The organism is Shewanella sp. DAU305 (genome assembly GCF_026802235.1).
In the GTDB taxonomy this organism is placed as follows: Bacteria; Pseudomonadota; Gammaproteobacteria; order Enterobacterales; family Shewanellaceae; genus Shewanella; species Shewanella baltica.
In genome coordinates this window covers 3,287,276-3,344,946 of sequence record NZ_CP113808.1, presented here as the reverse complement: position 1 = coordinate 3,344,946, position 57,671 = coordinate 3,287,276, and the positions used below count along the sequence as shown (strand labels likewise).

The window sequence follows — 57,671 nt, the reverse complement described above, 5'->3', positions numbered from 1 at the left end:
AGCCCCTGTTGATATTTATGTAGAATTTGCAGAGCAACAGCAAATGAACCTGCGAGAAGAAGAAGCGCTTAAGACATTAGAGCAATTTGTACGTGATTACCCAGAACATTCATATGCGCATATGAAACTCGCTGAAGGTTATGCTAAGGTGAAAAAATATAATCAATCCTATGAAGGTTTTGTCCAAGCCCTTAATTTAGCAAAACAACAAAATAAAGAAACGAACATTATCGATGCGCTTCAAGATATGGTTAATCAAGCTCAAACAAAATTTAAGTAATAAAATCCATACAAGTTTTTATAGTGGATAACATAGTATTGGCTGGTTTCGTTCTAATACAAAGAAATCCAGCCTTAATCGCAATATTTTGATAGTTACCTTCAAATTTAATTTTAAAACGATATAGTAGACTTTATCGGTGTATCTCATAACGATAATTACTAACTTATGTTTGGTGGTATCGACGCATTTGATGTTGAAGGCATTGCTTTGTTTAATGTAATTTGCGCTAATGAATCGGAGAGTTACTCGTTTAATGAGTCAGAGTACCCATGAACAAATAGTTACTCTCAGGGATATGGACGAACTATACGATTACCTTGGCGATCACAAACGTGAAGTTTGGGCACAGGTTGGTATTGGTACTAAGTCCTGCCTTAAAGTGAACGCCAAAACAGTTGGCTTGTGCTAATTCTTCGCTAATTTTAGCCAACAATTTTGCGCCCGTGAGCGAGGCGTTATAAGGAAAAGGATCAATATGTCGTTATACCATTACACTGATTTAGCCGCTGTTTATTCAATTCTTAAGAATAATAAGCTTTGGTTGACTGACATTCGTTACTTGAATGACTCTCTGGAGCTACATGATGGTATAGCTTTTCTAATAGAAGGGGTGAAAGCTCCATCTCATGATGTTTTTGCTAATTTTGATTATTATGAAAAGGCAAGAGAATACATAATTGATTCACTTATAGGCCTCAAAACATATGGTGTCTCAGAAGATCCTTTGTTTTTATTTTCACTTAGTTCTGAATCAGACTGCCTAAGCCAATGGAGAGCCTATGGATCTTATGCTATAGAATTCGATAAGGAGATACTGACTTCTGAAGTATCAAGTTTGTTCGATTGCCTATATCTTGATCCTCAAAAAAATGATAAAGCTAGATTGCATGCCAGAGATGCAATCACAGTTGTCAGAAATGATTTGGTCAAAAATAATGGTTGTCTTGGTGTAGATGCGTTAGACGCTGTAATATCTCTCAGTTATGATGCAGTTACATTTAAACACAGTGGGTTTTCTGAAGAAAAGGAGTCAAGGATTGTATTACCATCGAATGATTCTGAATACCCAAGTAATGTGAAATATCGTCCAAGGGGGGATGTTTTAATTCCTTACATCGAAGTGCCAATTACATTTGATTGCATAAGATCAATTACAGTGGGTCCCGTGCAGAATCAAGCGATGTCGTATGCATCAATGTCAGAATTTGTACATGACATTGAAAGGAACTGGCAGGTCGACTCTGGAAATATCGAATATGAACTTACTGTTAAAAAATCAGTAATACCGTATCGTACATAAACCTTATAATAAGTTGTAGCACTTCAGCGGCTATGCGGATCGGACCTTCAAAAGCTACGCTTTTCCCAACCTGTGTAAAACGTTAGACCAATATCCCTCAAGGAGACGCATTTGGATTGGAAAAATTATCAAGAAGAGGCTGCAGAATTTTTCCGTTCCCTAGGTTTGGAAGCTGAAACTGACGTTACGATCCAAGGTGCAAGAACAAAGCACGACATTGATGTATTGGTGAAATCACATCATGCAGGATTTAATATAGTCTGGCTTGTTGAGTGTAAACACTGGAAATCCAAAGTGTCTAAACTCCATGTGCTTGGATTACGCGAAATAGTCAATGATACAGGTGCGGATCGCGGAATTATTTTAGCAGAGAATGGTTTTCAAAGTGGCGCTATAGAAGCCGCAGCACTGACGAATGTTCATGTGACTTCTTTAGCTGAAGCCACAAATACTGCTAGCCACGAAATACACTCCATGAGATTAAGAGAGTTATACGACAGACTGCTGTGGTGTAAAGAGGAATATTGGGGTATTCCAAAATCCATGAGGATCGAATGCGGTTTGCGTCCTGATGTTGGTGACGTAGGTTATTCTGGCGACTGGGTTATTAAAGCAGGAGAAGACTTGATCACTAAAGGTCTGCGTGGAAGTTATCCTATCTCTACGGATGAAATTCACTTAATGATTTCGCAGTCAATAATTGAGCAAAAGCTTCCAAATACTATTAGAAATATTCAAGAACTATTGATTTTAGTAGAACCATTGGTAAGCAATTTGGAGCAAAAAATAAATGCGTGCAAAGCAAAGGCTTAACAAGTCAATCAACTACGCGCCTACGGCGCCGATTATTGAGGCCTTAATCCATAGCAATTTTAATCCAAAACTCACTAATTAGAGTTAGGAATCTAAAGTTTAGTTTTTCACTTAGTCGCTTGAGACACTAAAAAATGAATTCTGAAGTTTTAATGTAGTGGTCAAGTAAAATTGGCCACGGTTTTAGAGTCATTCCAATATAAACGTTCTGACTCATTTGGCGTTAACCCACCATTATATTGATGGGGTCTGGTCTCACTGTAATATCCAGTGATGTAATTTGTGATCTCTTTATCTGCTTCTGTAAAATTCCCATAACCACTGGCGGGTATCCACTCAGATTTCAAACTTCTAAAGAAACGCTCCATTGGTGCGTTATCCCAACAATTCCCGCGGCGACTCATACTTTGCTCAATCTGAAGACGCCATATTAATTGTCTGAATTTCAAGCTTGTGTAATGTGAACCTTGATCGCTGTGATAAATCACATTCTCAGGTTTCCCCCTTAACTCAAATGCCATTTTCAAGGCTTTACAGGTCAGCTCGCTGTCAGGTGATAATGACAAAGCCCACCCAACAGGTTTACGGGAAAACAGGTCTAGAACAACCGCTAAATATGCCCAACGATTACCGACCCAAACATACGTCACATCGCCACACCACACTTGATCTGGTTGAGTTACGGCAAACTGTCGATTAAGCGTATTCGGGATCGCTACATGCTCTTGTGCAGCTTTCCTATAAGAATGTTTAGGCTGCTGACAGCTCAATAACCCAAGCTTTTTCATTAGATTACGGGCTCGATAACGACTGAGACAGATCCCTTTGTTAGTCACTAATTGCGCTATCGTTCGAGCACCGGCAGAGCCATGACTAATACGATGCGCGGCCTTCACTTCACTGCATAAAATTGTAAAATCAGCATCGATATGTTCTTTTCTTTTTAGCCAATATTTATAGCTACTTCGATGCACTTTGAATGCATTACAAATTGTGAGAATAGAGTGGCTCTGCTTGAGTGCGCTGATCAGCGTAAATTGTTCATCGAGTCTGACATCAAGAGAGCGGTAGCCTTTTTTAGGATTAGATTATGCTCCTCAAGACGCGCTATTTGTTTCTTCAGTTCACGGATTTCAATTTGTTCTGGGGTAATCGGAGATGCTTTTGGTGTGCCACCCTGGCGTTCTAGTTTTAACTGTCTCACCCATTTATCCATAGTGGACTTACCTACGTTCATCGCCTTTGCAGCTTCGATGATGCTATGGTTTTTATCGAGGACTAATTGGGCTGCTTCAAGTTTGAATTCAGCACTAAATGTTTTTCTGGTTGTCGATCTCATGTGTTCACCTAAGGTCATCTATGAGGCAATAATATCACCTCTATTTAGGTGGCCAAAATCAGTGTGCCACTACATAAAGTATATAAACGAGCGTCAGCTTTCGTCTGTAATGAATAAAACAAAGTGGTACGAGCTTGAAAAGGCATTAAATGGATCTGAAGACTTTATTCCCTATGTGCGATACAAATTGATTTATGATGAAAACCCTAATGCAGGTTTTACTGCCGTGTGGTGGCACGAGTTACTTGAAATAGCAGAAACCATTGAGTGGTTAGAAGTTGATCCATTCAAAAGAGAATGGCTAGGCCGATTAGTGGCGGATCGAGTGACGGACTTTTCTGATGTTGTAAGCGCACAATTAGCCCAATATTCAATTCCTTATTCAATAGAAAATGGTATGTTTCGGATTCGGGGTTATCTGAGGAGGGATGAATCTCCAGAATTTATCTAACTGAAGAGTTATATCTCAGTAAGTTACTTGTTTTTAAGCTAATAAGATGCTGCTGGGCATGGGGATAACAGACAATAAAAAGTGCTTTATTTTTCAATAAAGCACTCATTTTTAAGCGACTCAAGCACTCGTTAACCTACTGAACACACTACTGATTAAAGTACCGATCAAAGTACTATGTAGAGTGGCCAGCCGAGGAGGCCGACGAGACCTTCCTTGTGTTCGAATCTTTCTAAGCGTTCGGGTGAAGCGTCGCTGAGTAAGAGTTCGCGGTAGCTTTTCGCAAAGTGCAGGGTACGCAGTAGGGCGGGGACAAAGTTTTTACCGAGATCTTTACTGATGGTTTCAGCGAGTTCTGCGGGTAATTCTGCTAACGCTTTCTGGGTTTCCAATTCGATATGCTCACGGGTAAACCATTCCTCTTTTAAGGTGATTTTGCCGATACGCTTTTTCAAATCCTGTCTGACTTTGGCGCCATCAAACAACAATCGATACAGTACCGCTTCGGCTAATACACTCTCTAGATTGAGAAAATCTAGCGGATCATAGCTCGATTGCGCGTAAAACTGTGCCAATAGGGCCGCAATCGACTGTTGGCGTTGATGTTCAAGCAGGGCATCTTGATAGGCTTCATAGCCTAACCATTCTTCCGCATCTGGCGGGCTAGACACTTGTTCAAGCAAGAACTTGTCGACATCGCCGTACAGTGACTTGCCGTTGACGAGTTTATGCTTGCTGACAGTGCTGAGCATGCTCCAGCCTTTTTGAAAGCATTTGACTACGCCATCGGCGGTGATCAACAGGCGTATCGCCTGCTGCGGATTTTGGTTTGATAATTCCATCAAACCAAGGCTCACCACACCAATGACATCGTGCGCCGCTTGTTCGAGCAGGTGCATTTTGTACTTGTTGTAAAATTTATCGGCCAGTTTGAGGCTCATCAAAATGGCTTTGGATTTGATTTGTGACAGCTGTTCACCGCTCAGCGTTTCGTCTGCTTGGCCTTGGATCAATACCTTGCTCAGGTAGGGTCCTTGATCTACATCACGCAGTACCAGTTGCATCAAATAATTCCTTAATCCAAAAAGCTAAACATATCATCGACTTCAGCGTATTCATCCGTCACTTGGTTTTTCTCTTTGGCTTGAATAACCAGCTCGTTGACAAACTTGCTGATGATCATTTCCCAACCTGAGCTTTCGTTACGTAGCAGACTCTTAATGGCTTTTTCAACATCGGGCGCGAGCTCGTGGATCAAGGCCATTAGGCTGCGTGGGTCGTCTATGCTCAGGCTGTGTGCATCTTCACTGGCGACGCGGCTGTCGTAGCCGATGGTTTCAGTGTCTTCTTCGTCATCGTAGAGATCTGTGTAGCCGTCTTCATCTTCATGTTTTTCGCCTAACATCATTTCGATGAAAGGGATCGACAAGTAGAAGAGGCCCGCTGGATCTTCGGCGATACATTCTAGAATCGCAGTTTGCTTTTCTTCGCTATCTTGGATGCGAATTAAATAGGTCAAAAAATCAAAGGTATGCTGAATAAGTTCTTCGGCATTGTTTTTGATTTTTTCTTCCCAGTACAAAGGTTGCTGACAGACGATGTCGCGAATTTGTTCTGGGGTCATGAGTTCAGACATGATCGAAGGGCAAGAGATATCATGGTGACTGTTGATTTGGGTCAGCGTGACGATATCCATGTGTTCGATGACTTCGACTAATTGCTCGTCGCTCATGGTATTTGCAATGATTTCAAAGCGTTTGCTCGCTTGTTTTGGCTCTACGTCCGCCAACTCTTTAATTTCGGCGACGGTAATCTCAATGAGACTAGTGTTCATTAGCGGTCCTCATCATCGTAGTGATCGTAGTAGCCATCTTCCTCTTCGCCTTCATCATCGTCGTCGTTATCTGAGGTGCCAACATAATCGTTGTCATCATCTTCATCGTCGTGATGCTTCGCTGCTGGCGTTGCTTTACCTTGATTTTCAAGTAAATACAGTACAGCGCAGCTTTCAATCAGTAAGGTTTCCGAGTAACCACGCACGGCTAACACTAAAGGTAAATCGGCATTGTTAAAGCCAATCGTGACTTTAAACTCATCCCACTCGGGTTGAGTTGCCGTGTTTATCCAATGTGCCCACTTGAGTTTGGCTTCGGCGGGAAACTTAATTCGACCGTAAAGCGCGACAGGCAGGTACTCAGGCACAGTATCAAGCATCTTAGGATCGGCTTCTAACACCTTTTTGATTTGGCTAGTAAATTGCTCTAGCGCTTTAGGTGTATCGGGATCGTCGTAGGACTCGATATTGTCGTAGGCATTATTTTTTAGCTCATTAATGCGTGAGATATTCAGTTTTTTGACCATTTGGCACTTACTCTAGAAAACGCTCAAGGATAAAATTGATCCCACAGCTCGCGCATGGCGCTAGCGGGATCGGTCACTATTACGTTATTGAAATCTTTGATAAACGCATTTCGTCGCTTAGGATCGGACAACACATCATAAGCATTTTTAACGCGTTCAAGTTGTACGGCGGCTTGCTGCTTTTCCTCTTCCGAGGCGCCTAACAACTTGTCGGGATGATATTTGTTTGACAGCCGTCGATAGGCTTTTTTAATGTCGTCTTCTTTGGCACTGGGTTTTATACCGAGCACACTAAAGTGGTTAATCATACTTGTACCTGCAGGCGATGGGGCTGATATCGCGAGATAAAAAGGGTTTGACTCTGATTATCTTTAAATTCGTGGAATTATGATTAGTCAGCCGTGGATGATAGCAGAAATCCCCACTCAGCGGCAAACGCGCGAGCAGGAATTTGTGCTTTAGTGAAGGGTTAAAAATCCTTTAAACTTTAATCTGTTGTGGCGCATGGGTTAAGTCAACCGCTATGCTGTTGAAATCCCGTTACCAAGCCAGATTGATAGCTAACTTAACCTTGTTTTTAGGCGAGATAATTGCCCTCGATTCAGGGCAATATTTTTGTGACGAATCCTTCGCTAAACGCATTCACACAGAGCTAACCCACACTCGCCTCTGCCACGTTCGGCTGAGCTAACGCCGTAACAGCTAAGTCAGACTAGACACTAACCGCAGGTTCATCCCAAGGGTGAGCATTTGCTTCTGTTCCCGCTGTAAATCCTTCATAAACAGGCTGATTTTTCGCTTGTGGCTCGGTAGCACTAGCATGAGTCCATCGGGGATCACTTTAATATGATCTAAGGTCAGCGTCTTAGCGATACGGCCAAGGTTGAGTAAGACAGCGAGCCTCAGCAGGCAGAGCAGTCGATTCAACGTGAGCTTATGGTTGGGCTCAAGTTCGGCGAGCATTAATTCGTTGGGCTTTTTTCTGTGATTGGTGATAAGCCGCGCTAAATCCAGCTGCAAGGCTTCACTAAACCCGGGTAAGTCACTGTTACTGATGATATAGCCACCGTGTTTGTGCAGGGACTTTGAATTAATGTGTAGCCCAATCTCATGTAAGGTTGCGCCATAGGCGAGCAAGCGTGCATGGGGCCTTAATTGCCATTCATCGGCGACCTGTTCAAACAAGGCCATGGCAGTGTCGCGTACCTTAGCTGCGTGGGCCATATCGATATGATAAAGCTGGGCAAAACTGTCGACGGTGCGGTGGCGAATATCCTGATACTGGCCAATTTTGGCCAGTTCATAGAGCACGCCTTCACGCAATGCGCCTGGGCTAAACTCGAGCTTTTGTATCGGTAAGCGCCTAAAAAAACTGATTAAAATCGCAAGTCCGGCGGGCACTAAGGGAATGCGTTTATCATCGACATTGGCAAATTGAATTTGGCTAATATGGCCACATTTGATCAACTTGATTTTGAGCTGTTTGAGTCGTGGCAGCGTGATGGTTTCATCACCGTGTTCTTCTTGAATCGCTTCGCAGATGGCTTTGACTGTGCCTGAGCTGCCTAACGTTAGCTCCCAGCCGCCCGCGAAATATTCCTTTGAGAGTGAGGCGAACTGTTTATCGGCCGCGCTTTGGGCATCACGAAATGAGGCTGGGGTGATGAGTCCATCGATAAAGAAACGCTCGTTAAAGCTCACGCAACCACAGCGCAGGCTAGATAACTGGGTTGGGGTATTCTTTTTACCGATCACGACTTCGGTCGAGCCACCACCAATGTCGATGACTAAATTACTTTTTCCAAGCACTTGGCTTTGGGCAATGCCGTTATAAATCAAACGCGCTTCTTCATGGCCCGAAATCACTTCCACCGGATAGGGCATGATGGCGAGTGCGGCCTCAATAAATTGATCGCGGTTTTTGGCGATTCTGAGGGTGTGGGTGGCCACTAATCGCACTTGCGCTTGGTCGAGATTGGAAAATCTTTGGTTAAAATCCCGCAGACAATTGAGGCCACGTTCTATGGCGTCATTGTCGAGAATATTCTGCGCATTGAGCCCAGTGGCGAGCTGAACCTGTTGTTTTTCTTTATGTAAAATCTGTAAACTGCCATCTTGCTCGCGGGCGATGACCAGATGAAAACTGTTCGATCCCATATCAATGGCGACAAAATGGCGCGATTTAGCATTTGCAGGCGCATTGGTTTGTGGCGCCTGCGACTTTAGTAATGTGTGTTGCTGTGTGTGCGAATGTGTGGCTACCAATCGGATTATCCTTAGGCAATCAAAGCGATATAAAGCCAGCGTTAGCTGGCTTTGGCCTGTAACTCGGGCGTTATGTCAGGCTCAGCGTTGCTCTCTCGCTCAGCATCACCCTCATGGGCGGACATACGTAAGGCATTAAATTCTTGCAGTTGGCGCTTCTCATAATTAATCAGATATTGATAAATGGCAATTTGAGAACGCACTTTTCGTTTGTTACCCCGATTTCGATAGGGGTTACTTTGTTCTTTGTTGATGACACGCGCTTTAGTATTGTCATTGAATTGTAAGGATAAAATATCCATTATCATTTGTTTTAGGCGCAGATCATAAATCGGCACACTCACTTCAACGCGGTTATCTATGTTGCGGCTCATCCAATCGGCGGAGCAGATAAAAAGTTTGTTCTCGCCGCCAGCGTGGAACAGCATCACCCGTGAGTGTTCGAGGAACCGGTCAACGATACTGTAGACTTCAATGTTATCGCTGATCCCGGGGATTTGCGGAATAAGTGAACACATGCCGCGAATGAGTAACTTAATTTTGACCCCAGCCGCCGAGGCCTCATAGAGTTTTTGGACCAAGGATTCATCGAGTAAGTTATTTAGTTTTAAGGTAATCGCCGCCTTCATATGGCTTTGGGCATTGACGATTTCATTATCAATCAAGTGACTCAGTTTTTGTCTGGCATCGTAGGGCGACACGATTAAATGCTGGAAGTTATCGCGGCGATACGGATGCTCAATCAAGTCAAACACTTGCTCCACTTCACGGGCAATCTCTTGATTGGCGGTGAACAGTGACAAGTCGGTGTAAACCCGCGCCGTGCCTTCGTTAAAGTTGCCTGAGCCGACGTGACAATAGAGTTTGATTTCCCCTTGTTCCTCACGGCCAATTAAGCACAACTTGGAATGCACTTTTAAACTGGTGATACCGTGGTGAACTTTGACGCCCGCTTCGGCCAAGATGCGGGTCCATTCGATGTTGGATTGCTCATCGAATCGGGCCCGCAGTTCAATTACAGCGGTGACTTGTTTGCCATTTTTCACTGCATCGATAAGCGATTGCATCACATGGGATTTTTTCGCCACTCGATATAAGTTTATTCGAATAAAGCGCACCGCCGGATCGTAGGCCGCTTGGCGCACCATTTCGGTAAAGTGGGAAAACTTATGGTACGGATAGTTGAGCATGATATCGCCCATTCGAATGGCATCGAAACTGTTGGCACTGCGGCCAAAACCTGCGCTATTGAGCGCCGGCAGTTTTTCGTTTTCGAGGTAGTCGCGGCTCGGGTTGGGGAAGGCGATAAAGTCTTTAAAGCTGTGGTAGCGCCCGCCTGGGATCAAACATTCGGTCGAGCTGATGTTCAGGTTTTCTTTGAGCATCACCAACATGTGTTCGGGCATTTCTTTGTCATAAACTAAGCGCACCGGCTCGGCGGTCAGACGTTTTTTCAATCCCTTAGTCATTTTTTCGAGCTGAGTTTGCTCTAGCTCGTCGGTGATATCAAAATCGGCATCGCGGGTTAATTTCATCGAATACACTTCGATGGCATCGTACTCGAAGAAGGGGCCAAAGAGTTCATCCACGCAGTGGCGAATAATGTTATCTAATAAAATCAGATACTTTTTCGCTTTACTCTTTTCAGCGGGGAGTTCGATAAACCGCGGTACGTTTTTAGTGGGCACTTCGACTAAGGCGTATTGACGGCGAGCCTTAGTGAACAAACACACGCATAAATAGGTGGCGTCATCGTTGATTTGTTTGATCAAATCGCGATTGTTATTGACGATAAGCGGGGCGATATGGCGTTTAAATTGATCACGAAAATGCTTTTTCAGCCAGTCGCTGTGGAACTCGCTTAATTGTTTCTCATTGATTAACAAAATATTACGACGCACTAGCTCGCGCATTAAATCCGTGTATATGCCGTCGAACCTTTCTTGCAATGCCATCACTTTCGATTGGATTTTTGCCATTAAATGGCGACTGTTGCTGCGACCTTCCTGCAGGGATGACAGTAGAATCGAGCGCCTGACCGCAGCCACGCGTACTCTAAAAAACTCATCCATGTTATTGGAAAATATCCCTAAAAAGCGCACTCGCTCCACTAAAGGAACATTGGGATCGCAGGCTTCTTGCAATACCCGCTCATTAAAAGACAACCAAGAGAGTTCTTTATCAATCGAAAGTTTATCGGTATTCGGGGACACTGCACAGCTCCTTTAAGCAAGCGTCATGGCGCAATATACAATAGCATTCATCCGCCTTTGTGCAATCAGATTTACTGCCTACAAGTGAAGGAATTTCAATGATAAATACTGCGTACACGCCAAAATCAGTCTGGGATTTATCTGGGATAAAGATACGAGGGAAATATGTCAGCTTGATGACGAGTGTGACAGAAATATGACCTTAAGATGATCATCTTGGATTGAGCTCAAACTCTGCCCGTGCAACTGCGCTTTACCCATTGAGCCCGCTATACTCGCTGCCAGTTTGCGAGTCAATCCGGCAGGGTTAACTCCTTGGGCATTATCGCAAACTATGTTATCTTGCTCGGCTTTTTTATCGCGGGAGTAAAAGGTATGTTTGTTGGATTTGATTATGGTAGTGCTAACTGCGCCGTAGGGATCATGCAGGGCGATGATGTGCAGTTATTGGCGTTATCAGAGCAATCAGCTTATTTACCTTCGACCTTATATGCGATGGACAGGGAGCTGATCGCCGAGGCGGTTTATCGTGGTCTTCCCACTGAGTTAAAAGCTGATTACGCCAAAAAGCGCGCCGCACAATTGAGCCGCGCCCGCATGGTGCGCCATGAGTTAGCTCTCGATGCTGACGTTCAGGCCGTGTTTGTCGGTGAGCAGGCGGTAAGCGCGTATTTAGAGATGCCGGAGGAGGGATTCTATGTCCGTTCGCCAAAATCCTTTTTAGGCGCGACGGGACTTAGACCCGAGCAAGTGGCCCTGTTTGAAGACATAGTTACCCTGATGATGCAGCACATTAAAGTGCGCGCCGAATCTGTGTTAGTTGAAAAGGGGCTTGCTAAACAAGGGCCTGCAGCGACGATTACCCATGCGATTATTGGTCGCCCGGTGAACTTTCAAGGCATAGGCGGTGAAGAGAGTAACCGTCAGGCCGAATCCATTTTGACCTTAGCGGCAAAACGTGCGGGTTTCGTCGACGTTGATTTTTTGTTCGAGCCATTAGCGGCGGGGATGGATTATGAAGCGAGCTTGACCGATAACAAAACCGTGCTGGTTGTCGACGTGGGCGGCGGTACAACGGACTGCTCTGTGGTAAAAATGGGACCCGCCCATCAACAAAAAGCGGATCGCAGTGAAGATTTCCTCGGCCATAGTGGTCAGCGTATCGGCGGTAACGATCTTGATATCGCCCTTGCAATGAATGCCTTTATGCCGCACTTTGGTTTAGGCTCTTTAATGACCAATGGCAAACCTATGCCCAGTAAAGCTTTTTGGAATGCGGTGGCGGTAAATGATATTAGCGCCCAGCGGGAATTCAGTACCTTAAGCAGCCGTAAACTGATTGATGAATTGGTGAAAGAAGCCGAGCAGCCACAGTTACTCAACCGACTGTTAAAAGTGCAACAACAGCAGCTAAGCTATCAGTTGGTCCGTCAAGCCGAACGCGCCAAAATTGCCCTGTCGGATGTTGAGAATACTGATATTAATCTCGATTTTATCGAAGCGGCGCTGCACGCGGGTGTAAGCCGTAATTTGTTTGAGAATGCTATCGAGCCTTCACTGACAAAAGTAGAAGCCCTGATGCACCAAGCGCTCGCGCAAGCGGCAAAAACCTTAGCGGCTGACGGCTTAGCTCAAGACTCTTTGACTCACGAGAATGTATCTTCCGACAATGCTGCAGAATGCAAACCCGATGTGATTTATGTGACCGGTGGTACGGCGCGAAGCCCTGCGATCTACGCGAAAATCGCCGGTATCTATCCCGATATTCCGGTTGTGGTCGGCGATCACTTTGGCTCTGTGACTGCAGGGCTAACTCGCTGGGCACAAAAGCTATTTGCAAAATGAATTAGCTTAGAATTTAAATATATAACAGGGAGTTATTATGTATCGAATTTTATTGTTAGGTATCTTCATCATACTTTCAGGTTGTGGTTCACTCGATAAGCAATCTATTTTAGTTAATGCTGGAGATACTAAGGAACAAGTGCTTAATATTATGGGGTCACCTGATGATCGTCAGTTCCAAGGAAAGAATGAGGCATGGCAATTTTGTAAAACTGGGGCTGGTTTTGGTTATCATGATTACCGTATTTTTTGGTTTTTCGATGGTAAAGTTACAGGTGTAAATTCCTATAAAAGTACTCGTCCAGGCGTTTCTTGTGTCACTGATATTAAACCCATTAACTGGGAAGATGCGCCAGATGTCACACTTGAAATCCGTAAGAGATAGTTTTGTTTTTTTATACTTTATTTGGTTCGTCATATTTAGGAAGTAATAATGAAAACTCTGTTGAAGTGTGCGTTTGCCGCCACTGTGGGCTTTTTGCTCGCGGGTTGTGGTGACGATGTAGGTAAGGTGAGCTTAGGGCTTTTTACCACTAAAGATGTGATCATTGATGCTAAGCACGATCCTAAAATTCCTGGGGTGACTTGCCATATTAGTCGTATCGAAGCCAATTTAGATTTTGCCGATCCATCGGATATGGGCATAAGTTGCCGTCAAACGGGGCCAATTAACGCGGCCGATTTGGCTAATATCGACATGGGTAAACACGGCGAAGTGATTTTCACCGAATCCCTGAGTATTTTGTTCAAGTCATTAAAAGTGCGCCGAATTTATGATGCACAGAACCAGACTCTGCTGTATTTGTCCTATTCGACCAAAGAGACCAACGGCAGCCATAAACATGCCCTTTCGACAGTGCCGCTTTATGGCTCTGCCGCTTGGGTTGACCCTGCGTTGAGTGCTGTAGCGAAAGTGAATTAATCGCCGAAGAGTTTGTGGTTTGGTTGTACCTTGGCTGTAGCATTGATATTTGAAATAAGTTAAATATGCAGTAAGGTAAATTTACTGTCAGTGTTGATAAGAGAAAGGGGCGGAATGTTGATTCCGCCCCTTTTTGTTTTTATAGGCTGCTAGCATTTAGTCGCTAATGACATAACGCAATAAATATTAGCCCTCTAACGACCTCGCTGAATTCCTATCACGATCTTTATCGCTACTTAGCTTTGGCCGCCAGTACTGCATTAAAGCGGTCAAACCCTGCGCTGAGATCGGCAATTAAATCCGCGGGATCTTCTAAACCAATATGCAAACGAATTAACGGTTTGCTCGCATCCCACTTGGTCGCCGAGCGGATTTTTTCAATGCCGAAAATACCGAGGATTAAACTCTCGTAGCCGCCCCAAGAAAAGCCCATCTTAAAGTGACTCATATTCTCAACCAGTGCGGTGACCGCATCGGCATCGCCTTGTTTCAATACAAAGGAGAACAAGCCGTTGGAGGCGCTAAAGTCGCGTTTAAAGAACTCATGGCCTGGGCAGGTATCAAACGCCGGATGACGCAGATGATCGACTTCTGGTCGGGTTTTCAACCAGTTGGCCACTTGTAGGGCATTTTTTTCATGCTGCGCCATACGCACGCCTAAGGTGCGCAGGCCACGGGCGGCAAGGTACACATCATCAGGGGAGGTGGTTTGTCCCATCAAATAGCTGTGTTCGCGCAATTGTGGCCAGTATTTTTCGTTGGCAGTGGCCGTGCCTATCATCACATCTGAGTGACCGACGATATATTTGGTTGCCGCTTGAATCGAAATATCTACACCCATTTCAAAGGGCTTGCTGTTGATTGGGGATGCCCAAGTGTTGTCCAGCATAGTAATCAGCCCATGTTCGTGGGCGATGCGGCACAAGGTCGGCACATCTTGTACTTCCATTGTGATGGAGCCTGGAGACTCTAAAAACAACACTTTAGTATTGGGGCGAATAAGGTCGCCAATGCCCGCGCCAATCAGCGGATTGTAATAAGTGGTTTCGATACCAAAACCGCCGAGAATATGGGTGCACAGATCCCGCGTTGGCTCATACACGCTATCGACCATCAACAGGTGATCGCCCGCTTTTAAAAATGACAATAACGCCGCACTGATCGCCGCCGCGCCAGAGGGATACAGCGCTGTACCGACGCCGCCTTCTAATTCGGCAATCGCCGCTTGAAACGAAAAATGAGTTGGGGTGCCACGGCGGCCATAAAACATCTCGCCGTTGGTTTTATTTTTCGCGGCGTGGCGCATTTCATCCATGGTTTCGAAGACGATAGTCGAAGCACGAAAAACGGGCGGATTGATCACGCCTTTGGTCCATTTTTTGTCTCGACCTAAGCTGACGATTTGGGTGGCTTGATGATGTTTATCTGTCATTGGATCATTACCTTGGCATTTAGGTTGAACGAATAGGTTGAACAATGTTGGAGAAGAACCATTGGAGATATCTAATCTATTGTTATGGCGGTCATCTTAGCATCTGCGCGCAGAAATGACAGGAGGCGCGATGATGAGTTTGACTCATGTTATTGGCGCCTGTCCCTTCGGTCTTTAGATTATGACGCAGGGCTCAAAGGCAACGTGACTCATAATTTAAAGGCAGTGTGACTTTAGCTCAAAGGCTGCGTGATTCTTAGCTTAATGGCAAGGTTACTAGGATATCGACGCCATTATGCTCGCTGCGATTGCGGGCGAGGATTTGTCCTTGGTGGAACTCGGCGACCAATCGTGCGATATACAGACCTAAACCGAGATGAGGTTTGTCTTGGGCTTGATTTATCCGCACCGACACCATGGAATCGAAAATCTGCTCCGACATATCAACGGGCAGTTCTGGCCCTAAGTTACTGATAAGCAATGTGGCTTGCTTACCGACTTGGGTGAGCGTGACTTCGATGGCGCTGCCTTTATCGCAAAATTCAATCGCGTTAGCGATAAGTTTGTCCATCAACTGGGCGATATATTCCGGTACACCTTGCATCATCAATGGTTGCTCGGGCACTTTTACACTAAAGCCTTGTTCTGGATAGGTCATTTGATAACCTTGCATACAACCACTGACCACTTGGGAGAGTGGGAATTTAGTGATATCGGCCTGCGTTAAACTCTGCTCTAAGCGCGTTGCTTCGCTCATGTTATTTAAAATCATGCTTAAGCGGCTGACACCTTCTTGGGCGCGGTCGACATATTTCTGCGTGTCTTTATCTAAGGTTTGCAGGTTTAAATGCTCAAGGGATGAACGCACAACCGCCACGGGCGTGCGCAGCTCATGGGACAGGCGCGACGACATGTTTTCTAGATAATGGGTGTATTGACCAAGCCGTCCGACAATGCTGGAAAAACTGCGGGACAGATCGCCAATTTCATCCCGTGCTTTAGACGGTTTGAGGTGATTACGTACGCGGCCTTGGCTATCAATGGCATTTTCGGCCTCATCGCGCAGTTTACGGATACGGTTAGAAATGCTCGAAGCGAAGAAGAACAGCGCCAAGGTGCCCATGCTCATAATGGTCAAAATCACGTTAAAGAGTTTTTCCAGCGCGCGGTTACGCAGAGTGCGAATTCCGTGGGTGGTTTCTTCGGCGACAACGGCGCCCATCACATTGTTATCAATCCAAATAGGGCTGGCGGCAGCGAGCACCACAGCTTTGTTGTCTGGGGTTAAGCGCCAAGTTGAGCTTTGCTGACCCGCAAGGGCTTTTTGGATATGACTGCCATCAAGCTCGGTGGAGTCTTGTAAGGAATCAATAAAGTCTTTGGGCGGCTTAGTGAGGATTTTATAGTACAGCGGATGCAAGTAATCGCGCTTGAAAGTTTCCCACAACGTGGTGCTCTTTTCATCTTCTAAGGTGCGGGTCCACACGCTGTCATTGGCACGAATATCGCCCGATTTTGCCAGTACGCGGCCGTGCTTATCGACCACCCAAATGCGTGAGCTATAGTGGCTCATACCTTTGATAATGTTTTCAATTTCTGGCGATGGCACCAACACAGTGCCGAGATTATCGACCGTATCTAAGGCCGAGGTGCCGACAACGGCTGCCACATCGCGGTTTTTGCTGTCGTTAACATCGGAGATGGCAAAACCGAGTTTGCTGCCGACCATGTCTAAGGGAATACGCAGCTCGACATTGTAGCCCACATCTGTGGTCGCCCATTGTCCTTGGATGCGCACTTCAGGTTTGACGGGCACGGTTTGCTTAGGATTGGCAGGTAACTCGAAGGCGCTGATCCAGCCCGGTTGGGTGGTGGCGACGATATAGCGTTTGAATTTATTGTCGGGGGCGAGGGTCGCAATCGAAAGATGATCGTTTCTATCAACACTTAACGCATTTTTACCGCGCAGCACTACTGTGGGGTCAACCACTTGGAAGAAGGCATAAAGGTAGCCGTCGTACTGGCCGACCATGTGGGTAAAGCTTAAGGTCAGCGGTGCGTTGGGATCGGCGCGCATGATCTGATGCGCCTCACCGTACTGGATAAATCTGTGCTGATACTCTTCCCATTCGTTAAGTTTGCCGTCGAGCAGAATCGCCCCATTGAGTTGATAGGCGTACAGATCGCGACTCTTTTCCACTTGCTTTAAAAAGCTCGCTTGTCCATCGAACAATTTCGGCCGTTCGTGCAGCGCGGTGGCCAGTGCCTGAGTCGTGCCTTCTAAGGTGCGTTCTTGACCGTGGCGAAGATACTTTTCCATCTCCCACACATATTGATACCCCAGCCAAGGTAGGCAGAGCAAAAACAGGCTAAGGCCGATGACTTTAGTGCGTAGACCAAAGGGGAAACGTGTCATAAGTTAGGGATCAGCCTCAATGGGATCAAAAGTGTATTGGTTCAAGGTTACGTGCATCAAGGTATCGCGAGAGTTCAGGCTAAGCTGTCCCAGCGATAACCCATGCCATAAACCGTATCGATACAATCAAACTCAGGCGCGGTGGCGATGAACTTCTTGCGAATACGTTTCACATGGGAAGTGATTGTGCTGTCATCGACAAAAATCTTCGCCTCTTGCATTAATTCATGGCGACTGCGCACATGGCCCGGGTGTTTGGCTAACGCGTGCACCATCCAAAATTCGGTGACGGTAAGCTCAATCGGCAACTGGTTCCAATAGACTTGCATGCGATTGGCATCAATCGTCAGTGGGCCACGTTCGAGCAGGTTTTCCTGCGCCGTTTGGCTGGCCGCAAGCTCGGAGCGGCGAAACAAGGCCGCTAAGCGCGCAGTTAAATGGGGGAAACTCACTTCTTTACTCAAGTAATCATCGGCGCCTAAACGCAGGCCACAAACAGTATCAAAGTCACTGTCACGGGCGGTCAAAAAGATGATCGGCAGCGTGCTCGACATAGCGCGTAAAGACTGACACAGCATAAAGCCGCCGTCGATTTCATTGCCTAAGCCGATGTCGATAATGGCTAAATCCGGTAAACGAGTATTAAAGGCCAACATGGCCGATGGTCTGTCGGCATAGGTTTGCACGCTGTAACCGTGTTGTTGCAGCACGTCCTTGTAATTCTCGCGAATGGCGGCTTCATCTTCCACTATGGCGATACGCTTCATAGAGCCCTATTCCTATTGACTTGGGGGAGTAAGTTTTCGTGACTATACAGGATTTTACCCGAGATAAAAGGCCACAAATGCAATTGCCATTTTGTTGCCACAATTGATAGTTGCATTGCCATTTTCCATCCCTGCTCATGCCATTCCACTTGTGTTTAATAGCCTCATTCAGTTTGCACCCGTTTTGACCTCATGGGGGTTTGAACTTGTTGTTCAGGTTCGAGTGCAAGCTCAGCTAATAATCAAAAAGGAATGAGATGATGAAAAAGACACTAATTAATCTGTTGGTTTTGAGTTTATTAAGCGCGCCAGTCGCCAGTGTGTCGGCGCGGGTTTCACTGCAAAACCAAGCTCAAGGACAGGAGCGCAGCTTAGATAATGATGTCGATGCCAGCGGTATGGCGATGGATGGTGAATACGCCAATGAGGACGAACAGCCAGAAGCCTTAATTGGCCTCGGTGGTGGTGCATTAGTGGGCGCGTTAGTCGGTGGCCCAGTGGGGGCCATTATTGGCGCGTTCACTGGCACCTTGATTGGTAAGTCGGTTAGCGACACAGACACGCTGCACGTTCAGCAAAGACAGATCAGCCTGCAAGAGTCGCAATTATCCGAGTTGAGTGTAAAGCAACAAGCCGCCGAAAAACGCGCCAGCGAATATGCCAAGGCGCAGCAAGAGCTTGATGAATTGCTATCCGCGCAACGTCAATTACTCAGTGAGCTCGCCCTAGGGCTAAACGTGCAGTTTCGCACTGGTTCCTCTGAGGTCGAATCGCATTTTTTGCCCCAATTAGATGATGTGGCCGAGGTGATGAATCTGTCGCCTGAGCTTAATTTGGAATTGAAAGGCTATGCCGATCGCCGCGGGGATGTGAGCTACAACCAAGCCCTTTCTGAGCAACGTTTACTGGAAGTCCGTGGCTACCTGATTAAGCAAGGCGTCGCCGCTGAACGCATGACAACACAAGCCTTTGGCGCTTTATCGCCACTGCAAGCGGAGCAGGACAGGGAATCGGATGTGTTCGATCGCCGTGTGACCTTGACCTTACAGCCTCATTCAACCTTGATGGCAACGCGCACGGCGCAATAGCAGTCGATGTTAGTCGTCCATTCTAAGCCGTCAATTTAGAACATTCATTTTAACGACTGCGAACGTCAGTCCATATTAGTTAATAGAAAGAAGGAAGCCTTTGTGATGATCACAGGGAAAAGGGTAAAAGAAATCAGCGAAAGCTTAGCGATATTAATGATCAGTGCCGCCGTATGTTGGGGCTTGCCTTTTGTGGCATTAGCCTCACCCAATAGCACGGGCACATTGTCTGAACCGCAGAATATTGCTTCGGCGCTGGTCGACGAAAATACTGTTCAAAGTACGGCAGAATCACAGGTCATTAATTACGATGACATTACTCAGGGGTTGTTGCTTTATCGTCAGCCGAGCGGCGCTTGGGTGCCATCTTTGCCACTCGATACACAAGTGTCGATGCAAGTCTCTGGCTTAAGTAATCGCGTTAGCGTGAAGCAGGTTTTTCGCAATAACACTGAGTTTGTGTTGAATGGGCAATATCTGTTCCCGCTGCCCAATGAGGCCGCGGTGGATTCGCTGCGATTACATATCGGCCAAAGGGTCATCGAAGGGCAAATTCATCCTAAGGCCGAGGCTAAGCAGATTTTTGAGCAAGCCAAAGCGGAGGGCAAACGCGCCAGCTTAGTGAGCCAAGAGCGGCCAAATATGTTCACGACCGAAGTGGCCAACCTAGCACCGCAGGAAGAGTTGATTGTCGAAATCAGCTATCAGGAGAGTATAAAATATGAAGATGGCTTATTTAGCCTACGTTTTCCGCTGGTGGTCGCGCCTCGGTATATCCCAGGCCTAACCTCTGACGTAAGTGCTAGCGATTCAAATGAGCCTATGGCACGCCAATCGAGCCGAGTGACCAGCTCGCAGGTGTTTGATGCTGACCGGATTGTGGCGCCTGTGCGGGACGGCGCCAGTGGACGCGATCCTGTGCTCAAGGCGGACATTCAAGTCTTGCTGGCAAAGGGGGTCGATAAGGCGTCAATTGAGAGTCCTTACCATGACATAAAACTCAAGCAAACCAATAGCGGCGGCGTCGATGTGTCACTAGCGCAACGCGTGCCTGCCAATCGTGACTTTGTATTGCAATGGCGCGTACAGCAGGGCACGAGTCCAATGGCTTGGGTGTTTAATCAACAGGGTAAGACCCATAAACCCGATGGCGATAATTTGTCTCAGGACACGCTTGAAACCAGCAAAGCTAACGGCATGAATGAAGATAATTACAGTCTCGTCATGGTGTTGCCTCCTAAGGTCGAAAAGAGCACCCAACCGAGTTTGCCCCGTGAATTAATTTTGGTGATTGATACTTCGGGCTCTATGGCGGGGGATTCTATCGTTCAAGCCAAAAATGCACTGCTTTACGCATTAAAAGGACTCAAGCCCGAGGACAGTTTTAACATTATCGAATTTAACTCCAGTCTGTCTCAGTTTTCAGCGACATCATTACCGGCGACTTCGTCTAATTTGTCCCGTGCCCGTCAATTTGTGAGCCGTTTACAAGCCGATGGTGGCACCGAAATGGCGCTGGCACTGGATGCTGCCTTGCCAAAATCTTTGGGCAGTGCCCCGCCCGATGCAGTGCAGCCTTTGCGCCAAGTGATCTTTATGACCGACGGCTCTGTGGGCAATGAGCAAGCCTTGTTTGATTTGATCCGCTACCAAATCGGTGAGAGCCGCTTGTTTACTGTCGGCATAGGCTCAGCGCCTAATTCTCACTTTATGCAAAGGGCGGCAGAGCTGGGTCGTGGCACTTTTACTTATATTGGCAAAGTGGATGAAGTCGACGCGAAGATCAGCGCCTTGCTGAGCAAAATTCAATATCCCGTATTAACCGATATTCAAGTGCGTTATGACGATGGCAGTGTGCCCGATTACTGGCCGTCACCGATTGCAGATTTGTATCGCGGCGAGCCTGTGCTTGTGAGTCTAAAACGCAGCGCCCGTGAGCCGCAGGAATTAGTGATCTCAGGTCGCCAAGGGCATAAAAACTGGCAACAGTCGTTATCGCTTCAGGACAACTCAGCGGGACTTATCACTAATCAAGGTGCGGGTTTAGATTTACTGTGGGCGCGTAAACAGATTGGTGCATTGGAGCTGAGTAAAAATGGCGCAAATGATGACAAGGTAAAGCAGCAAGTCACGGCTTTGTCGATGAATTATCACTTAGTCAGCGCTTATACCAGCTTAGTGGCGGTGGACTTAACCCCCATAGATTCAACTGCAATGAGCCGCGATGCCGTGGTGCGTCAGCACTTGCCCTTAGGTTGGCAGCCTTTTGGTGCCTTGCCACAAACTGCGACCTCGAGCCGTTTGGATATGTTATTGGGTGCGCTGACCTTGCTGTTGGCCTTGGTACTTATGGGATCGATTCTGCGACAAAAACGTGAAGAGAAGGCGGCCATGATGGCGCTTGCCTGTCATCGATGAACCATGAATCATGAACGACGAGTAAAGCCCGATGAGCAAAGGTAGAACACAGCGATTTTTAGTGGTGGGATTATTTTTAATTGGCGCAACATTGTTAGGAAAGGGACTCTATATGCAAGCTAAAGCACACTTTGCCCAGTATTTGATTGAACAGGCGTGGACTAAAACCTTAGCCGATGGACAATCTCATAAGCCTTGGTCATGGGCGGATACTTACCCCGTGGCAAAGCTGTCCATTTATCGTGAGCAAGCGGCTAATAGCGATATTGAAGCCGAGCTTAATGACAGTTTATATGTGTTGGCGGGGGCTTCAGGGCGAAATTTGGCCTTTGGTCCGAGTCTAGTATTGTCCAGCGCGCCAGCGGGGCAAAAAGGCAATACTGTGATTGCCGGACACAGGGACACACATTTTGCGATCCTCAATGGCATGGCGGTGGGGCGCCGATTATCGCTGCAGACGCTTAAGGGAAATAACATTATTTATGAAGTAGTTGCGACTCAGGTGGTGCATGAAACTGAAACGCAGTTTATGGCGCCATCCGCTGATAATCGCTTAACCTTAATCACTTGTTATCCGTTTGATGCGCTTCAAGGTGGCGCCGAACTGCGCTTTGTGGTGCAGGCGATACCGGTTGAGGATGAGTCAATGGATACGGCTAGTGCCGATGTTTCAGCTTCAATAGGGAATGGGATACAAGGGAAGGTTGCTTCTGGAACGCGCAGCTTTACTCATTAGGTCGCACGTTAATTTAAGCCTTAGCGCAATCTTCAACCAAAGCGTTAAGGCTGCTTTGAGCTAACAATGTCAACATTAATAATGTGGATTAAATCATGCTGACCAAATAGTGCTTATCAGTAACCGCCAAATGAGCGTCTTTTAATCATCCCAGCCTGAAGCCGAATCATCGGCGTCAGGCTAATTCATTACGTTCCAGTTAGCATAATCAAGCCATCACAATCAGTTGCTGATCGGTAACACACGATTTCGACCTAAACGTTTAGCGTCATAAAGTAATTTATCTGCCGCTTCAATTAATTGCATGCCCGTTTGTTTTTCTTGCCATTGGGCAACCCCAAATGAGGCACTGATATTATTGATGCGCTCGTCTTTACGTCTGTCTTTCAAACTGAGCTTTTCGAGTCCACGGCGCATGGCTTCGGCCAGTTGCCTTGCAATTCGTAACTGACTTTTAGGCACAATAATCACAAATTCTTCACCGCCAAAACGATACAGTTTCGCGCCATCGCGGCAGGATTCCTGTAGCCGTTTCGCCACGGCGCGTAACACTTGGTCGCCAAGCTGGTGGCCGTAGGTGTCGTTAAACATTTTAAAATGGTCGATATCGGCCAAGATCAAGCAGGTGCCTAAGGGCGCTTGGGCCAACATGCCGGCAAAATCGCTGTCGAAGGCGCGGCGATTAAAGCAGCCAGTCAGCGCATCGTAGAGCACATCTTTTTCTGTCTGTTCTAGCTTTTTCTTTAGCGCATCGATTTCGGTTTGCGCTTTCTGCAATTGTCCGGTAAAGAACTCAGTGCTCGAGCGAATATTGTCTGACTCTTTCACTAAACTGCGCACCAGATCGAGCACTTGCTCAACACTAAAACCCTCGTCTTCGATGCGGTTGAGCTTTTCAAAATTACTCTCGATGCGCGACTGGAATTCATTGGCATCCAGATTGGTATCTTTGAGCGATTGGGACAGCTCAGTCACCATAGCATCCAGATTCTGGCGCATTTCGCGGACATCGAGTTCAACGGGATCGGCAACATACTGGCGATATAAGAGTTCGCTACTCACAGGAGGACAAGTGTTGTACTGAGCGATAACGGTATCGAGTCGTTGATTTAATTCGGGATTCTGTTCACCAACATAAGTGTACCAAAGCGCATAGTTAACCGGGGTGGTCGGAATTTTATGTTTGAGCATCAGAGGCACTGCTTTTTTGAGATTCAGTGCAGCGGCTTGTAATAACTCTAGCGACATATTGTTACCTTACTTAATGAAAATGCACGGATATTTTAAGATTTTCGCTATTTTATTCTGTTGTTATCTGTTCAAGGCTAACCACAAGTACCTCGGCTCGATGAAGGCATGAACACCGTTTGTGCTTGGGCTGCAGCGACTCCGTTTGCGCTAAGACTTCCATCATAAACTAAAGATGATATGGTAAAGTCTATCCTTAAAATCAAATAATGATAATAACTTGGGAGAAAGTTGTGAAAAATATCATCTTAGCCACAAGTCTGATGGCCACTATCTCATTACCCGTTTTAGCTGAAACCGCATTTGTGCAAAGCCTCGATCTCGCGCAATACCGAACCGATGTTAAAACCTTAGCCAGTGATGCCTTCGGTGGACGTGCGCCTTTGTCTGAAGGTGAGACCTTAACTTTAGACTATTTAGTGAAAGCATTTAAAGATATGGGTCTCAAACCCGGATTTGGTGACAGTTATCTGCAGGCCGTGCCTTTGGCGCAAATTAGCGCAGATCAAAATATGCAGCTTGATATCGGCGGACTTAAATTTGCCAATGGCAGTGAATTTACCGCGAGAACCCAAAGAATCGCTGAAACCGTGAGCCTGAATAAAAGCGATGTGGTGTTTGTCGGCTACGGGATCAACGCGCCCGAATATGGCTGGAATGATTACCAAGGGTTAGATCTAAAAGGCAAAACCGTTATCGTGCTTGTGAATGATCCAGGCTTTGCGACTCAAGACCCTGCGGTATTTAAAGGCAATGCCATGACCTATTACGGTCGCTGGACTTATAAGTATGAGGAAGCCGCGCGTCAAGGCGCCGAGGCTGTGTTTATTGTCCATGAAACCGCGCCTGCCGCCTATGGCTGGGGTGTGGTGCAAAACTCCAACACGGGCACTAAGTTCACTCTGGTCGATGCCAAGAATAACCAAGGCCAAGTTGGCGTAATGGGTTGGGTTCAGCACGAAACTGCGCAAAAAATCTTTACTAAAGCAGGATTGGATTTTGATACCTTAAAGCAGCAAGCTGCCAAGCCAAACTTTAAGGCGATCCCACTTAAGTTGAGCGCCCAGCTCACGTTAAACAATAAAATTGAACGCGCTGAGTCCCATAACGTTGCGGCTTTACTGCCCGGCAAAATGCGCCCCGACGAAGTGGTGATGATGCATGCCCATTGGGATCATCTTGGTACTGTGATTGAAGGCGGTAAGTCAGAAATTTTAAACGGAGCTGTCGATAATGCCAGCGGTGTGGCGGGGGTTTTAGCCTTGGCGCGTTACTTCAAACAGCAAGCCAAGATGGCACCACTGGATCGCTCGGTGCTCTTCAGCGCCTTTACGGCGGAAGAAACGGGTCTGATTGGAGCGCAGCATTTTGCTCAGCATCCGAGTGTGCCAACGAAAAACATCGTCGCCTTTTTAAATATCGATGGCATGAATGTGAATAAGGGCGTGGATTACATTTTGCGTTATGGTGAAGGCGTATCTGAGTTGGAGCAATACTTAGATAACGCCGCGAAGGCCCAAGACCGTTTAGTTAAAGGTGATCCAAGACCGCAGAATGGGTTGATGTTTAGATCGGACCACTTTGCGCTGGCACAACAAGGTGTACCTGGATTGCTATTTATGAGCCTTGGGGATACCGATCCTGATTATATCGCCCATAAATATCACAAGCCTGCCGATGATTATGATCCAAGCTGGAATTTAGGTGGTGTAAGCCAAGATCTAGATCTCATCGCCAGTATGATTACCAGCTTAGCCAATAGTACCGATTGGCCCAATTGGCTTGAGTCATCTGACTTTAAAGCCAAGCGCGAGCAAGATGGGCGTAAATAGTGTTAATGAGTTGAATTATGAGGGCGCCAGTAGGTGCCCTTATTTTTAGCACTGATTTTAGCTGGGGATTGAGCGATAGTTTAGCTAGGCGTAGCGATTTAGTACAATAAAGTCTTAATAGAATGTGTTTGAATTAAAAAGAATAACTGATGGAAAGCATAGGGCCGATAAAGCTGTAATAGATATTGTAATCGGCGATTTGAGTGTCTTTATTCGGCGAGTTTTGGGCGATATCCACATCAACTTTGTAGTAGTTATAGGCCACACTCATACGCCAGTTTTGGGTGATTTGTGCATCAACACCGACTTTAATATCAACGAGCTCGCCTTTTACATCATTGAGTGTGATGTAGAAATACTGTGCATGGCTGGTGACTTGCCAACCGGGAACAAATTCATACTGACCATAAATACCAAAGTCCGGCAGTGGTGCAGTGACATTTTCATCAACAATACGCGGGATCGCTTGGCTACCACAGACGTTATTGAGTAATTCTGACGAAGCGCAAACCCCAATCACACCTTCAAAACCTGTCTTGATAAACATAGTGTGCAAACCAAATGACAGACCCACATCATAGTTACTGCCTTGAAAGACATCATAACCATAGCCTAAACGCAGTACATCGATGTTTAGGGTTGAACTGAGCTTACCGCCGGCTTTGATATCGTAAATGGTGTCGTTGATTTCGAGCTGGAAGGGTTTGGCTAAGGCTTGGGTATCGGCGCTGCGGTGGAGTTGTTTCCAGTCGAGGTAGATATTGTGCCGCTCGTTGAAGTGATAATTTAACTCGATAAAAGGCAGGAATTCGTTTTCAGCGAGTTTGAGATCAGATTCATAATCTAAGGTGAAGTTATTACCCGAAACTGGGTTAGTGACTTCCATATTGGTGTCTGATTGCGAGTAGAAGCCGCCTAATTGAATAGTAAAGTCATCGGCTTGCACTTGAGTGCTGACGAGTGACGCTATGATGAGGGGTAACAGGCGAATCGACATGTTAAGGAGTAACTCCAGCATTATTCTTATTATGTTTAGCGATAAGGTCAGACTTTAGTGCCATAAAAAATCGACATTTGGAGTTTAACAGCAAATTTCGCGATGTGAATAAAATGTTTTAAAAAATGCAAAAATTTGTGATTTAAAACAAAAGTAGGACTTATTTTAGCGGCATTGAATGAAATTTGAGCGAAACATCACATCAATTGTGGATTGAAGGCTAACGCAAACGGTAAGGGAGGGACTGGTGCTACCTAGAAATGACTTCAGTATTGCAGCTTTGCTTGTGGCGCGAGATGCCAATGGATGTGAAACATGATAAATGGGGGATAGTAATCAATTTAAGAATATCTAGCGGCGTGATACCGCTAGATATTGATATTATATCGCTGGTTCGCTATTTAGGCTCGATAACGGGCGTCACAGACGTTTCTACATTGTCAGTAATGACCACTTTGGGGCTACTTGGCTCATCTTTATTAAACATGCCTAAACGGATGCGAATAAAGTGTAAAATTTGCGCGGCAATATCCACATTCAAACAGGATTCTAAGCCTTCAAATCCTGGGGATGAGTTTGCTTCGCAAATTTTGTAATGGCCGTTATCAAACAATAAATCGATACCCGCAACATCGAGATCGAGAATATTGGCTGTTTGCGTGGCAAGCCATTCAATTTCAGGAGTGATCTGAAATGGACGCGCTGAGCCGCCGGCACTGACATTGGCTTTAAAGCTGTCTTCTTGACCACGCCTTTCGTAGCAACCTGCAACACGACCACCGATGGTAAATACTCGAAGATCGCGGCCATGGCTGTTAGCGATAAACTCTTGCAGAATAATGTTAGCGTTTTTGTTGGTCGCTTCAATTAACTGCATTAGATCGTCAAATTCACGTGCCTTATGGGATAAAAACACACCGCTGCCCTGTGAGCCAGAAAGCGTTTTAATCACCACAGGAAAGCCGAGATGGCGCTCTACGAGGGCTATATCAACGGGGAACTTAACCAACATAGTTTTAGGCGTAGGCAAATTCTTCTCGGCCAACAATTGCTGGGAGAATAATTTGTCTTTAACGATTTCAATGGCTTTAGAAGGATTGAGGCAATACACCCCTAATCTTTCTAAGTGGCGAATAATGGCTAAGGCAAAGTAAGTTGTGCCTGATCCCATTCGCGGAATAATAAAATCGGGCAGCTCGACGGCTTGCCCATTCAATAAAATACTCTTGTTATCTTCTCTGGTGACAGTCAGATCAAATTCATCAGGTGCGTAAACTTCCAACTGTATGTTGTCGGCTTTTGCTGCCGCCAGTAGACGCTCAATTTCATACCATTCAGGTTTTAGCTGAGTCGCGGTTTCTTTATATAAAATCCAACCACGCATTTAGTAGCAAACCTTAATCTTCATTCTTTATCCTCGGGTTCAGGTTCATCCTGAACATCATCTTCAATATCAAATACAGCCTCGGCCTCAACTTCTATCTCGGGCTTGGTTGCAGGCAAATGCACTGTACCAACCACGGCATAAAAGGGTTTCCCCATGGCGAGCCTGCGATACTTTACCCAGATCTGCTCTAACAAGCTACTGGGCGCGATATTTCCTTTGGCGACTTCCACAAATTGGGCTTCATCGGAGGTGCAGGGCAAGGTTTTACCTTCGGCTAAATTCTTCATTGCATGACCATGCAATTCAAGCAGTTCAGCTTCCTTATTAGTAAAATCGCCGCTTCGTTTGAAGCCTTTGGGGAAATTCGCGTCGTCGTAGAAACGTTTTTGCGAGACAAAACTGGCAGCAGCTGAGCCGTTAAACGTCTCAGAACCCTTGTTAGCGTTTAAAAAAGACTGTTCAGACATGGCAGATACCCTCTAGTTTTTGATATACAAAGATTTGCAACTGGAGTATTGGCTAGTATTATTGATTTATAAATCAAAAAAATTTGCCTATGTTGGTCAAGAATTTTTATGGATACCGATTTACTGAAAACCTTTCTTGAAGTCTCCCGTACTCGCCATTTCGGTAAAGCGGCCGAGAATCTGTATCTCACGCGCAGTGCTGTGAGTTTTCGAGTCAAGCAGCTTGAAAGCATTTTAGGCGTCGCGCTGTTTGAGCGGCAGCGTAATAACATTCAGCCCACACCCGCAGGCGAGCGCATGCTTGGCCATGCCGAGGCGGTATTGACTGCGTGGGAGCGGGCTAAACAAGATGTTTCCCTTAGTCAGTTACAGTCGACTCAGCTTGCCATTGGTGCAGGGCCGAATATATGGGATGCCTATTTGCAAGGTTATTTACAGGGATTGCACGTGGGGCTGCCCGGCGTTGCGCTGCGCACCGAAGTGCTGCCTGCCAATGCGATGACGCGCCAATTAATGGACCGCACCCTCGATATCGCGATTTCATTCGATCCGCCAAAGCTTGATCAATTTGAATTAGTGCAGCTAGGGCAAATTAATTTGTTGTTGGTTTCGAGCCTAAAAGGTCAAACGGTGAATGCCGTGGTGCCGGGGCAATATGTAAAAGTGGATTGGGGGACGGCGTTTAATATTGTTCATGCGCAAGAATATGCGTCACTGCCTGTGCCAACACTGCACACGAGCTCTGCGCGTATCGCCTTGGATTTCATCTTAAATAATGGTGGTTGTGCTTTCTTACCCGAGCATTTGGTGCAGCATGCTTTGCGCAGCGGCGAATTGCATCACGTCTGTGGCGCCAGCGCCATTTCAAGAAATGTGTATGTTGCCTATTGGGCGGAAAATGATCGTTTAGCCCAGATCAAACAAGCCATCGACTTTTTAAGGGACGATGGCTCAGTGTTTGCTCATGCGACTATCTAAAACGTCTGTGTTAAAACACCAGTGGCGCCAATACGACCAGCCAAGTTAATCCACACAGCGCAAGACTCATAAACACGGCAGCCGAGGCAATGTCCTTGGCTTGGCCGCTTAGTGGGTGAATTTCACTGCCGACACGATCGACCACAGCTTCAATCGCCGAGTTTAAAAGCTCAACAATCAACACAATAAACAGTGTAAAAATCAGCAACAAACGTTCAATCGTGCTGATATCAACCCACAAAGCCACGGGTAACATGACGATGGCCAACATTAATTCCTGTCTAAAAGCGGCTTCGTGGACCCAAGCGGCCTTTAAGCCCTTCATCGAAAATCCCGTCGCTCTGAAAATGCGCTTAATACCGTGATTGTTGGCTGGTTTCATAGTGTTTCCAATAGACATTAGCGACAACGCGCTGAGGTGTTGCTCATTCAAACAGGTTTGATAAAACCAACTGTTGTGGATTTTAACATTTGACTGAGTCAATAAATTTGGCCGCAGTATAGCCCGAGATGAAAAGCGCATAAACAATTAACTGAGTAAAATCGTCATCAACATTCGTTGTTAACTTAGGCGCTTAGTGACTTGCGACGCTATTTTAGTGCAACTTTAGCTATGGGTTCTAAGCTTAATGAAGGATATATTGTCAGAGTGAGCAAGGGAATGACTCATACCAACCCGTTACAAGATTTAACATTTTATCGGTTTATCCGCTTTCGGTTTTTCAAACAACGTCTGCTCTTACTCAGTCTACTGATATTCGGTTGTTTAGCCCCAGTGACTTATGCACAAACCTCACCACCTTCGATACAGTTGGCAACCGAGTTTGATGCCCAGCAAGAGATTCATATTCAGGACTTTTTGATTAGCGAAAAACTCGACGGGGTGCGAGGTTACTGGAATGGTCAGGCACTATTGACTCGGCAAGGTAATCTTATTGCTGCTCCAACTTGGTTTATCGCGAATTTCCCGAATTATCCCCTCGATGGTGAATTATGGCTTGGGCGAGGCCAGTTTGAGGCGATGTCGAGCATAGTTCGACAAACCTCAGCCAAGGATGATGACTGGCGCAAAGTGCGATTTATGGTGTTCGATGTCCCTAAGGCGGGTGGCGACTTTCAGCATCGCTATCAATTTGCGTTGACCGAATTAAGTGGTAAATCGCATTATCTTGAAGTCATAGCGCAGTTCCAAGTGGACAGTCTTGAAGCTCTGTATCAAAAACTCGATAGCTTAGTTGCTAAAGGTGCTGAAGGATTAATGCTACATCGCAGCTCCGCGATGTATGTCAGTGGCCGCAATCCTAATTTGATGAAATTAAAACCCTATTATGATGCTGAAGCGACAGTGATCGGCCATATACCAGGGAAAGGTCAATTTGCAGGGCAAATGGGCGCAATAAGAGTGCAAACCCCAGACGGCCGGATTTTCAACATAGGCACAGGTTTTAATCTCGCAGAGCGCCAACATCCTCCCGCAGTGGGTGCAATCATCAGCTATAAATATCTGGGTCTTACCGTAAATGGCTTACCCAGATTTGCCTGTTTCCTGCGGGTACGCGTCGATTTAGATGAGAGTAATAAAGTCATTTCATCGCAAGAAGGAAACTAGCGGGCAGTTCTGCCCGCAATACTAGCTCCGCTAGTATTTAAATTATTACTCGTAAAAAGTGACTGTAGTAAGTAGTTGTTCACTATAACTAAAAATATCGTCTACTGAACTAATGGGATGACGAGTTTCATTTTTATTAGCATCCATTAATCCAAGGTATTTTTGTTTAGCATTAAAGTGCAATCGACATAAAGGCTTACGATTGTTGTCATCTAGTAACACACCAAAGTAGCTTTGTGTATCTCTCGCAATAATTCTATTTACTTCTAATTTTTGTCTCAAGATGGCTTTAATAATATTGAAACCTTCTATTTCTTCATCTGTTGTAATGACTTTAATTTTTTCGTCATCGGAAATTATTAAAGACTCGCTTGAGTTTTTATCTTCAATAACTGGCTTATCTCCACCAATAGCAGATTTTAATCGTTCATTGATACTGTCGCTTAGAAATTGTCTTAGTGCTTTATGCGTAATCTCTGCGAATTGGTGTTTCACTTTGGGTGTGAGAACACCATCGTAGGCTCTTGAGGCAAAAAAGCGGATGAATTCGTCCTCAGGTTCTTTAAACTGCTCGCTTATGATACGTTTTATTTGGCTTAAGTACTTAAGTTCACCTGCTGCACTTACGATGGAATCTACATCGAATGAACTTTTAGTGAGTTTCTTTACTTCAGGAATTAAATGCTCGTCAATATTTTCCAGATCTAGTGTAAGAAATGGTTTTTCATCCATTTTATTTGGAGCATCTAGGTCGGTATAGAACTGATACTCAGTGCCATTTGTCAAAATGGCAAGACGGGCGTTCGTTACTGAAAAATAACGAAATAGCTGAGCAGCATGTTTTATTGATAGTTTTTCGTTGTACTTTTTACATTCTATCAGTATTTGTACTTCGCCATCTTTCATTAAAGCATAATCTACTTTTTCACCTTTCTTACAGGCAGTATCGGCAGTAAATTCCGGAACAACTTCATTGGGATTGAATACGTCATATCCCAAAACTGTATGCAGGAAGGGCATGATTAAGGCATTCTTTGTCGCTTCTTCGGTTTGAAGGCTACTAGCAATTTGTGGGATACGTTTAGAGAGAACATCAATCCTTTCAATAAAATCCATTTCACATTTCCTCTTGTTGTACTCTGTTGCTTATTTTTTATTCCAGTGAATTTGCAGCGGTTTGTAAGTTCATAATCGTTTAAACCGTACATGCAGTTATAAACCTAGCCGATAAAAGAACCATATCAAGTGAAATTATTAGTTTTTGTGGTATTTATCTAGTATTTACAAGTACGGCTGAAGATTTATTAAATAGACCACACATGAATTGTTAAGCAGATACTGAGTGATACCACTTGAGTTCAATGTGTTGCCCCTTATCATATATACAAATCATGTCATATAGAGTGTATTGTAAAAGCATAAAGTGTGATAAGTGGCTGCGCGACAAGTCGAACATGATGTTGATAACCTAGCGAATACTGGCGTATCACGATGAACGTTAATGTATAAATTAAAACAAACCTTCCATATTTACTGATTAATTGGCAATGATTTCACTCCTATGTCGCCTTAATTTGACAACTCAGGCACAAAGCACATTTAATCAATTAATCATGACGATGGATAAGCTTTGACTGTTGAAGGATTGAATGAAATGAAAGAGGCGAGAGTGCAACGCATATTAATGGTGTGTATGGGCAATATCTGCCGCTCACCGACGGCAGAAGCTGTGTGTCGCTTTAAGGTTGCGCAGCGCAGGCTTAATATTGAGGTGGACTCTGCGGGTACTATTGGTTATCACCAAGGGGATAGGCCTGATAGCCGTGCTATGGCGGCGGGGAAAAAGCGGGGTTTTAGTTTCGATGGAATGCGGGCACGGCAGGTTGTGGATGTCGACTTTGAACACTTTGATTTAATTTTGGCGGCGGATAAGGCCAATTTAGAGGATTTGCGTAGACGTTGTCCGCTCGAGTTTCAGTACAAGTTACAGTTAATGCTCTCCTATGCGGATACGCAAGTCACAGAAGTGCCGGACCCTTACTATGGTGGCGAGCAGGGCTTTGAACTGGTGTTGGATTTATTAGAGCAGAGTATGGATGCCTTGCTCGATAAGCTGGCATCAGGTGCACAAAAGTAGTTCCACGTGACAGTATTTGTTAACGTAACATCTCCGTTTATGTAATAAAAAAGCCAGCATATTCAATATTCTGGCTTAAATGTTAAGCTTGATGAATTAACGTAACGATCATAAACATAAAGTCATTAGCACTTTATCTTCAACACACTCCGCGCGTTATTTTCAACGCTCGCAGAGTCGCAAGCTGATTTAGTCGTTATGGCGTTTGCCTGAACGTTTCAGCTTTTCATTAGCCAGTTTGGCTTCTTTCTCGGCTTCTTTTATGGCCATGATGCGGGCGACTTCAATCTTCTCAAGCTCGGCCATCGCTGGCGTTTCTAACGAAAGGAGGCCGATTTTGCCTGAGCGGTATTCATGCAGCAATAACTCAGATGCCTTGTGCATATCAATGCGACCACCGGGACGTAGTGCGCCACGTTTACGGCCAATCGCTTCGAGTAAAGCCACATCATCCTTTGGTAATTCACTGAGGTTGTAGCGCTCACAAATCTCTTTTGGATAAGCGGTTAAGAAATACTTAGCGGCGAACAGAGCCACATCTTCATATTCCATTGCGGTATCTTTAATGGCGCCAGTGACGGCGAGGCGATAGCTGCTGGCTTCGTTATCTACTTTGGGCCACAAAATCCCTGGGGTGTCCGAGAGCACGATACCGTTACGTAAATTGATCCTTTGCTGGGTTTTGGTGACCGCAGGTTCGTTACCGGTTTTGGCGATAACACGGCCAGCTAAGGTATTGATGATGGTGGATTTCCCTACGTTGGGGATCCCCATGATCATAGTGCGAATGTCTTTTTCGGTTTTATCGCGACTTGGCACTAACTTACGGCAGATATCAGGGATCTTTTTCACCATTGCCGCTTGCAGTGTGGTGATCGCCGTGGCTTTTACGCCTTGTTCGCGTTCTAAGTATTCAATCCATCGCGCAGTGATCTCTGGATCGGCCAGATCAGATTTATTGAGCAGTTTGATACAAGGTTTGTCGCCTCGAAGCTGAGCCACCATGGGGTTTTCGCTACTGTAGGGAATACGCGCGTCCAGCACTTCGATAACAAGATCGACCTGAGGCATTGCCTCTTCAATCTCTTTGCGTGCCTTATGCATATGCCCTGGATACCACTGAATTGCCATGATAACGCCTTGTCCTAAATAACTTAAAGAATGGCTATTCTACCTTGAAGGTGGCGAATGTCATAAAAAAAGCGCCCTAAGGCGCTTTAATCGCTTAATCCTTGACTGTCTCTTGCGATTATCTCTCGGATTAATGGGCGGTATTAAGGGTTAAATAACGCCAAGCTCGCGCAGTCTTTCCATCAGATAACTGTCGGCGGTATAACGCTCAGACAGCACGACAGCAGGGTTTGGATGTAAAAACAACGGCAAAGAGATCCTTGGTTTGGTTTTATCCGTACCTTCAGGATTGATGACGCGATGTGAGGTCGATGGGAAATAGCCGCCAGACGCTTCCTGTAGCATGTCACCGATATTGATAATTATGCTGCCAAAATCGCTGGGGACATCTAACCAAGTGCCATCTTTGGCTTTCACTTGCAGCCCAGGCTCATTGGCTGCAGGTAACACAGTGATAAGGTTGATATCTTCGTGGGCTGCAGCGCGAATGGCGCCCATTTCTTCACTGCCTGTCATCGGTGGGTAATGCAGAATGCGCAACAAGGTTTTTTGGCTGTTAGCGATCATTTCTGGCAATGGCATTGAAAACTTGGCTTTTACGTCTTCTGGAGAGTAGGTTTCAATCCACTCTAAAAGCTCAGCGGCCAACGCGTTGGCTTTGTCATAATAGGCGAGAATATTGGCACGCAGTGAATCGGGGATCCGGCCCCAAGGGTACACGTGGTAATACTCTTTAATGTCTTTGACTGTGTTGCCTTTGGCAGTTTCAGAAATCGATGCGGGGAAGAAACCGTCGTGGGTTTCTTTTTTGAACATATAGTCGTTTTTAGCTTCTGAGTTAAAAAAGGCTTGCCACTCGGTGTAGATGTCTTCAACTAAGTGCTTATCAATCGGATGATTAGATAAAACACCAAAGCCAGTTTCCCTAAGTGATTCAACGAATTGCTGGGCACTGTTTTCAGCGCGGTAATCAATGGTTTCTAATTTCATTGTGGTTTCTACTTGTTATATTTAGTTGTAATTTGACCCGTTGCAAGTGTAGCCGTGCGCTGGAGCGGGTGCAAATACTCAGCGAGGGTGAGTGAGAGCAACTGCTGTATTTTCCGTCACTTATGCTGTCGCTTAATGAGCAATGATTTAAACGCATAGATTAGGACTGACTTAAGTGGCAAGATTTTAGCCGTTAAACCCGTTAGTATGGGCTATTGGATTTGTTGTTATGGATTGATGTCGGCCGCATTTTGAAGCCGAGCGCAAGAAATCTTGCTTGGAGTGGGTCTTATGTTGGCTTTTTATGGATCAGCTCCTTAATCAACTGAATGAAGAGTATCAAAATAGACAACGACGTGAGTCGAAAGGGCATTAATATGAACAAACTGACCGATTTTGAACGCTATGTTATCGAAGAGAAAGGCACTGAACGCCCCTTTAGTGGTGAGTATTATGATCATGATGCCAAGGGTTTGTATTTATGCAAAAAATGCCATGCGCCCTTGTATCGTTCTGAGCATAAATTTAATGCCCATTGTGGTTGGCCAGCCTTTGATGATGAAATTGCCGGTGCCGTAACGCGCCATGTCGACGCCGATGGCCGCAGAACCGAAATTGTCTGTAGCCAGTGTGGCGGCCATTTAGGCCATGTTTTTGAAGGTGAGATGCTAACCCCCAATAATATTCGTCACTGTGTTAACTCCGTTTCTATGGTTTTTAAAGGGATGGATGATGCTGTTGAACCTGCATCGAACAGCTTTGCAACTTTTGGCGCTGGGTGTTTTTGGTGCGTCGAGGCGATCTTTCAAAGCCTAAAAGGCGTGGTGAATGTCACTTCTGGCTATGCTGGCGGTGATGCCCATGATGCCGATTATAAATCCGTTTGCTCGGGCCAAACTGGCCATGCAGAGGTTGTGCATGTCGAGTTCAACCCAGAGGAAATTGATTTTACGACGCTGTTGCAGGTCTTTTTTGAGAGTCATGATCCGACCACGCTCAATCGTCAAGGCAATGATAAGGGGCCACAATATCGCTCTGTGGTGTTTGCCCATAATGCCGAGCAGATTGAGCAAACCACCGCTATGTTGACTCAGTTAGCGGCGGCTAAGGTTTTTGATGCGCCGATTGTGACCCAAGTGTCAGCGTTTGAGACGTTTTATCCCGCTGAAAATTATCACAATGATTACTTTGCTTTACACGGTGAGCAACCTTACTGTCAGATGGTCGTGCGCCCTAAAGTCGAAAAAGTGAAAGCCTTGTTTGCACGATTGCAAAAAGCCTAATTAATTAAGTGCAGGATGTTAAATACAAAAACGCCACCGATAAAGGTGGCGTTTTTTATAGATTTTTTAATGTCCGCAACGGTAGTTAACGAGGTAACTATCTACTCTCGGCTAACCACTGGGCGTATTGTTTGGTGTAATAGCTGACAATCAAATCCGCTCCGGCTCGCTTTAAGCCGACAAACGTTTCTGTCACCACTGCACGCTCATCCAACGCGCCTGCAAGGGCGGCAAACTTGATGCCTGCATATTCGCCGCCGACTTGATAGGCTGCGAGTGGCAAGTGGGTTTCTTGTCTTAAACGGCTTAACACATCCAAGTAGGGCGTACCGGGTTTAACCATCAGAATATCGGCGCCTTCGGCTTCATCTAATGAGGCTTCTAACAGGGCTTGGCGACCGTTGGCATAATCAAGCTGATATCCCTTGCGGTTACCACTGAGTTCACAATCGACCGCCGCTCTGAAAGGACCGTAGAAGGAAGAGGCGAATTTTGCCGAGTGTGCCAGAATCGCCACATGCTCAAAACCTGCGGCATCAAGCCCTTGGCGAATGGCTTTTACTTGACCGTCCATCATGGCCGATGGCGCTAGCATGTCGGCGCCCGCTTTAGCGGCAGTGACTGATTGCTTAACTAAATTTTCGACGGTGAGATCGTTGCAGACTTCATTATTGTGCACCACGCCGCAATGGCCGTGATCTGTGTATTCACAAAAACAAATGTCGGGGATCACCATCATCTCTGGCACGGCGGCTTTAATGGTGCGCACCATGCGGGCGAGCAAGCCATTGTCATCCCACGTGTCGCTGCCTTTATCATCCTTAGTGTGCGAAATCCCAAAGGGCATTACATAACGGATCCCGAGGGCGTAAAGTTCGCGCACTTCATCCGCCAGTGCACTCTCTGGTAACCGGCTGATACCAGGTAGCGTGGAGATAGGCACTGCGTGGGTGATGTGCTCTTCAATGAACAGGGGATGGATGAGATCGCTTAACGAAATATGGGTTTCGCGCAACAGATCGCGCATCGCTTCTGAACTACGTAAGCGTCTTAGGCGACGCAATGGAGGCGTGTTTAACATGAAATATCCTTATCGAAGGCGGGTTAGTGCAATCGTACAATAGTAAAGGAATGGCAAGGAATGAATTCAATCCAGACTTGTCTGCTCTGACAAGCAAAGTTGAAAAAGTTTCCCCAAGCTGGCGGTATTCCTTAATGAGTTTATCGATCATTGACTTAGATCACATAAATCCATCAAGTCCTGATTTGCTACTGGATATCATGCGGGCGCTATTTTAGCTGACTTGCTTGCTTAGCCCTTTGTTTTCGGGCATTTGATGTTATTATTTGCGCCAGTTTACTCATGGCATATTCGCACAATACCGAAATGGTCAACTTGATGCGAAATCTTGCCCGCTAATCCGGTTTTGAAATGACAATAACACACGAACACTCTGCTTGTATTCTTGCCTTAGACACTTGTACCGAATCCTGCTCAGCTGCGCTGCAATATCAAGGTCAGATTTATGCTGAACTTGCCGATGCGCCGCGTGAGCACAGCCAGCGTCTGTTGCCTATGGTCGATTCAGTGCTCAAGCAAGCGGGCATTAGCTTAGATAAAGTGGCGGCGATCGCCTATGGTCGAGGTCCTGGCAGTTTCACGGGGATCCGTATTTGCACTAGCATGACTCAAGGTCTAGCGCTGGGGTTAGATTTGCCTGTGATTGGTATTTCAACCTTAGCGGCAATGGCACAAATGGCCATTAGCGAGCATCAAGCCGAGCAAGTGCTGTGTGCCATTGATGCGCGCATGGGCGAAGTGTATTGGGGGCAGTTTGTGGCCGTCGATGGTATTGCGACATTAGTCGGTAAAGAAGTGGTCAGTGCACCTGCCAAAGTACAACTTCAGCTTGATACTCAAGCGCCCATAGTGGCTTGCGGTACAGGTTTTGATGCGTATCCGGATTTACTGGCACTCGGCAAGGGGATTTTAGCTCTCGACGCCGTGAAATATCCCGATGCAAGGGCTATGCTGATATTGGCTGAGACAGGTATCAAAGCAGGGCTAACAACCTCGGTCGATGAGCTTGAACCTGTGTATTTACGTGATACAGTCACATGGAAAAAGTTACCCGGTCGTGAATAAGCTGTTCTTTGCCTGAGTATCTGCGATAGAATCTCAGGCAATTAATGCTAAGCATTCTTTACGATGAATGGCTTAACGATGAATAGTGCAAACTTAAGGCTTCTTGATGCAAGTTAATGTGAATCAAATGAGTTTGACGAATGCTGTAGCGAGTAATAGACCCGCTATCGCTCAGGGGCTAACCGCGCCTGAATCGTCACGCCCAGTGATTGAGCAAGATGCCGTCGAAGCCCTTAGTTTAGAAACCCAGCCTAAAAGTAAAAGCGCAGCGGGAAATTTACAGTCAAGGCTCGGCGCCCACCTAGAGTATGAGCAAGACACGCGTGGCCATCAGGGGGCGATAGCCCAATATTTACAAACTCAACATGCCGCCAAACGCGATGAAATTCAGCAAATGGTTGGCGTGGACTTGTATGCTTGAACATCAACAAAAGCCTCCCCGTTCTACCTCGCGATTTTCCTCTTCTAAATTAACAGGTTTAGCCGCCAGCGGTGTGCCAAGCCGTGGCTTGTTTATCATCGAGCTGGTGGTGGCGTTACTCATCACTCGCATTCCCTATTTAAGCGTGCCGTTTAAATGGCTTGAAAGCTATTTCCATGAATTGTCCCACGGCATTGCGACGATATTAAGCTCGGGTGTGGTCAGCCATATTCAATTGTTTCCTAACGGCGCAGGCTTTTGTTTTAGCCAAGGCGGCTCGCCGATGTTGATTGGTTTTGCTGGGTATTTTGGCGCGGCCTGTTGGGGATATTTAATCTACTTGCTCGCGACTTGGCCAAAAGGGATCCGCGTGAGCTTTGCCTTGCTGGGCGCTTTAGTGGTGCTAAGCGGCTTGCTTTGGGGAAGGGATATCCTCACGCTGGCGATTCTAGCCGTACTCACTATTATTTTGTTGTTACCGCTTAAACTCAGTCAAAACAAGATGCTGACCCAGTTTCTACGTATTATTGGCTTGATGATTATGCTCAATGCGCTGGCAAGTCCAACTGTGTTGCTCGGGCTTGATGGCCAAGGTGATGCGGTGATGTTGGCAGAACGTTCTTGGATCCCCGCGTGGATCTGGGTGGGACTTTGGTTATTAACCAGTGCCTGCGCCTTGTATTTTGCGTGGCGCCGTGTCGATAACGCTGCAAGTCGTTAGTCATCAAGGTTAATTAATACCTCAGGCGTATTGTGTTTCCTCTGGCTTTTTTCCGCTTTGCGCTTTATTGGTTTAGCTAAAGGTGAATTGACTCATCACTTTGAGCCATAACCACTTATGTCACTCAAACCTAGATTTTACGACTTCTATTCCTTGGATTTTTGGCCATTGGCTGCTAGCTTAAGCCTTCGGTATCCATGGAGAATTACAATGAAAAAAGTCACCTTAGTTGCCAGTCTACTGCTTGCTGGTTTATGTTCGAGTGTTACCTACGCCGATGAAAGTTTAGATAAAGTCTTAAAAAGCGATTTTCGTCAGGCTAAAAATGCCAGTCGTGACGTTTATCGTCATCCCGCTGAAACCTTAAGTTTTTTTGGCATTACCCCAACACAAACTGTGATTGAACTCTGGCCAGGTAATGGTTGGTATAGCGAAATATTAGGGCCTTATTTAGCCAAAGAAGGCCAATATATCGCCGCCAGTTTTGAAACCGCTCCCGCGACGGACACGCCTGGAAATCGCTATCGCGCTAATGCCGGCACTAAGTATGAAGCGTGGATGACGGCCAATAAAGACGTCATGGGCAATGCCAAAATGGTCACTTTCGATCCCCCAAATAAGATGGATTTAGGCGCCGATGGCATTGCCGATCTGGTATTAACCTTCCGTAATCTTCATAACTGGGCATCAAGTGATCAGTTAGAGAATGTGTTTGCCGCGTCATATAGAGTATTGAAAGACGGCGGTGTCTTTGGTGTGGTGGAGCATAGAGCCAACGAAGGGATGAATTTTAGCACTGGCTATATGGACCAAGCGGCCATGGTTGCTCTAGCCAAAAAAGCCGGTTTCACCTTAGTTGAAAGCGCCGAAATCAATGCGAACCCCAAAGATACTAAGGATTATGCCAAAGGTGTTTGGACGCTACCGCCATCCTTTGCTTTGGGTGACACGGATAAAGAAAAATTCCAAGCGATCGGTGAAAGTGATCGTATGACACTCAAATTTGTCAAAAAATCATCTTAATTACCTGACATCAGAGGCATTATGTGGCAATCTCTCGCCCCCCAAAATCAAATCGAATTTGTATTACCTCATATTAAGGTCGCGGGCCGATTATGGGGGGCGAAGGACAAACCTTTACTGCTGGCCTTACATGGCTGGTTAGATAATGCCAACAGTTTTGAACCCTTAGCTGCGCATTTACTCGATTATCAAGTGCTCGCGATTGATTGGCCTGGACATGGCTTTTCGGCGCACAGGCCGGGGCATTATCCGCTGCATTGGATTGATTACTTGTATGATTTGGATGCACTGTTAACGGCATTATCGCAAAAGCCTGTGGCCATGGTGGGGCATTCACTCGGTGGCATTATTGCCTCGGCGTATACGGCGACCTTTCCTGAAAAGGTCAACAAGGTGGTATTGATTGAAGCGTTAAGTCCTTTGTCAGAGTCGCCAACGCAGGCGAAAGCACGATTAAGGAAAAGCTTCTATCAACACGAGAAGTATTTAACCCAGAAGCATGGGCAGGCAAAAATTTACGACAGCATAGATACCGCTGTACGGGCGAGGGCTCATTTAACAGGACTTGCCGAACCTTGGTGTCGTCTGTTGATCGAGCGCAATATGCAGCCCGAAGGTGAGGGCATAGGTTGGCGCAGTGATCCTCGATTGAGATTAGATTCACCCCAGCGGTTAACTTTTGCTCAAGTTGATGCCTTGATGCAGGACATCAATATTGAAACCTTATTAGTCTGTGGTAAACAAGGATTTAGCCAGTTGCAGACCGCCATACCTAAGGCGCGAACTTGGTTCAAACATTTGTCTGAACATATAATTGAGGGCGATCACCATGTGCACATGGACAATGCCGAAGGTGTCGCGCGCTTGATCCGCGAATTCGTTAAATAGGGTGCTTTTACTGCCCTAAAAAAGACGCTAGGTTTTTTGTTTTTTTTATGTGATGATGATCAAAATTAAAACGCTCGTATGATTTATGACGAGTCAATCAATAACTATAAAATGTAAGCCGGTATTTTAACTCGGTATTTATCGAGTCTTGACGCTTGTATGGATATTGTTTCCGCAGTTGTGGGGATTTAGGAGAGAGTAGTGGATCAGCCTTGGATTAATCATTTGCCAAAAGATGTGCCTGCTGAAATTAATGTGGAGCAGTACTCATCGCTTGTTGATATGTTCGAAACAGCGGTGGCTAAGTATGAAGACCAACCTGCATTTATCAACATGGGTGCCACGCTAACCTATCGTAAATTGGAAGAACGCAGCCGTGCATTCGCCGCGTATCTACAAAATGAATTAAAGCTTGAAAAGGGCGATCGTGTCGCCTTGATGATGCCAAACCTGTTGCAATACCCGATTGCACTGTTTGGGGTTTTACGTGCCGGTATGGTGGTCGTTAACGTTAACCCGCTATATACCCCGCGCGAACTAAAACATCAGTTGATTGACTCGGGCGCCAAAGCCATAGTTGTAGTGTCAAACTTCGCCCGCACCTTAGAAGAAGTGGTCGAACAAACGCCCGTTGAAAGCGTCATTATCACCAGTTTAGGTGATCAATTAAGTGCACCAAAACGCACCTTAGTGAACTTTGTGGTGAAGTACATTAAGAAACTCGTCCCTAAATACGACTTACCCCACGCACTATCTATGCGCGACACCTTATCAACCGGTCGCCGCATGCAATACATCAAGCCTGAAGTCACTAACGACGACTTAGCGTTTTTGCAATATACAGGCGGCACAACTGGGGTGTCTAAAGGGGCGATGTTGACCCATGGCAATATAGTCGCCAACGTATTGCAGGCCGATGGCGCTTATTCGCCCGCCTTAAACGATGGCAGCGAGTTTGTGGTAACGGCCTTGCCGCTGTATCACATCTTCGCATTGACTGTGAATTGCCTGCTGTTTTTGCACAAAGGCAGCCAGAACTTACTCATCACCAATCCCCGTGATATCCCAGGATTTGTGGCCGAGTTGAAAAAGTATCCTTTCACTGCATTGACTGGGGTAAACACCTTATTTAACGCGTTAGTGAACAGTGATGATTTTTCCCAGTTGGATTTTTCGCGCTTAAAACTCTCTATCGGTGGCGGCATGGCGGTACAAAAAGCCGTCGCGGATAAATGGCAAGCCATCACTAAGACCCGTTTACTCGAAGGTTATGGTCTGACCGAAGCCTCACCTTTATTAACCTGTTGTCCATATAATTTAGATGGTTACAACGGTTCAATTGGTTTCCCTGCACCTTCGACACTTATTCAAATCCGTGACGATGACGGCAAGGTATTAGCCCAAGGCGAAACCGGTGAACTGTTCGGTAAAGGTCCTCAGGTAATGAAAGGCTATTGGCAACGTCCTGAAGAAACTGCCAAAGTGATTGATACCGACGGCTGGTTAGCCACGGGCGATATTGGTTACATGGATGAGAAAGGGTTCTTCTATATTGTCGATCGTAAGAAAGACATGATCTTAGTTTCAGGCTTTAACGTATTTCCTAATGAAGTCGAAGAAGTGGTCGCACTGCATCCTAAAGTGATTGAAGTGGCTGCTGTTGGTGTACCAAACGACGCCAGTGGTGAGTTAGTGAAGGTATTTGTGGTGGCAAAAGATAAATCTTTAACCGCTGAAGACATCATTAAGCACTGCCGTATTCATTTAACGGGATATAAAGTACCGAAGCTGGTAGAATTTAGGAACGAGTTACCTAAAACCAACGTGGGTAAAATCTTGCGACGAGAGCTTAGAGACGAAGCTAAGCGCGCGTAAGATTGAAGCCGGCATTTGCCGGCTTTTGTTTTTATGGACTGTGATTGACCCACAGGATCTGGAGAAGAATTTGTCAGCGTTTCAATATGTGAGTGATGAAGCAAGCCTTAATGCCCTCGTTGCCCAATATAAACAGAGTAAGATACTCGTGTTAGATACCGAGTTTGTTCGTACTCGTACTTATTATGCCAAGTTAGGTTTGATCCAAGCCTATGATGGTAAAACCTTAGCTTTGATTGATCCGGTGGCTTTACCTGATTTAGCCCAGTTTTGGGCGCTGTTATCGGACCCGAATATCATTAAGCTTGTGCATTCCTGCAGCGAAGACTTAGAAGTGTTTGCCCACTACGGTAAATGTCAGCCTACGCCTTTGTTTGATAGCCAAATTGCCGCCTCTTTGTGTGGTATGGGCCACGGTGTAGGTTATGCCAAGTTAGTTGAAACTTGCCTTGGTGAAGTAATCGATAAAGGCGAGTCGCGTACCGATTGGATCCGCCGTCCTTTAACGGAAGCCCAGTTAAGCTACGCCGCTAATGACGTCTTGTACTTGTATCAGCTCTATCCTCAACTGGAAGCGAAACTCAGCGCCCAAGGGCGTTTAGCTTGGTTATACGAGGAAGGGGAAAGGATGACTCAGGGCAGGCTTGCCGATCCTGATCTCGACACGGCTTATTTGAAAGTGAAAAATGCTTTCCAACTGACCGAAATCCAATTGGCTTACCTTAAAGTGCTTGCCAAGTGGCGTCTTGAAAAAGCGTTAGTGCGTGATCTCGCCTTAGGTTTTGTGGTCAAAGATCATGGCCTTATCGCATTAGCGAAGAAGCAACCTAAATCCTCGGCTGACTTGTTTAAGCTCAATGATTTGACTGAGCAAGAAAAACGTATCCACGGCAAAGATCTATTACGTGTGCTGCAAACCGCTGATTTGGTCAATTTACCCGAGTTAGTGGATGTGCTGGCGTTGAAGTCGGGTTATAAATCGGCCTTTAAGGCGATTAAAAGCTGCTTAGTTGAGTTATGCGAACAGCATGATGTGCCGCAGGAAATGCTCGGTTCTAAACGTCATATCCATGAGTTTTTGCAATGGCGTTGGGATAAGCAACAAGGGGATTTGCCCGCGGTGTTATGCGGATGGCGGGGCGAGATTGCCGCTGAGTCCCTAGCTAAGCTTGAGGTCTAAAGCTTTTGATCTAGTATTTAAATCTTGCGCGTGAAGTCTTGTACTTTATGCGCAGTATTTAAAACTTACCGATAGCGGAAAAACAGCCAACAAAAAGCGTCGTCTTCTTCAGAAGATGACGCTTTTTGCGTAATCGACTTATCTGTCAGGCAAAGTGACGTTAAGTTCGAGTACCGACAGGTTCGCGTCGTTTTGATCTAACTGCACAGAAACTTGATCATCAGAAATCTGCACATATTTGCGAATAACGGCGATGATCTCTTGTTTCATCTGCGGGAAGTAATCGGGAGTGTCCCTTTGTCCACGTTGATGAGCCACAATGATCTGTAGGCGCTCTTTAGCCATTACCGCAGTGCTAGGCTTTTTCTTGCTTTTGAAATAGTCGAGTAAAGACATAATTAGCTACCAAATATCCGTTGTAAGAAACCTTTCTTTTCTTCCGTAATAAAGCGTACTGGGACATCTTCGCCCAGTAAACGTGCAACTGTGTCACTGTAGGCTAAACCTGCATCACTTTCTTGATCGATAATCACAGGCACGCCTGAGTTAGAGGCTTTCAGTACCGATTGTGACTCAGGGATCACGCCAAGTAACTCAATGGCCAGAATTTCTTGAACATCATCAACACTCAACATTTCGCCCGATTTTACACGGCTCGGTGAATAGCGAGTTAGCAGTAAGTATTCTTTGATTGGCTCAAGGTTTAGCTCGGCGCGGCGTGATTTGCTCTGCAGCATTCCTAAAATACGGTCTGAGTCGCGTACTGAACTGACTTCTGGGTTAGTGGTCACAATGGCGATGTCGGCAAAATACAGTGCCATCATAGCGCCTTGCTCAATCCCCGCAGGTGAATCACACAGAATAAACTCAAAGTCTTTGGCTAAATCGTCCAGCACACGGCCGACGCCTTCTTTAGTCAGCGCATCTTTATCGCGAGTCTGTGAAGCGGGTAATACGAATAACTTGTCGCAGCGCTTATCTTTGATCAGCGCTTGATTTAAATTGGCTTCACCATTGATCACATTGACGAAGTCATAAACCACACGACGCTCGCAACCCATGATCAAGTCTAAATTCCGTAAACCAATATCGAAATCGATAACGACTGTCTTGTGTCCTTGCATGGCAAGACCGGTCGCAATCGCAGCACTCGATGTGGTTTTACCTACGCCGCCTTTACCTGAAGTGACAACAATAATTTGTGCCATGTTTCTCTCTATCCTTTGTTCTGCCATTTAGAGGGGCAATGATTCAACCATAAGCGACTCACCGTCTAGGCGAATGCAGCCGCTTTTATCTGAGCTATGTTGTTGTAGATTTTCAGCGAGCCAATATTGCCCTGCTATTGAAACGAGTTCGGCTTCCAGAGAGTGGGCTATGATGACGGCACTGGTATCGCCCGACGCGCCTGCCATGGCTTTCCCTCGCAATGCGCCATAGATATGAATGCTACCATCTGCGATGACTTCTGCGCCATTGCCTACCGCACCAAATATGATTAAATCACCATTTTTTGCGTAGACTTGTTGGCCTGAACGAATATTTTGCTTCACTATCTTAGTTTGGCGCGGTGCAGGCGGTGGCGTACTACTCTGTTTTCCGGCTTTGACTATGGCAAGGCCTAAGTCTTTAGCCTGTTTACTGAGTACGGTTGTCGCGCCCGTTATGCCAACAATCACTAATTGACGTGAGATCAGCAGATCCTTTAACGCACTTAAATTTAAGCTGTCGTGTTGGATCGCACTCAGATTGACGACTAAAGGAGCACCCAGAAAAAACTGAGGAGCTTGTGCCAACTTACTGTCTAATTCAGTCATGACAGCTTGTAAATCGCTGCTATTAATATGAAGCACTGAAAGAGTAAAAGAAGCGCCTTTTAACTCTAAGCTAGGTTTTGACATCCCGGCACTATTCTCCAGAAATCATCAGTCGGTTCGCTGATTTTACAATTAAATTACTAGGCGACCATGTTATAGTGTGCCCCATTGACTGGCAAGTTTGAACTATTGGATATTTGTACTCTTATGCTATGTGCCGTTTATAAAAGTAGCCGAAAGGCTGATACTTATTTATTTGTGAAGAAAAGAGATTGTTTTGATGATGTTCCAGCGCCTTTGATGGAAATGTTCGGCGTGCCAAAGCTGGTGATGGTGTTTCCTATTGCGAAACGTGACGCGTTAGGCATGGCAGATATTCAAAAGGTAAGAGCTGCGATGGAAGAAAACGGCTTTTATTTACAAATTCCACCACCTCAGGTGAATTTATTGGCAGAGCATAAGCTCAGTCTTGGGATCAAAGATTAAGCCAATAGCATAAAAATAACAGGAAGGTATATGCATCGATACCGTGCTTATCTAACCCAAGCTTATCAAATCAATGCTTACCCAGTTAAGGTTTGTCACTTTGGGGTTTATCAGAATAAGCTTTATCGACTCGCCGCATATATCTTCGCTCCCATCAGGGCATTTGTCTGTTTCATCATTTGGCTGAGTGCGTGCAGTTTGCCAGCCATGGCGCAGCAGTCGGACGAGAAAATCAGCTTTAGTGATTATTTAATTCAGTTAAAGCAAGAAGCCCGTCTTCAGGGCATCAGCCAAACGACCTTAGATTTAGCCTTTCCCCAGATCAAACTCTTCAAAAAAGCTCGAGCGACAGACAGCCTCCAGACTGACAAAACTCACAACCTCGATACTTATCTCGCCGACACTGTGCCCGAGTGGAAAGTTGACACCGCACGTGTACTATTTAAAGAGCATGAACAACAACTCAACGCCATCGCCAGCCAATACGCTGTTCAGCCACGCTTCTTAGTCGCGCTCTGGGGGCTTGTCTCCGACTTTGGTGAAGCTTCTGGCGATTATCCTGTGCTATCTGTGACGGCGTCACTGGCCTTTGGCGGCGAGCGCGAAGCTTTCTTCAAAAAAGAGTTTATGGCAGCGCTCAGCATAATGGATAAAGATCATATCGGTTTTCAAGATCTTAAAAGTCGTTGGAATGGCGCCATGGGACAAACGCAGCTGATGCCAACGGATTATCTTGCCTATGGGCAGGACGGCGATGGCGACGGTAAGAAAGACATTTGGCACAACACACAAGATGCGTTTGCCTCCGCGGCGTATTTGCTACAGCAACTCGGTTGGAACGGCAATGATACTTGGGGGCGACAGGTACAAGTGCCCGCAACGCTTGATTTGGCAGTCGCTGGATTAGATAAACCCCAGTCCTTAGCCCAGTGGCAAACTCTCGGTATTCGCAAGTTTGATCATACCGATTTGCCGTCCCGCGAAGACATCAACGCCTCGCTAATCATGCCCGATGGTGTTACCGGTCGAAAATACCTCGTTTATGGCAATTACCGCGCATTAATGCACTGGCAGAATACCGATTATTTCGGGATTTCTGTCGCGCATCTGTCCGAGAGAATAAAGTATCCGCCGATAAACTAGTGTAAAATAGCCCGCATTAAGCGGGCTTTTTATTGAGAAGATACAGTTAATCATGGCATTTTGGCAGAGCAAAACATTAGCGCAGATGAGCGCAACCGAGTGGGAATCCCTGTGTGACGGTTGTGGTAAATGTTGTTTAAACAAGTTGATAGATGATGAAACCGAAGACTTGTATTACACCAATGCGGCCTGCCTTTTGCTCGATCATCAAACGGCGGGCTGTCAGCATTACAGTGACCGTTTCACCCATGTCCCGCAATGTACTGTGATCACGATTGATAATATCCATGAGTTAACTTGGCTTCCCGACAGCTGCGCATATCGCCGCTTAGCGGCAGGACGTGAGCTACCGAGCTGGCATCCGCTGCTGACTGGCTCTAAAGAAGCGATGCATTTAGCGGGCATGTCGATCCAAGGTAAAGTAGTCGATGAAAGACGCGTGAAGGATATTGAAGATCATATCGTGCTATGGCCACTCAAAGATGTGGATTAACAGACGTAGATTAATTTTTACCGTCGCGTTGTCGATTGAAAAGTGACTTATTGATTGAAAAGTGAATTATTGGTTGAAACGACACTGGTTGATTGAAACAACAGTAGTTGATTGGACCGTTACCGTCAGAATGAAAAAACAACAAGGGAGCGATTATCGCTCCCTTGTGCATGTTGGGTGTTAAGTGAATTTAAATTCCATCAAATAATGCTCGACTAGATTTTTAATCCCACCATCAACTGATCAAGTTGCCCAGCTGTTGCTTGCAGCTCATCACAACCTGAAACCGACTGGTTAGCCGATTGCTCCACATCGTGGGACTGGTTGCGGATTTCCATCAGGTTAGTCGCAATCTCGTTGGCTACAGCCGATTGTTCTTCGGCCGAGGTGGCGATTAGCACACTCATTTCAAACACTTTATTACTGTGATGGGCGATAAACTCTAAGTCTTTACCCGTTTGCAGTACGTGTTGTTTGCCTTCATTCGCTTGATTCACAGTACGCGACATCACTTGTGTCAGGTTGCGCGTGCCAGATTGCAGTGATTCGATCATGGTTTTGATCTCAACCGTCGCGGCTTGAGTGCGGCCCGCTAAGGTACGCACTTCATCGGCGACCACGGCAAAACCACGACCTTGTTCACCAGCGCGCGCCGCTTCAATCGCCGCGTTGAGGGCGAGTAGGTTGGTTTGCTGGGAAATCGCATTAATGGTTGATACCACTTCATCAATTTTACTGGCGTTATCATTGAGTACGCCCACCGCATTCGAGGCTGAAGAAATTTCATCCGATAACACATCGATGGCTTTGACTGTGGTTTCAATGTCTTTACCGCCCGCGCTAACTTGTTGATTAGCCTCTTGGGTTTCGGCAGAAGATTGCTCGGCATTGCGGGCGACTTCCTTCACTGCGGCGGTCATTTCTTCCATCGCCGTCGCTAGGGAGTCCAAATGTTGTCTCTGGTTCACCGCCAAGGATTGACCTTGTTGCGCTGTGCTACGAAACGAGGACACTACCTCGCGGATTTTCGTCGTCGATTCAGCGATTTGTTTCACTAACAGATGCTGACGCTCCACTAAGGCATCAATGCTGATGGCTAAGATACTGAATTCGTCCTTTACCTCGAAGAAGTTTAAACGTCCGGTTAAGTCACCCGATGCGGCCCGTTTTAATGCCATCACTGTGGTATAAAGTGCGCCGCCCACGAAGGTCGAAATGTAGTAACTAAATAAAAACAACACGAACAGAAGCGCCGCCATCAGGCCGTAAACCAGCAGGTTATCTTTGGCGAGCAAGGCATCAATTTCTTTGCTGTCGAAGGGAATAATCGTGATCAGGTTTTGATCGTTAACGCGACTCACAGCTCGAGGTTGCTTACCGCTATCATCAATACCGCCACCGCTGCGAGCTAAGGATTGCGCTTTGCTGTCGGCTTCATTCACCGAAACAATGCTGACATTGCCTTTGATTTCGCGGCTTAGCTGGCTAAGGATAGCTTGGCGTTCTTGCTCTGGTAGTTTGTTATATAAGGTGCCCGAGACTTGGTTGATTTGTTGTGACGCATTTTGTAGACCGTTGAGCTGTCCTTGCACTAAGGTTTGCTGGGATTGGTTATCAAGAAAAATCGCCAGTCCAACAATCATTAGCATGGGAACGATAGAGAGAATAGCGAATTTAGTTTTTAAGGTCATATGGATAAGATATTGATCTATCCAGCGAAACTTTACTTCTTTCATGAGTGCCTCGATAAAATGGGCTGTGAGCCGAATGTATATCGGTCAGTTTGCCATAGACTTGATAGTTTTCTGTTTTGTAATGATTTATATCGCTAATGTAGTCTAATTGCAGTCGTTATTGTGTTGTTTGCTGCAATTTTGGCAGGGTACAGGCATTAGTTTACAGTTTAGTTACAAATGCTGCTAGTGGCTGAATAGGGAACTTGTTTCGGTCAGAATTGAGGTTTGGATTTCACCTTGAGCAAAACTCAGGCTCTGAACTGGGGTAACACATGAATTTGCATGATAAAAACCCCCAATAAGCCCTAGTAATATGCCGCTCGCTCGCGTAAAATTTCTATCCTTTTATTTCGTTATAGCTAGCAAAGCGTCTGGCATTAACGCCCGATAACCTGAGCACCCAAATAGCCTGAAAGTTTGGCGCCCATAGCACTTGTTTATCAAGCGCGACTATGCAGTGGAAGAGAAAATGCAGCAGTTAACTGAGATCGTAGAACAAGCCTTAGTCATTATTGACCAGGCCAGTGATCTAAAAGCACTGGATGATATCCGTGTCGATTACCTTGGTAAGAAAGGTAAGATCACCGACATGATGAAAATGATGGGTAGCTTAAGCCCTGAAGAAAAGCCAGCCTTTGGCCAAGCGGTCAATGATGCTAAACAGGCGATTCAACAAAAATTAACTGAGCGCATCGATGGTCTGAAGAGTTCGGAACTGGAAGCCAAATTAATCGCTGAAAAGATTGATGTGACTTTGCCAGGCCGCACCCAAGAGATCGGTGGCTTACATCCAGTGACTCGCACCATTGAACGTATCGAAACCTTTTTCGGGGAATTAGGGTTCTCGGTAAAGCAGGGTCCTGAAATTGAAGATGATTTCCACAATTTCGATGCGCTGAATATCTCTGAGCACCACCCAGCCCGTGCCGATCATGATACCTTTTATTTCAATCCTAAACTGATGTTGCGTACCCAAACCTCGGGCGTGCAAATCCGTACTATGGAAACTGAAAAGCCACCATTACGCATTATTTCACCGGGTCGTGTTTATCGTAATGATTACGATCAAACGCACACGCCAATGTTCCACCAAGTGGAAGGGCTTTTGGTTGATGAGCATGTGAACTTTGCCGAATTGAAAGGCATTTTGCATGACTTCCTGCGTAACTTCTTCGAAGAAGATCTGCAAGTGCGTTTCCGTCCATCTTACTTCCCATTCACTGAACCTTCAGCGGAAGTGGATGTGATGGGCAAAAATGGTAAATGGCTAGAAGTGCTTGGCTGCGGTATGGTACATCCGAATGTGCTGCGCAGCGTTGGCATAGATCCAGAAAAATACTCTGGTTTTGCTTTTGGTATGGGTGTCGAGCGCTTAACTATGTTGCGTTACGGCGTAAACGATTTACGTGCGTTTTTCGAAAACGACCTACGTTTCCTGAAGCAATTTAAATAACGGAGCTGTAATAGCATGAAATTTAGCGAATCTTGGCTTCGTGAATGGGTAAACCCTTCAGTCAGCCGTGAAGCATTATCCCACCAGATCACTATGGCCGGTCTCGAAGTCGATGACGTTGAAGCCGTAGCAGCCGATTTTAGCGGTGTCGTGATTGGTGAAGTGGTTGAGTGTGGTCAGCATCCCGATGCCGATAAACTGCGCGTGACCAAAATCAACGTTGGTGGTAGCGAACTTATCGATATCGTCTGCGGTGCACCAAACTGCCGTCAGGGTCTTAAAGTGGCCGTGGCTATGGTTGGCGCTGTATTACCTGGCGATTTCAAAATCAAGAAAGCTAAGCTGCGTGGCATGCCATCAGAAGGCATGTTGTGCTCGTACAGTGAGCTTGGCATTAACGTCGAAAGCGATGGCATTATCGAATTGCCATTGGACGCGCCACTTGGCACTGACATCCGCGATTATCTGCAACTTAATGATGCCGTTATCGATGTAGATTTAACGGCTAACCGTGCCGATTGCTTAGGCATGGCAGGTCTTGCCCGTGAAGTGGGCGTGTTAAACCGCCAAGCCGTGGTTGAGCCACAGTGGCAAGCCGTCACGCCAACGACAGATGCACAGGTCACGATTAACGTTAAGGCGCCAGCCGCTTGTCCACGTTACTTAGGCCGTGTGGTTAAAAACGTCAATGTGAAAGCGCCTACGCCATTATGGATGCAGGAAAAACTGCGCCGTAGCGGTATTCGCTCTATCGATCCTATCGTTGATATCACTAACTTCGTGTTGATTGAATTCGGTCAACCTATGCACGCTTTCGATCTTGCCAAGTTAACGGGCGATATCCAAGTGCGTTTAGGCACTGGCGAAGAGAAAATCACCCTGCTTGATGGCAGCGAAGTGACCATCCCAAGCGATACCTTAGTGATCGCCGATGATGCGCGTCCATTAGCCCTTGCAGGCGTGTTTGGCGGCGAATATTCAGGCGTGAGCGACACGACCCAAGACATACTGCTTGAATGTGCGTTCTTCGCGCCTCTTGCCATTATGGGTAAGTCACGTCGTCTAGGTTTGCATACAGATTCATCACACCGCTTTGAGCGTGGTGTTGACCCTGAGATGCAGCACAAGGTTATCGACCGTGCGACCCGTTTAGTACTGGATATCTGTGGCGGTGAAGCAGGCCCTGTGGTGGAAGCTAAATCAGAGGCTGATTTACCCAAACCTGCACAAATCGTTCTACGTCGCAGTAAGTTAGATCGAATTTTAGGTCACCATGTGCCAGACACAGATGTGGTCGAAATTTTACAACGTCTCGGCTTTAGTGTGGTAGTGGGCCAAGATAGCTGGCAGGTCACCACTGCGACTTATCGTTTCGATATGGCGATTGAAGAAGATTTGATTGAAGAAGTGGCGCGTATTTACGGTTATAACAATATCCCGAATATCGCACCCGTTGCCGCGCTGCGTATGTCAGATCATAAAGAATCTGACTTGAGCTTAAAACGCGTGCGTGCCTTATTGGTCGCTCGTGGCTTCCAAGAAGCGGTAACCTACAGCTTTGTCGATCCAAAACTGCAAAATCTGGTTCACCCTGGTTTAGACGCTATGGTGTTACCAAACCCAATTTCCAGTGAAATGTCGGCCATGCGCCTGTCAATGTTCACCGGTTTATTGGCCGCCGTTGGCTACAACCAAAGTCGTCAACAGAGTCGCGTGAGACTTTTTGAAACTGGCCTGCGCTTTGTTCCTGATATCAATGCAGAATCCGGTGTAAGACAGCAAGCAATGCTCGCTTGTGTCATTACTGGGCTTCAAAATGATGAACATTGGGCTATGGAATCGAAAACTGTTGATTTTTTCGACCTTAAAGGTGATTTAGAAGCAATTATCGGCTTGACAGTTTCCGCATCAGAATTTAGCTTTAGAGGAGCGACGCATTCTGCTCTCCATCCGGGGCAATGTGCTGAAATATTGAGAAATGATCGAGTGATCGGTCATATAGGTGCAATCCATCCTAGTTTGGAGAAGCCTTTTGGACTCAATGGTAAAACCATCGTTTTTGAGTTGGAATTGGATGCTTTATTGCATACCAGTTTGCCGCTAGCCCAAGCTGTATCTAAGTTTCCAGCTAATCGTCGTGACATCGCAGTCGTAGTAGATGAGAGTGTATCTGCAGGTGATGTAATGAAATTGATAAGAAAAGTTGGCGAAAATCAGTTGGTTGGCATAAACTTGTTCGATGTATACTTAGGTAAAGGTGTTGAACCTGGCAAGAAGAGCCTGGCGATAGCACTTACATTACAAGACACTACTCGTACGCTTGAGGAAAAAGAGATTGCTGAGACCGTTGGTTCAGTCGTTTCTGCCCTTAAGTCCGAGTTCAACGCATCGTTGAGGGATTAAAGTATGGCACTTACCAAAGCCGAAATGGCAGAACATCTTTTTGAAACACTCGGAATGAACAAACGTGTCGCCAAAGAGATGGTTGAGTCGTTCTTTGAAGAGATTCGGGGCGCACTTGAAAGTGGTGAGCAGGTCAAGTTATCTGGCTTTGGCAACTTTGACCTTAGGGACAAGAATCAAAGACCGGGAAGGAACCCAAAAACAGGCGAAGATATCCCAATTTCTGCTCGTCGTGTCGTGACTTTCCGTCCCGGCCAAAAGCTGAAAACTCGTGTAGAAGCAGCAAACACGGGTAAGTAATTTCGTTTGTTTGATGGGAAAGCCACTCCTTAGAGAGTGGCTTTCCTGTTTATTTTTTTGTGCAATATCTCCATTATTTCTATCCACTGTCTAAGGTGAATTCTTTGTCAAGACAGCCCAAACATTTTGACCGTCGTTTTAAACCCGCCTTATTACACCCTAAATACTGGGCCACTTGGTTGGCGATTGGTCTATTAGTGATTTTCGGACTCATGCCCGCATGGCTGCGTGATCCCATTGCAAGATTATTGGCAAGATTAGTGATGCCGATTGCCAAAAAGCCCATTAGTGTTGCGAGAGCCAACTTAAGAGCGTGCTTTCCTGAACAATCCGCCGCCGAGATCGAAGCGTTAATCCGTGAGAACGTACAAAACTTCGTTTTAGTCTTGTTAGCACAGGGCGAATTGCTGGTGCGCTCAAAAGCGCATTTGCGTCGTCGAGTGAATTTAATCGGCTTTGAGCATGTGATGAAAGCACAAGCGGCGGGGCAACCGATCATTTTCATCATGCCCCATGTGTGGCCAATCGATTATGCTGGTTTACGCCTTAACCTTGAGTTGCCTATGGTGACTATGGCCAAAGCCCATAAAAACGGCTTATTCAATTGGTTTAGTAATCGTGTGCGCAGCAGTTGTGGTGGCCATGTATACATGCGCGAGGCGGGAATTCGTGCGTTGTTAGCTGAGCTTAAGCGCGGTAACAGTTTCTTTTATCTTCCCGATGAAGATTTAGGCCCAGAACAAAGCGTGTTTGCGCCATTTTTAGGCACAGTGAAAGCGACACTACCTGTCGTTGGGCGTTTAGCGCAGGCGGGTAATGCCCAAGTGCTGCCAGTAAAGATTGGCTACAATCAAACGTCACGGCAGTTTGATCTCACTGTGATGACGGCCGTTGCGCCTGAAGACATGGTAGGCAAGGAAAGCGAGGCATTGGCACTGAACAAAGTGGTCGAGCAAGTTATATTAGCTTATCCAGAGCAATATATGTGGTTCCTACGGGTGCTCAAGACGCGCCCAGAGGGTGAAGCTTCTATCTACGGTTAATGAAGAGCCTGTCAATTTAGTATGGCTAAAAATGGCTTTGAGCGCTCAGTGCTCAAAGTCATTTTTGTTTTGAGGGGTATTCTTGTTGATGGCACTCTTTATTGATTGAGATCTTGATCAACTCTGCTGTCGTTAACAATGCCAATTACAAATGAGGCACCTAATCTTCATCTTGTTCCATTTCAAGTTGCATCAGTAGCATGTCTTCGCCATCGAGAACGCGGGTGCGATAGCTTTGACACGCAGGGCAGACGATGGTGCGTTCACTCAGTACGGATTCGCTCTGGCAGTCTTGGCAAAGAATCACTAGGGGCTGGATTTGGATATTGAGCTGGGCAGCGTTGCAAATGCCATCGAGCTTAAAGGTATCGAAGGCGGTTTGCAGCAGGCTAGGTTCAACCCCGCTCATGACGCCTAGTTTGATATCCACTCGGGTGATTTTATCGGCATGATTGGCCAGCGCGTGCTGCTCGCATTGCTCAATCAGGGCACTCACAATTGAATATTCGTGCATCAGCAAATCCTTGGCAGCAGTTCACCTTGGGGAAGATCGAGATAACGCTTGGTATTCCAAGGCGTTCTTAGCACGACTTTCCCCACTAAATCCTCACTCACAGTGCCGATTATCGCTGCATGCTCACAGCGCCCAAAGCGTTGCATGATCTCGAGCGCACCTAAGGCGATGTCGTTGGGGACGGCGAGGATGAAAGTACCTTCGTTGGCAAGATCCATGGCTTCGAAACCATAGAGTTCACACAGACCTTTGACTTCATCGCTGACGGGAATACTGGCCTCATTGACTGTAATGCCGACATTGGAGGCGACGGCCCATTCGTTGAGCACTGCCGATAAGCCGCCGCGAGTCGCATCGCGCATCGCATGGATAGGAATATTGGCGGCGATCAATTGCTCGACTATCGGCCAGAGCGTCGCGCAGTCACTTTGCAATGCCGATTCGAGCGTGAGTCCTTCACGCGCCATTAAAATCGCCGCGCCGTGGCAGCCAATATCACGGGAGACGATAATGGCATCGCCCACTGCAATGTTTGCCGCTGAGATGTTGGGACGCAAGATGCGGCCAATGCCTGAGGTATTAATAAATAAACCATCGGCACAGCCCTTGGGCACGACTTTAGTGTCGCCGCAGACAATCCGCGCGCCACTTTGTTTGAGCTCTTTTGCCATGCTGCGGACAATAGTCGTTAAATCATTGATAGAAAAGCCTTCTTCGATGATCACGCTACAGCTCAGATATTGAGGCTCTGCGCCCATCATAGCGAGATCGTTGACTGTGCCTGCGATGGCGAGTTTGCCGATATCGCCGCCGGCAAAAAACAAAGGTGAGACGGTAAAAGAGTCAGTAGTAAAGGCGTTGGCGCCGTGCAAATCGAGTTTGGCAGCGTCTTCTTCGCTACGAAGGATGGGGTTATCAAACTCGGCAAAAAACAGATCACGGATCAGTTTATTCATTTCTTTGCCGCCACCGCCGTGGCTGAGTTGAATGGATTTATCTTTTAGCGTATCAGCCATGATGTGGCTCCTTGATATCGATACCTTGATAGCGGTAATAGGCGTTACATGCACCTTCGGAGCTGACCATGCAGCTGCCTAAGGGCGTTTCGGGATTGCAGCCGCGGCCAAAAACTTTACAGTCCTTTGGTTTAGCAAGCCCACGAAGAATGTCGCCACACTGGCAGGCTTTGTGATCGTCAATTTCCTTTACGGGTAAGCAGTCTTTAAAGCGCAGTTCGGCGTCCCTGTGGGCATATTCGGGTTTGAGCTGCAGCGCTGAATTGGGGATAGGACCGAGGCCGCGCCAGCGAAATTGCGGTCTG

General features: G+C 46.2%; 55 protein-coding genes (2 of these 55 running past the window's edge). 29 read left to right on the top strand and 26 right to left on the bottom strand.

Features of this window, described 5'->3' with window-relative positions; genetic code table 11:
• The 3 genes from OX890_RS14070 to OX890_RS14060 all read left to right on the top strand — a co-directional run.
• A protein-coding gene (locus OX890_RS14070; protein ID WP_126492125.1) for an alpha/beta hydrolase-fold protein crosses the window boundary here: on the top strand, positions 1-280 show its 3' end. It extends 923 nt beyond the left edge of the window; the window shows 280 of its 1,203 coding nt (coding positions 924-1,203); its start codon lies beyond the left edge, outside the window; the stop codon is at positions 278-280.
• 478 nt (positions 281-758) lie between these two features.
• On the top strand, positions 759-1,583 hold the full coding sequence (locus OX890_RS14065) for a DUF2971 domain-containing protein (RefSeq protein ID WP_126492124.1): 825 nt from the start codon (positions 759-761) through the stop codon (positions 1,581-1,583).
• A gap of 111 nt (positions 1,584-1,694) precedes the next feature.
• Positions 1,695-2,396: a restriction endonuclease gene (locus tag OX890_RS14060; protein WP_126492123.1), complete on the top strand. Its 702-nt coding sequence runs from the start codon at positions 1,695-1,697 to the stop codon at positions 2,394-2,396.
• Between the two features lie 161 nt (positions 2,397-2,557).
• Here the strand turns inward: OX890_RS14060 and OX890_RS14055 are convergent.
• Positions 2,558-3,735, bottom strand: a protein-coding gene (locus OX890_RS14055; RefSeq protein ID WP_086012240.1) for an IS3-like element ISSba5 family transposase whose coding sequence is annotated in 2 segments (ribosomal slippage) — positions 2,558-3,477 and positions 3,477-3,735 — 1,179 coding nt in all. Because the reading frame shifts where the segments join, the coding sequence is not laid out codon by codon here.
• Between the two features lie 61 nt (positions 3,736-3,796).
• On the opposite strand from OX890_RS14055, the gene OX890_RS14050 reads away from it, so the two are divergent.
• A complete protein-coding gene (locus tag OX890_RS14050; protein WP_310473028.1) occupies positions 3,797-4,186 on the top strand; it encodes a DUF6678 family protein in 390 nt (129 codons plus the stop codon).
• Positions 4,187-4,353: 167 nt separating this feature from the next.
• Here the strand turns inward: OX890_RS14050 and atcC are convergent, their stop codons facing one another.
• From atcC to ppk1, 6 genes are all read right to left on the bottom strand, one after another.
• Positions 4,354-5,250, bottom strand: coding sequence for a cold adaptation protein AtcC (gene atcC / locus OX890_RS14045; RefSeq protein ID WP_006081327.1), 897 nt, complete (start codon positions 5,248-5,250; stop codon positions 4,354-4,356).
• An 11-nt stretch (positions 5,251-5,261) separates the two neighbouring features.
• Entirely contained in the window at positions 5,262-6,020 is a 759-nt protein-coding gene (gene atcB, locus OX890_RS14040; protein ID WP_006086363.1) for a cold adaptation protein AtcB, read from the bottom strand.
• On the bottom strand, positions 6,020-6,547 hold the full coding sequence (atcA, locus tag OX890_RS14035; RefSeq protein WP_006081329.1) for a cold adaptation protein AtcA: 528 nt from the start codon (positions 6,545-6,547) through the stop codon (positions 6,020-6,022). The genes atcB and atcA overlap by 1 nt, the downstream gene beginning before the upstream one ends.
• Before the next feature lie 23 nt (positions 6,548-6,570).
• A complete protein-coding gene (atcJ, locus tag OX890_RS14030) occupies positions 6,571-6,855 on the bottom strand; it encodes a cold adaptation protein ActJcold adaptation protein ActJ (protein WP_006081330.1) in 285 nt (94 codons plus the stop codon).
• 394 nt (positions 6,856-7,249) lie between these two features.
• Entirely contained in the window at positions 7,250-8,812 is a 1,563-nt protein-coding gene (gene ppx / locus OX890_RS14025) for an exopolyphosphatase (RefSeq protein WP_259587405.1), read from the bottom strand.
• 41 nt (positions 8,813-8,853) lie between these two features.
• On the bottom strand, positions 8,854-11,025 hold the full coding sequence (gene ppk1 / locus OX890_RS14020; RefSeq protein WP_006081332.1) for a polyphosphate kinase 1: 2,172 nt from the start codon (positions 11,023-11,025) through the stop codon (positions 8,854-8,856).
• Between the two features lie 375 nt (positions 11,026-11,400).
• Here ppk1 and yegD point away from each other — a divergent pair, with 375 nt between their 5' ends.
• Genes yegD through OX890_RS14005 form a run of 3 tightly spaced genes read left to right on the top strand, consistent with a single transcriptional unit; the run spans position 11,401 to position 13,792 of the window.
• The gene (yegD, locus tag OX890_RS14015; RefSeq protein WP_268650614.1) at positions 11,401-12,870 is read left to right on the top strand and encodes a molecular chaperone; all 1,470 of its coding nucleotides are present in this window, start codon (positions 11,401-11,403) and stop codon (positions 12,868-12,870) included.
• Positions 12,871-12,907: 37 nt separating this feature from the next.
• Positions 12,908-13,255 (top strand): hypothetical protein, encoded by a 348-nt coding sequence (locus OX890_RS14010; RefSeq protein WP_268649427.1) that lies wholly within the window; start codon positions 12,908-12,910, stop codon positions 13,253-13,255.
• Positions 13,256-13,303: 48 nt separating this feature from the next.
• Positions 13,304-13,792: a CreA family protein gene (locus OX890_RS14005; RefSeq protein ID WP_268649426.1), complete on the top strand. Its 489-nt coding sequence runs from the start codon at positions 13,304-13,306 to the stop codon at positions 13,790-13,792.
• 232 nt (positions 13,793-14,024) lie between these two features.
• Here OX890_RS14005 and OX890_RS14000 read toward each other — a convergent pair whose 3' ends face one another.
• The 3 genes from OX890_RS14000 to pdsR all read right to left on the bottom strand — a co-directional run bounded on the left by OX890_RS14000 (position 14,025) and on the right by pdsR (position 18,407).
• A complete protein-coding gene (locus OX890_RS14000) occupies positions 14,025-15,224 on the bottom strand; it encodes a cystathionine beta-lyase (protein ID WP_107404718.1) in 1,200 nt (399 codons plus the stop codon).
• 256 nt (positions 15,225-15,480) lie between these two features.
• Complete coding sequence (gene pdsS / locus OX890_RS13995) at positions 15,481-17,640, bottom strand: proteobacterial dedicated sortase system histidine kinase (RefSeq protein ID WP_126492117.1); 2,160 nt, start codon at positions 17,638-17,640, stop codon at positions 15,481-15,483.
• Between the two features lie 74 nt (positions 17,641-17,714).
• On the bottom strand, positions 17,715-18,407 hold the full coding sequence (pdsR, locus tag OX890_RS13990; RefSeq protein ID WP_006081337.1) for a proteobacterial dedicated sortase system response regulator: 693 nt from the start codon (positions 18,405-18,407) through the stop codon (positions 17,715-17,717).
• 257 nt (positions 18,408-18,664) lie between these two features.
• Between pdsR and pdsO the strand changes: the two genes are divergently transcribed.
• The 3 genes from pdsO to OX890_RS13975 all read left to right on the top strand — a co-directional run bounded on the left by pdsO (position 18,665) and on the right by OX890_RS13975 (position 22,649).
• Entirely contained in the window at positions 18,665-19,495 is an 831-nt protein-coding gene (gene pdsO, locus OX890_RS13985; RefSeq protein WP_310473029.1) for a sortase-associated OmpA-like protein PdsO, read from the top strand.
• Positions 19,496-19,600: 105 nt separating this feature from the next.
• The gene (locus OX890_RS13980) at positions 19,601-21,913 is read left to right on the top strand and encodes a marine proteobacterial sortase target protein (RefSeq protein WP_268649425.1); all 2,313 of its coding nucleotides are present in this window, start codon (positions 19,601-19,603) and stop codon (positions 21,911-21,913) included.
• A 31-nt stretch (positions 21,914-21,944) separates the two neighbouring features.
• The gene (locus OX890_RS13975; RefSeq protein ID WP_268649424.1) at positions 21,945-22,649 is read left to right on the top strand and encodes a class GN sortase; all 705 of its coding nucleotides are present in this window, start codon (positions 21,945-21,947) and stop codon (positions 22,647-22,649) included.
• A 222-nt stretch (positions 22,650-22,871) separates the two neighbouring features.
• Here the strand turns inward: OX890_RS13975 and OX890_RS13970 are convergent, their stop codons facing one another.
• Entirely contained in the window at positions 22,872-23,897 is a 1,026-nt protein-coding gene (locus OX890_RS13970; protein WP_268649423.1) for a GGDEF domain-containing protein, read from the bottom strand.
• A 209-nt stretch (positions 23,898-24,106) separates the two neighbouring features.
• Here OX890_RS13970 and OX890_RS13965 point away from each other — a divergent pair, with 209 nt between their 5' ends.
• Positions 24,107-25,729 (top strand): M28 family metallopeptidase, encoded by a 1,623-nt coding sequence (locus tag OX890_RS13965; protein WP_172599590.1) that lies wholly within the window; start codon positions 24,107-24,109, stop codon positions 25,727-25,729.
• Between the two features lie 133 nt (positions 25,730-25,862).
• Here OX890_RS13965 and OX890_RS13960 read toward each other — a convergent pair whose 3' ends face one another.
• From OX890_RS13960 to OX890_RS13950, 3 genes are all read right to left on the bottom strand, one after another.
• Entirely contained in the window at positions 25,863-26,726 is an 864-nt protein-coding gene (locus tag OX890_RS13960) for a DUF481 domain-containing protein (protein ID WP_126492112.1), read from the bottom strand.
• A gap of 397 nt (positions 26,727-27,123) precedes the next feature.
• Entirely contained in the window at positions 27,124-28,110 is a 987-nt protein-coding gene (locus OX890_RS13955; protein ID WP_011846616.1) for an ATP-grasp domain-containing protein, read from the bottom strand.
• A 20-nt stretch (positions 28,111-28,130) separates the two neighbouring features.
• Complete coding sequence (locus tag OX890_RS13950) at positions 28,131-28,580, bottom strand: DUF413 domain-containing protein (protein ID WP_126492111.1); 450 nt, start codon at positions 28,578-28,580, stop codon at positions 28,131-28,133.
• A 108-nt stretch (positions 28,581-28,688) separates the two neighbouring features.
• Here OX890_RS13950 and hdfR point away from each other — a divergent pair, with 108 nt between their 5' ends.
• Positions 28,689-29,558, top strand: a complete 870-nt coding sequence (gene hdfR, locus OX890_RS13945) for an HTH-type transcriptional regulator HdfR (RefSeq protein ID WP_126492110.1) — start codon at positions 28,689-28,691, stop codon at positions 29,556-29,558.
• 10 nt (positions 29,559-29,568) lie between these two features.
• On the opposite strand, the gene OX890_RS13940 is transcribed toward hdfR, so the two are convergent.
• Positions 29,569-29,940 carry a diacylglycerol kinase gene (locus OX890_RS13940; RefSeq protein WP_006086380.1) on the bottom strand — a complete coding sequence of 124 codons (372 nt, stop codon included), beginning with the start codon at positions 29,938-29,940 and terminating at the stop codon, positions 29,569-29,571.
• Positions 29,941-30,219: 279 nt separating this feature from the next.
• On the opposite strand from OX890_RS13940, the gene OX890_RS13935 reads away from it, so the two are divergent.
• Entirely contained in the window at positions 30,220-31,167 is a 948-nt protein-coding gene (locus OX890_RS13935; protein ID WP_268649422.1) for a DNA ligase, read from the top strand.
• A 45-nt stretch (positions 31,168-31,212) separates the two neighbouring features.
• On the opposite strand, the gene OX890_RS13930 is transcribed toward OX890_RS13935, so the two are convergent.
• Positions 31,213-32,283, bottom strand: a complete 1,071-nt coding sequence (locus OX890_RS13930) for a type I restriction endonuclease (RefSeq protein WP_006086382.1) — start codon at positions 32,281-32,283, stop codon at positions 31,213-31,215.
• 538 nt (positions 32,284-32,821) lie between these two features.
• Between OX890_RS13930 and OX890_RS13925 the strand changes: the two genes are divergently transcribed.
• On the top strand, positions 32,822-33,304 hold the full coding sequence (locus OX890_RS13925; RefSeq protein ID WP_126492108.1) for a low molecular weight protein-tyrosine-phosphatase: 483 nt from the start codon (positions 32,822-32,824) through the stop codon (positions 33,302-33,304).
• A gap of 189 nt (positions 33,305-33,493) precedes the next feature.
• On the opposite strand, the gene ylqF is transcribed toward OX890_RS13925, so the two are convergent.
• Both ylqF and OX890_RS13915 read right to left on the bottom strand, forming a co-directional pair.
• A complete protein-coding gene (gene ylqF / locus OX890_RS13920) occupies positions 33,494-34,435 on the bottom strand; it encodes a ribosome biogenesis GTPase YlqF (protein ID WP_126492107.1) in 942 nt (313 codons plus the stop codon).
• A gap of 150 nt (positions 34,436-34,585) precedes the next feature.
• A complete protein-coding gene (locus OX890_RS13915) occupies positions 34,586-35,425 on the bottom strand; it encodes an isopenicillin N synthase family dioxygenase (RefSeq protein ID WP_126492106.1) in 840 nt (279 codons plus the stop codon).
• A 377-nt stretch (positions 35,426-35,802) separates the two neighbouring features.
• Here OX890_RS13915 and OX890_RS13910 point away from each other — a divergent pair, with 377 nt between their 5' ends.
• On the top strand, positions 35,803-36,708 hold the full coding sequence (locus tag OX890_RS13910; protein ID WP_006081352.1) for a bifunctional methionine sulfoxide reductase B/A protein: 906 nt from the start codon (positions 35,803-35,805) through the stop codon (positions 36,706-36,708).
• Between the two features lie 97 nt (positions 36,709-36,805).
• Here OX890_RS13910 and hemB read toward each other — a convergent pair whose 3' ends face one another.
• The gene (gene hemB, locus OX890_RS13905; RefSeq protein ID WP_012088999.1) at positions 36,806-37,789 is read right to left on the bottom strand and encodes a porphobilinogen synthase; all 984 of its coding nucleotides are present in this window, start codon (positions 37,787-37,789) and stop codon (positions 36,806-36,808) included.
• A gap of 351 nt (positions 37,790-38,140) precedes the next feature.
• On the opposite strand from hemB, the gene tsaB reads away from it, so the two are divergent.
• The 7 genes from tsaB (at position 38,141) to rnd (ending at position 44,962) form a co-directional block, all read left to right on the top strand.
• Positions 38,141-38,854 carry a tRNA (adenosine(37)-N6)-threonylcarbamoyltransferase complex dimerization subunit type 1 TsaB gene (tsaB, locus tag OX890_RS13900; RefSeq protein WP_126492105.1) on the top strand — a complete coding sequence of 238 codons (714 nt, stop codon included), beginning with the start codon at positions 38,141-38,143 and terminating at the stop codon, positions 38,852-38,854.
• 106 nt (positions 38,855-38,960) lie between these two features.
• Positions 38,961-39,275 carry a hypothetical protein gene (locus OX890_RS13895; RefSeq protein ID WP_006081355.1) on the top strand — a complete coding sequence of 105 codons (315 nt, stop codon included), beginning with the start codon at positions 38,961-38,963 and terminating at the stop codon, positions 39,273-39,275.
• On the top strand, positions 39,268-39,996 hold the full coding sequence (locus OX890_RS13890) for a M50 family metallopeptidase (RefSeq protein ID WP_006086386.1): 729 nt from the start codon (positions 39,268-39,270) through the stop codon (positions 39,994-39,996). Before OX890_RS13895 ends, OX890_RS13890 begins: the two co-directional genes overlap by 8 nt.
• Positions 39,997-40,206: 210 nt before the next feature.
• A complete protein-coding gene (locus OX890_RS13885; protein ID WP_126492104.1) occupies positions 40,207-41,019 on the top strand; it encodes a class I SAM-dependent methyltransferase in 813 nt (270 codons plus the stop codon).
• A gap of 21 nt (positions 41,020-41,040) precedes the next feature.
• A complete protein-coding gene (locus tag OX890_RS13880) occupies positions 41,041-41,907 on the top strand; it encodes an alpha/beta fold hydrolase (protein WP_126492103.1) in 867 nt (288 codons plus the stop codon).
• Positions 41,908-42,108: 201 nt separating this feature from the next.
• On the top strand, positions 42,109-43,782 hold the full coding sequence (fadD, locus tag OX890_RS13875) for a long-chain-fatty-acid--CoA ligase FadD (protein WP_006081359.1): 1,674 nt from the start codon (positions 42,109-42,111) through the stop codon (positions 43,780-43,782).
• A gap of 70 nt (positions 43,783-43,852) precedes the next feature.
• Complete coding sequence (gene rnd / locus OX890_RS13870) at positions 43,853-44,962, top strand: ribonuclease D (protein ID WP_006086390.1); 1,110 nt, start codon at positions 43,853-43,855, stop codon at positions 44,960-44,962.
• Positions 44,963-45,100: 138 nt separating this feature from the next.
• Here the strand turns inward: rnd and minE are convergent, their stop codons facing one another.
• From minE to minC, 3 genes are read right to left on the bottom strand one after another with little or no spacing between them, the layout of a single operon-like run.
• Positions 45,101-45,358: a cell division topological specificity factor MinE gene (gene minE, locus OX890_RS13865; protein ID WP_006081361.1), complete on the bottom strand. Its 258-nt coding sequence runs from the start codon at positions 45,356-45,358 to the stop codon at positions 45,101-45,103.
• Between the two features lie 2 nt (positions 45,359-45,360).
• Positions 45,361-46,170 carry a septum site-determining protein MinD gene (gene minD, locus OX890_RS13860; protein ID WP_006086391.1) on the bottom strand — a complete coding sequence of 270 codons (810 nt, stop codon included), beginning with the start codon at positions 46,168-46,170 and terminating at the stop codon, positions 45,361-45,363.
• Positions 46,171-46,197: 27 nt separating this feature from the next.
• Positions 46,198-46,863: a septum site-determining protein MinC gene (gene minC, locus OX890_RS13855; protein ID WP_268649421.1), complete on the bottom strand. Its 666-nt coding sequence runs from the start codon at positions 46,861-46,863 to the stop codon at positions 46,198-46,200.
• A 123-nt stretch (positions 46,864-46,986) separates the two neighbouring features.
• Between minC and OX890_RS13850 the strand changes: the two genes are divergently transcribed.
• Genes OX890_RS13850 through OX890_RS13840 form a run of 3 tightly spaced genes read left to right on the top strand, consistent with a single transcriptional unit; the run spans position 46,987 to position 48,901 of the window.
• Positions 46,987-47,265: a YcgL domain-containing protein gene (locus OX890_RS13850; protein ID WP_006081364.1), complete on the top strand. Its 279-nt coding sequence runs from the start codon at positions 46,987-46,989 to the stop codon at positions 47,263-47,265.
• 30 nt (positions 47,266-47,295) lie between these two features.
• Positions 47,296-48,408: a lytic murein transglycosylase gene (locus OX890_RS13845; protein ID WP_268649420.1), complete on the top strand. Its 1,113-nt coding sequence runs from the start codon at positions 47,296-47,298 to the stop codon at positions 48,406-48,408.
• Between the two features lie 52 nt (positions 48,409-48,460).
• Positions 48,461-48,901: a YcgN family cysteine cluster protein gene (locus tag OX890_RS13840; RefSeq protein ID WP_006081366.1), complete on the top strand. Its 441-nt coding sequence runs from the start codon at positions 48,461-48,463 to the stop codon at positions 48,899-48,901.
• 215 nt (positions 48,902-49,116) lie between these two features.
• Here OX890_RS13840 and OX890_RS13835 read toward each other — a convergent pair whose 3' ends face one another.
• Positions 49,117-50,637 (bottom strand): methyl-accepting chemotaxis protein, encoded by a 1,521-nt coding sequence (locus tag OX890_RS13835; RefSeq protein ID WP_268649419.1) that lies wholly within the window; start codon positions 50,635-50,637, stop codon positions 49,117-49,119.
• A gap of 469 nt (positions 50,638-51,106) precedes the next feature.
• Here OX890_RS13835 and pheS point away from each other — a divergent pair, with 469 nt between their 5' ends.
• The 4 genes from pheS (at position 51,107) to lpxM (ending at position 55,836) form a co-directional block, all read left to right on the top strand.
• The gene (pheS, locus tag OX890_RS13830; protein ID WP_006081368.1) at positions 51,107-52,090 is read left to right on the top strand and encodes a phenylalanine--tRNA ligase subunit alpha; all 984 of its coding nucleotides are present in this window, start codon (positions 51,107-51,109) and stop codon (positions 52,088-52,090) included.
• A gap of 15 nt (positions 52,091-52,105) precedes the next feature.
• Complete coding sequence (gene pheT, locus OX890_RS13825; RefSeq protein ID WP_259514442.1) at positions 52,106-54,493, top strand: phenylalanine--tRNA ligase subunit beta; 2,388 nt, start codon at positions 52,106-52,108, stop codon at positions 54,491-54,493.
• 3 nt (positions 54,494-54,496) lie between these two features.
• Positions 54,497-54,793 carry an integration host factor subunit alpha gene (gene ihfA / locus OX890_RS13820; RefSeq protein WP_006081370.1) on the top strand — a complete coding sequence of 99 codons (297 nt, stop codon included), beginning with the start codon at positions 54,497-54,499 and terminating at the stop codon, positions 54,791-54,793.
• 104 nt (positions 54,794-54,897) lie between these two features.
• A complete protein-coding gene (lpxM, locus tag OX890_RS13815) occupies positions 54,898-55,836 on the top strand; it encodes a lauroyl-Kdo(2)-lipid IV(A) myristoyltransferase (protein WP_126492100.1) in 939 nt (312 codons plus the stop codon).
• Positions 55,837-55,996: 160 nt separating this feature from the next.
• Here the strand turns inward: lpxM and hypA are convergent, their stop codons facing one another.
• The 3 genes in view from hypA to hypD are tightly spaced (each overlapping or abutting the next) and all read right to left on the bottom strand, a layout consistent with a single transcriptional unit that may run on beyond the window.
• Positions 55,997-56,350, bottom strand: coding sequence for a hydrogenase maturation nickel metallochaperone HypA (gene hypA / locus OX890_RS13810; protein WP_126492099.1), 354 nt, complete (start codon positions 56,348-56,350; stop codon positions 55,997-55,999).
• The gene (gene hypE / locus OX890_RS13805; protein ID WP_006086399.1) at positions 56,350-57,366 is read right to left on the bottom strand and encodes a hydrogenase expression/formation protein HypE; all 1,017 of its coding nucleotides are present in this window, start codon (positions 57,364-57,366) and stop codon (positions 56,350-56,352) included. The genes hypA and hypE overlap by 1 nt, the downstream gene beginning before the upstream one ends.
• A protein-coding gene (hypD, locus tag OX890_RS13800) for a hydrogenase formation protein HypD (RefSeq protein ID WP_126492098.1) crosses the window boundary here: on the bottom strand, positions 57,359-57,671 show its final stretch. The gene runs 827 nt beyond the window's last position; the window shows 313 of its 1,140 coding nt (coding positions 828-1,140); the start codon falls outside the window, past its right edge; its stop codon occupies positions 57,359-57,361. The genes hypE and hypD overlap by 8 nt, the downstream gene beginning before the upstream one ends.

Coding starts and splice junctions, on each gene's coding strand:
- OX890_RS14065 (WP_126492124.1), top strand. CDS start 759: ATGTCGTTATACCATTACACTGATTTAGCCGCTGTTTATTCAATTCTT.
- atcC (WP_006081327.1), bottom strand. CDS start 5,250: ATGCAACTGGTACTGCGTGATGTAGATCAAGGACCCTACCTGAGCAAG.
- atcB (WP_006086363.1), bottom strand. CDS start 6,020: ATGAACACTAGTCTCATTGAGATTACCGTCGCCGAAATTAAAGAGTTG.
- atcA (WP_006081329.1), bottom strand. CDS start 6,547: ATGGTCAAAAAACTGAATATCTCACGCATTAATGAGCTAAAAAATAAT.
- atcJ (WP_006081330.1), bottom strand. CDS start 6,855: ATGATTAACCACTTTAGTGTGCTCGGTATAAAACCCAGTGCCAAAGAA.
- yegD (WP_268650614.1), top strand. CDS start 11,401: ATGTTTGTTGGATTTGATTATGGTAGTGCTAACTGCGCCGTAGGGATC.
- OX890_RS14010 (WP_268649427.1), top strand. CDS start 12,908: ATGTATCGAATTTTATTGTTAGGTATCTTCATCATACTTTCAGGTTGT.
- OX890_RS14005 (WP_268649426.1), top strand. CDS start 13,304: ATGAAAACTCTGTTGAAGTGTGCGTTTGCCGCCACTGTGGGCTTTTTG.
- OX890_RS14000 (WP_107404718.1), bottom strand. CDS start 15,224: ATGACAGATAAACATCATCAAGCCACCCAAATCGTCAGCTTAGGTCGA.
- pdsS (WP_126492117.1), bottom strand. CDS start 17,640: ATGACACGTTTCCCCTTTGGTCTACGCACTAAAGTCATCGGCCTTAGC.
- pdsR (WP_006081337.1), bottom strand. CDS start 18,407: ATGAAGCGTATCGCCATAGTGGAAGATGAAGCCGCCATTCGCGAGAAT.
- pdsO (WP_310473029.1), top strand. CDS start 18,665: ATGATGAAAAAGACACTAATTAATCTGTTGGTTTTGAGTTTATTAAGC.
- OX890_RS13980 (WP_268649425.1), top strand. CDS start 19,601: ATGATCACAGGGAAAAGGGTAAAAGAAATCAGCGAAAGCTTAGCGATA.
- OX890_RS13975 (WP_268649424.1), top strand. CDS start 21,945: ATGAGCAAAGGTAGAACACAGCGATTTTTAGTGGTGGGATTATTTTTA.
- OX890_RS13970 (WP_268649423.1), bottom strand. CDS start 23,897: ATGTCGCTAGAGTTATTACAAGCCGCTGCACTGAATCTCAAAAAAGCA.
- OX890_RS13965 (WP_172599590.1), top strand. CDS start 24,107: ATGATAATAACTTGGGAGAAAGTTGTGAAAAATATCATCTTAGCCACA.
- OX890_RS13960 (WP_126492112.1), bottom strand. CDS start 26,726: ATGTCGATTCGCCTGTTACCCCTCATCATAGCGTCACTCGTCAGCACT.
- OX890_RS13955 (WP_011846616.1), bottom strand. CDS start 28,110: ATGCGTGGTTGGATTTTATATAAAGAAACCGCGACTCAGCTAAAACCT.
- OX890_RS13950 (WP_126492111.1), bottom strand. CDS start 28,580: ATGTCTGAACAGTCTTTTTTAAACGCTAACAAGGGTTCTGAGACGTTT.
- hdfR (WP_126492110.1), top strand. CDS start 28,689: ATGGATACCGATTTACTGAAAACCTTTCTTGAAGTCTCCCGTACTCGC.
- OX890_RS13940 (WP_006086380.1), bottom strand. CDS start 29,940: ATGAAACCAGCCAACAATCACGGTATTAAGCGCATTTTCAGAGCGACG.
- OX890_RS13935 (WP_268649422.1), top strand. CDS start 30,220: ATGACTCATACCAACCCGTTACAAGATTTAACATTTTATCGGTTTATC.
- OX890_RS13930 (WP_006086382.1), bottom strand. CDS start 32,283: ATGGATTTTATTGAAAGGATTGATGTTCTCTCTAAACGTATCCCACAA.
- OX890_RS13925 (WP_126492108.1), top strand. CDS start 32,822: ATGAAAGAGGCGAGAGTGCAACGCATATTAATGGTGTGTATGGGCAAT.
- ylqF (WP_126492107.1), bottom strand. CDS start 34,435: ATGGCAATTCAGTGGTATCCAGGGCATATGCATAAGGCACGCAAAGAG.
- OX890_RS13915 (WP_126492106.1), bottom strand. CDS start 35,425: ATGAAATTAGAAACCATTGATTACCGCGCTGAAAACAGTGCCCAGCAA.
- OX890_RS13910 (WP_006081352.1), top strand. CDS start 35,803: ATGAACAAACTGACCGATTTTGAACGCTATGTTATCGAAGAGAAAGGC.
- hemB (WP_012088999.1), bottom strand. CDS start 37,789: ATGTTAAACACGCCTCCATTGCGTCGCCTAAGACGCTTACGTAGTTCA.
- tsaB (WP_126492105.1), top strand. CDS start 38,141: ATGACAATAACACACGAACACTCTGCTTGTATTCTTGCCTTAGACACT.
- OX890_RS13895 (WP_006081355.1), top strand. CDS start 38,961: ATGCAAGTTAATGTGAATCAAATGAGTTTGACGAATGCTGTAGCGAGT.
- OX890_RS13890 (WP_006086386.1), top strand. CDS start 39,268: ATGCTTGAACATCAACAAAAGCCTCCCCGTTCTACCTCGCGATTTTCC.
- OX890_RS13885 (WP_126492104.1), top strand. CDS start 40,207: ATGAAAAAAGTCACCTTAGTTGCCAGTCTACTGCTTGCTGGTTTATGT.
- OX890_RS13880 (WP_126492103.1), top strand. CDS start 41,041: ATGTGGCAATCTCTCGCCCCCCAAAATCAAATCGAATTTGTATTACCT.
- minE (WP_006081361.1), bottom strand. CDS start 45,358: ATGTCTTTACTCGACTATTTCAAAAGCAAGAAAAAGCCTAGCACTGCG.
- minD (WP_006086391.1), bottom strand. CDS start 46,170: ATGGCACAAATTATTGTTGTCACTTCAGGTAAAGGCGGCGTAGGTAAA.
- minC (WP_268649421.1), bottom strand. CDS start 46,863: ATGTCAAAACCTAGCTTAGAGTTAAAAGGCGCTTCTTTTACTCTTTCA.
- OX890_RS13850 (WP_006081364.1), top strand. CDS start 46,987: ATGCTATGTGCCGTTTATAAAAGTAGCCGAAAGGCTGATACTTATTTA.
- OX890_RS13845 (WP_268649420.1), top strand. CDS start 47,296: ATGCATCGATACCGTGCTTATCTAACCCAAGCTTATCAAATCAATGCT.
- OX890_RS13840 (WP_006081366.1), top strand. CDS start 48,461: ATGGCATTTTGGCAGAGCAAAACATTAGCGCAGATGAGCGCAACCGAG.
- OX890_RS13835 (WP_268649419.1), bottom strand. CDS start 50,637: ATGAAAGAAGTAAAGTTTCGCTGGATAGATCAATATCTTATCCATATG.
- pheS (WP_006081368.1), top strand. CDS start 51,107: ATGCAGCAGTTAACTGAGATCGTAGAACAAGCCTTAGTCATTATTGAC.
- pheT (WP_259514442.1), top strand. CDS start 52,106: ATGAAATTTAGCGAATCTTGGCTTCGTGAATGGGTAAACCCTTCAGTC.
- ihfA (WP_006081370.1), top strand. CDS start 54,497: ATGGCACTTACCAAAGCCGAAATGGCAGAACATCTTTTTGAAACACTC.
- hypA (WP_126492099.1), bottom strand. CDS start 56,350: ATGCACGAATATTCAATTGTGAGTGCCCTGATTGAGCAATGCGAGCAG.
- hypE (WP_006086399.1), bottom strand. CDS start 57,366: ATGGCTGATACGCTAAAAGATAAATCCATTCAACTCAGCCACGGCGGT.